The sequence below is a fragment of the Nonomuraea sp. NPDC050663 genome, from assembly GCF_044456985.1.
GTDB lineage: Bacteria > Actinomycetota > Actinomycetes > Streptosporangiales > Streptosporangiaceae > Nonomuraea.
The window spans coordinates 818,150-875,084 of sequence record NZ_JBITGL010000002.1 but is presented as its reverse complement, the minus strand read 5'-3'; the positions used below and the strand labels follow the sequence as shown (position 1 = coordinate 875,084).

At 71.1% G+C, this 56,935-nt stretch carries 54 protein-coding genes and 1 riboswitch (2 of these 55 cut by a window edge); of the genes, 19 read left to right on the top strand and 35 right to left on the bottom strand.

Features of this window, described 5'->3' with window-relative positions; translation table 11 throughout:
- The 11 genes from ACIBH1_RS08835 to ACIBH1_RS08785 all read right to left on the bottom strand — a co-directional run.
- Positions 1-426, bottom strand: partial view of a VWA domain-containing protein gene (locus ACIBH1_RS08835; RefSeq protein ID WP_397313021.1) — the beginning only. 666 nt of this gene lie to the left of the window's left edge; only the first 426 of its 1,092 coding nucleotides appear in the window; its start codon is at positions 424-426; its stop codon lies off the left edge, out of view.
- A complete protein-coding gene (locus ACIBH1_RS08830; RefSeq protein WP_397313020.1) occupies positions 423-1,283 on the bottom strand; it encodes an AAA family ATPase in 861 nt (286 codons plus the stop codon). The genes ACIBH1_RS08835 and ACIBH1_RS08830 overlap by 4 nt, the downstream gene beginning before the upstream one ends.
- A gap of 65 nt (positions 1,284-1,348) precedes the next feature.
- Positions 1,349-1,729: a hypothetical protein gene (locus ACIBH1_RS08825; RefSeq protein ID WP_397313018.1), complete on the bottom strand. Its 381-nt coding sequence runs from the start codon at positions 1,727-1,729 to the stop codon at positions 1,349-1,351.
- Entirely contained in the window at positions 1,730-2,170 is a 441-nt protein-coding gene (locus ACIBH1_RS08820) for a PH domain-containing protein (RefSeq protein ID WP_397313017.1), read from the bottom strand.
- Between the two features lie 47 nt (positions 2,171-2,217).
- Positions 2,218-2,682, bottom strand: coding sequence for a 6,7-dimethyl-8-ribityllumazine synthase (gene ribH, locus ACIBH1_RS08815; RefSeq protein WP_397313015.1), 465 nt, complete (start codon positions 2,680-2,682; stop codon positions 2,218-2,220).
- Positions 2,679-3,878: a bifunctional 3,4-dihydroxy-2-butanone-4-phosphate synthase/GTP cyclohydrolase II gene (locus ACIBH1_RS08810; protein ID WP_397313014.1), complete on the bottom strand. Its 1,200-nt coding sequence runs from the start codon at positions 3,876-3,878 to the stop codon at positions 2,679-2,681. Before ACIBH1_RS08810 ends, ribH begins: the two co-directional genes overlap by 4 nt.
- A complete protein-coding gene (gene pnuC, locus ACIBH1_RS08805; protein WP_397313013.1) occupies positions 3,875-4,522 on the bottom strand; it encodes a nicotinamide riboside transporter PnuC in 648 nt (215 codons plus the stop codon). The genes ACIBH1_RS08810 and pnuC overlap by 4 nt, the downstream gene beginning before the upstream one ends.
- Complete coding sequence (locus ACIBH1_RS08800) at positions 4,519-5,106, bottom strand: riboflavin synthase (protein ID WP_397313012.1); 588 nt, start codon at positions 5,104-5,106, stop codon at positions 4,519-4,521. The genes pnuC and ACIBH1_RS08800 overlap by 4 nt, the downstream gene beginning before the upstream one ends.
- On the bottom strand, positions 5,106-6,290 hold the full coding sequence (gene ribD, locus ACIBH1_RS08795) for a bifunctional diaminohydroxyphosphoribosylaminopyrimidine deaminase/5-amino-6-(5-phosphoribosylamino)uracil reductase RibD (protein ID WP_397313011.1): 1,185 nt from the start codon (positions 6,288-6,290) through the stop codon (positions 5,106-5,108). Before ribD ends, ACIBH1_RS08800 begins: the two co-directional genes overlap by 1 nt.
- Positions 6,291-6,383: 93 nt before the next feature.
- Positions 6,384-6,514, bottom strand: a riboswitch (FMN riboswitch).
- Positions 6,515-6,595: 81 nt separating this feature from the next.
- Positions 6,596-7,402, bottom strand: a complete 807-nt coding sequence (locus ACIBH1_RS08790; protein ID WP_397313010.1) for an oxygenase MpaB family protein — start codon at positions 7,400-7,402, stop codon at positions 6,596-6,598.
- 108 nt (positions 7,403-7,510) lie between these two features.
- The gene (locus ACIBH1_RS08785) at positions 7,511-7,732 is read right to left on the bottom strand and encodes a hypothetical protein (RefSeq protein ID WP_397313111.1); all 222 of its coding nucleotides are present in this window, start codon (positions 7,730-7,732) and stop codon (positions 7,511-7,513) included.
- Here ACIBH1_RS08785 and ACIBH1_RS08780 point away from each other — a divergent pair.
- The 5 genes from ACIBH1_RS08780 to ACIBH1_RS08760 are packed head-to-tail and all read left to right on the top strand — an operon-like array spanning position 7,632 to position 13,363.
- Positions 7,632-8,540 (top strand): ABC transporter permease, encoded by a 909-nt coding sequence (locus ACIBH1_RS08780; protein WP_397313107.1) that lies wholly within the window; start codon positions 7,632-7,634, stop codon positions 8,538-8,540. The two genes, ACIBH1_RS08785 and ACIBH1_RS08780, sit on opposite strands and share 101 nt — an antisense overlap.
- Complete coding sequence (locus tag ACIBH1_RS08775) at positions 8,540-10,324, top strand: ABC transporter substrate-binding protein (RefSeq protein WP_397313009.1); 1,785 nt, start codon at positions 8,540-8,542, stop codon at positions 10,322-10,324. The genes ACIBH1_RS08780 and ACIBH1_RS08775 overlap by 1 nt, the downstream gene beginning before the upstream one ends.
- A gap of 57 nt (positions 10,325-10,381) precedes the next feature.
- On the top strand, positions 10,382-11,362 hold the full coding sequence (locus ACIBH1_RS08770) for an ABC transporter permease (RefSeq protein WP_397313008.1): 981 nt from the start codon (positions 10,382-10,384) through the stop codon (positions 11,360-11,362).
- Complete coding sequence (locus tag ACIBH1_RS08765) at positions 11,359-12,366, top strand: ABC transporter ATP-binding protein (RefSeq protein WP_397313007.1); 1,008 nt, start codon at positions 11,359-11,361, stop codon at positions 12,364-12,366. The genes ACIBH1_RS08770 and ACIBH1_RS08765 overlap by 4 nt, the downstream gene beginning before the upstream one ends.
- The gene (locus ACIBH1_RS08760; protein WP_397313005.1) at positions 12,359-13,363 is read left to right on the top strand and encodes an ABC transporter ATP-binding protein; all 1,005 of its coding nucleotides are present in this window, start codon (positions 12,359-12,361) and stop codon (positions 13,361-13,363) included. The genes ACIBH1_RS08765 and ACIBH1_RS08760 overlap by 8 nt, the downstream gene beginning before the upstream one ends.
- Here the strand turns inward: ACIBH1_RS08760 and rpe are convergent.
- The 14 genes from rpe to mihF all read right to left on the bottom strand — a co-directional run bounded on the left by rpe (position 13,331) and on the right by mihF (position 28,370).
- The gene (rpe, locus tag ACIBH1_RS08755; RefSeq protein ID WP_397313004.1) at positions 13,331-14,002 is read right to left on the bottom strand and encodes a ribulose-phosphate 3-epimerase; all 672 of its coding nucleotides are present in this window, start codon (positions 14,000-14,002) and stop codon (positions 13,331-13,333) included. The two genes, ACIBH1_RS08760 and rpe, sit on opposite strands and share 33 nt — an antisense overlap.
- A gap of 13 nt (positions 14,003-14,015) precedes the next feature.
- Complete coding sequence (locus ACIBH1_RS08750) at positions 14,016-15,002, bottom strand: phosphatase PAP2 family protein (protein WP_397313003.1); 987 nt, start codon at positions 15,000-15,002, stop codon at positions 14,016-14,018.
- Positions 15,003-15,061: 59 nt separating this feature from the next.
- Positions 15,062-16,645: an RsmB/NOP family class I SAM-dependent RNA methyltransferase gene (locus ACIBH1_RS08745; RefSeq protein WP_397313002.1), complete on the bottom strand. Its 1,584-nt coding sequence runs from the start codon at positions 16,643-16,645 to the stop codon at positions 15,062-15,064.
- The gene (gene fmt / locus ACIBH1_RS08740) at positions 16,645-17,574 is read right to left on the bottom strand and encodes a methionyl-tRNA formyltransferase (protein ID WP_397313001.1); all 930 of its coding nucleotides are present in this window, start codon (positions 17,572-17,574) and stop codon (positions 16,645-16,647) included. Before fmt ends, ACIBH1_RS08745 begins: the two co-directional genes overlap by 1 nt.
- Entirely contained in the window at positions 17,571-18,119 is a 549-nt protein-coding gene (gene def, locus ACIBH1_RS08735) for a peptide deformylase (RefSeq protein WP_397312999.1), read from the bottom strand. The genes fmt and def overlap by 4 nt, the downstream gene beginning before the upstream one ends.
- 30 nt (positions 18,120-18,149) lie before the next feature.
- Positions 18,150-19,433, bottom strand: coding sequence for a hypothetical protein (locus ACIBH1_RS08730; protein ID WP_397312998.1), 1,284 nt, complete (start codon positions 19,431-19,433; stop codon positions 18,150-18,152).
- A gap of 31 nt (positions 19,434-19,464) precedes the next feature.
- Positions 19,465-20,952, bottom strand: coding sequence for a hypothetical protein (locus ACIBH1_RS08725; RefSeq protein WP_397312997.1), 1,488 nt, complete (start codon positions 20,950-20,952; stop codon positions 19,465-19,467).
- Positions 20,953-21,001: 49 nt separating this feature from the next.
- A complete protein-coding gene (locus ACIBH1_RS08720; protein WP_397312996.1) occupies positions 21,002-23,731 on the bottom strand; it encodes a primosomal protein N' in 2,730 nt (909 codons plus the stop codon).
- Between the two features lie 138 nt (positions 23,732-23,869).
- Positions 23,870-25,057 carry a methionine adenosyltransferase gene (gene metK / locus ACIBH1_RS08715; RefSeq protein WP_397312994.1) on the bottom strand — a complete coding sequence of 396 codons (1,188 nt, stop codon included), beginning with the start codon at positions 25,055-25,057 and terminating at the stop codon, positions 23,870-23,872.
- Positions 25,058-25,206: 149 nt separating this feature from the next.
- Complete coding sequence (locus tag ACIBH1_RS08710; protein WP_397312993.1) at positions 25,207-25,575, bottom strand: hypothetical protein; 369 nt, start codon at positions 25,573-25,575, stop codon at positions 25,207-25,209.
- An 87-nt stretch (positions 25,576-25,662) separates the two neighbouring features.
- A complete protein-coding gene (gene coaBC / locus ACIBH1_RS08705; RefSeq protein ID WP_397312992.1) occupies positions 25,663-26,859 on the bottom strand; it encodes a bifunctional phosphopantothenoylcysteine decarboxylase/phosphopantothenate--cysteine ligase CoaBC in 1,197 nt (398 codons plus the stop codon).
- A 249-nt stretch (positions 26,860-27,108) separates the two neighbouring features.
- Positions 27,109-27,378, bottom strand: a complete 270-nt coding sequence (gene rpoZ / locus ACIBH1_RS08700) for a DNA-directed RNA polymerase subunit omega (RefSeq protein WP_181608406.1) — start codon at positions 27,376-27,378, stop codon at positions 27,109-27,111.
- A gap of 5 nt (positions 27,379-27,383) precedes the next feature.
- Positions 27,384-28,016: a guanylate kinase gene (gene gmk, locus ACIBH1_RS08695; protein ID WP_397312991.1), complete on the bottom strand. Its 633-nt coding sequence runs from the start codon at positions 28,014-28,016 to the stop codon at positions 27,384-27,386.
- Between the two features lie 30 nt (positions 28,017-28,046).
- Positions 28,047-28,370: an integration host factor, actinobacterial type gene (gene mihF, locus ACIBH1_RS08690; protein ID WP_181608404.1), complete on the bottom strand. Its 324-nt coding sequence runs from the start codon at positions 28,368-28,370 to the stop codon at positions 28,047-28,049.
- A 299-nt stretch (positions 28,371-28,669) separates the two neighbouring features.
- Between mihF and ACIBH1_RS08685 the strand changes: the two genes are divergently transcribed.
- The 4 genes from ACIBH1_RS08685 (at position 28,670) to ACIBH1_RS08670 (ending at position 35,516) form a co-directional block, all read left to right on the top strand.
- The gene (locus ACIBH1_RS08685) at positions 28,670-29,701 is read left to right on the top strand and encodes a polyprenyl synthetase family protein (RefSeq protein ID WP_397312990.1); all 1,032 of its coding nucleotides are present in this window, start codon (positions 28,670-28,672) and stop codon (positions 29,699-29,701) included.
- Between the two features lie 2 nt (positions 29,702-29,703).
- Positions 29,704-30,870, top strand: coding sequence for a sensor histidine kinase (locus tag ACIBH1_RS08680; protein ID WP_397312989.1), 1,167 nt, complete (start codon positions 29,704-29,706; stop codon positions 30,868-30,870).
- On the top strand, positions 30,867-31,565 hold the full coding sequence (locus ACIBH1_RS08675; protein WP_397312988.1) for a response regulator: 699 nt from the start codon (positions 30,867-30,869) through the stop codon (positions 31,563-31,565). Before ACIBH1_RS08680 ends, ACIBH1_RS08675 begins: the two co-directional genes overlap by 4 nt.
- A 111-nt stretch (positions 31,566-31,676) precedes the next feature.
- Positions 31,677-35,516, top strand: coding sequence for a discoidin domain-containing protein (locus ACIBH1_RS08670; protein ID WP_397312986.1), 3,840 nt, complete (start codon positions 31,677-31,679; stop codon positions 35,514-35,516).
- Positions 35,517-35,563: 47 nt separating this feature from the next.
- Here ACIBH1_RS08670 and pyrF read toward each other — a convergent pair whose 3' ends face one another.
- Genes pyrF through pyrR form a run of 8 tightly spaced genes read right to left on the bottom strand, consistent with a single transcriptional unit; the run spans position 35,564 to position 45,253 of the window.
- Positions 35,564-36,265 carry an orotidine-5'-phosphate decarboxylase gene (gene pyrF, locus ACIBH1_RS08665; protein ID WP_397312984.1) on the bottom strand — a complete coding sequence of 234 codons (702 nt, stop codon included), beginning with the start codon at positions 36,263-36,265 and terminating at the stop codon, positions 35,564-35,566.
- Positions 36,266-36,273: 8 nt separating this feature from the next.
- Positions 36,274-37,242 carry a dihydroorotate dehydrogenase gene (locus tag ACIBH1_RS08660; RefSeq protein WP_397312983.1) on the bottom strand — a complete coding sequence of 323 codons (969 nt, stop codon included), beginning with the start codon at positions 37,240-37,242 and terminating at the stop codon, positions 36,274-36,276.
- A 23-nt stretch (positions 37,243-37,265) separates the two neighbouring features.
- Entirely contained in the window at positions 37,266-38,117 is an 852-nt protein-coding gene (locus tag ACIBH1_RS08655) for a dihydroorotate dehydrogenase electron transfer subunit (protein ID WP_397312982.1), read from the bottom strand.
- Between the two features lie 19 nt (positions 38,118-38,136).
- Positions 38,137-41,424, bottom strand: coding sequence for a carbamoyl-phosphate synthase large subunit (carB, locus tag ACIBH1_RS08650; RefSeq protein ID WP_397312981.1), 3,288 nt, complete (start codon positions 41,422-41,424; stop codon positions 38,137-38,139).
- Positions 41,411-42,517, bottom strand: a complete 1,107-nt coding sequence (carA, locus tag ACIBH1_RS08645; RefSeq protein ID WP_397312980.1) for a glutamine-hydrolyzing carbamoyl-phosphate synthase small subunit — start codon at positions 42,515-42,517, stop codon at positions 41,411-41,413. The genes carB and carA overlap by 14 nt, the downstream gene beginning before the upstream one ends.
- The gene (locus ACIBH1_RS08640; RefSeq protein WP_397312979.1) at positions 42,514-43,800 is read right to left on the bottom strand and encodes a dihydroorotase; all 1,287 of its coding nucleotides are present in this window, start codon (positions 43,798-43,800) and stop codon (positions 42,514-42,516) included. The genes carA and ACIBH1_RS08640 overlap by 4 nt, the downstream gene beginning before the upstream one ends.
- A complete protein-coding gene (locus ACIBH1_RS08635) occupies positions 43,800-44,714 on the bottom strand; it encodes an aspartate carbamoyltransferase catalytic subunit (RefSeq protein ID WP_397312978.1) in 915 nt (304 codons plus the stop codon). The genes ACIBH1_RS08640 and ACIBH1_RS08635 overlap by 1 nt, the downstream gene beginning before the upstream one ends.
- Positions 44,711-45,253, bottom strand: coding sequence for a bifunctional pyr operon transcriptional regulator/uracil phosphoribosyltransferase PyrR (gene pyrR / locus ACIBH1_RS08630; protein ID WP_397312977.1), 543 nt, complete (start codon positions 45,251-45,253; stop codon positions 44,711-44,713). The genes ACIBH1_RS08635 and pyrR overlap by 4 nt, the downstream gene beginning before the upstream one ends.
- 139 nt (positions 45,254-45,392) lie before the next feature.
- On the opposite strand from pyrR, the gene ACIBH1_RS08625 reads away from it, so the two are divergent.
- The 9 genes from ACIBH1_RS08625 to ACIBH1_RS08585 all read left to right on the top strand — a co-directional run bounded on the left by ACIBH1_RS08625 (position 45,393) and on the right by ACIBH1_RS08585 (position 54,264).
- The gene (locus ACIBH1_RS08625; protein ID WP_397312976.1) at positions 45,393-46,286 is read left to right on the top strand and encodes a F0F1 ATP synthase subunit gamma; all 894 of its coding nucleotides are present in this window, start codon (positions 45,393-45,395) and stop codon (positions 46,284-46,286) included.
- Positions 46,287-46,346: 60 nt separating this feature from the next.
- Positions 46,347-46,562 (top strand): DUF3040 domain-containing protein, encoded by a 216-nt coding sequence (locus ACIBH1_RS08620; protein WP_397312975.1) that lies wholly within the window; start codon positions 46,347-46,349, stop codon positions 46,560-46,562.
- A gap of 61 nt (positions 46,563-46,623) precedes the next feature.
- A complete protein-coding gene (locus tag ACIBH1_RS08615; RefSeq protein ID WP_397312974.1) occupies positions 46,624-48,006 on the top strand; it encodes an amino acid permease in 1,383 nt (460 codons plus the stop codon).
- Complete coding sequence (locus ACIBH1_RS08610) at positions 48,003-49,247, top strand: arginine deiminase (RefSeq protein ID WP_397312973.1); 1,245 nt, start codon at positions 48,003-48,005, stop codon at positions 49,245-49,247. The genes ACIBH1_RS08615 and ACIBH1_RS08610 overlap by 4 nt, the downstream gene beginning before the upstream one ends.
- Positions 49,248-49,271: 24 nt before the next feature.
- Entirely contained in the window at positions 49,272-50,279 is a 1,008-nt protein-coding gene (gene argF / locus ACIBH1_RS08605) for an ornithine carbamoyltransferase (protein WP_397312972.1), read from the top strand.
- A complete protein-coding gene (arcC, locus tag ACIBH1_RS08600; protein ID WP_397312971.1) occupies positions 50,279-51,214 on the top strand; it encodes a carbamate kinase in 936 nt (311 codons plus the stop codon). The genes argF and arcC overlap by 1 nt, the downstream gene beginning before the upstream one ends.
- A complete protein-coding gene (locus tag ACIBH1_RS08595) occupies positions 51,214-52,626 on the top strand; it encodes an amino acid permease (RefSeq protein ID WP_397312970.1) in 1,413 nt (470 codons plus the stop codon). Before arcC ends, ACIBH1_RS08595 begins: the two co-directional genes overlap by 1 nt.
- The gene (locus ACIBH1_RS08590) at positions 52,623-53,498 is read left to right on the top strand and encodes a universal stress protein (protein WP_397312969.1); all 876 of its coding nucleotides are present in this window, start codon (positions 52,623-52,625) and stop codon (positions 53,496-53,498) included. The genes ACIBH1_RS08595 and ACIBH1_RS08590 overlap by 4 nt, the downstream gene beginning before the upstream one ends.
- Before the next feature lie 271 nt (positions 53,499-53,769).
- Positions 53,770-54,264: a transcriptional regulator gene (locus ACIBH1_RS08585; RefSeq protein WP_181608383.1), complete on the top strand. Its 495-nt coding sequence runs from the start codon at positions 53,770-53,772 to the stop codon at positions 54,262-54,264.
- 57 nt (positions 54,265-54,321) lie between these two features.
- Here ACIBH1_RS08585 and ACIBH1_RS08580 read toward each other — a convergent pair whose 3' ends face one another.
- Entirely contained in the window at positions 54,322-54,756 is a 435-nt protein-coding gene (locus tag ACIBH1_RS08580) for a hypothetical protein (RefSeq protein WP_397312968.1), read from the bottom strand.
- A gap of 1,243 nt (positions 54,757-55,999) precedes the next feature.
- Here ACIBH1_RS08580 and ACIBH1_RS08575 point away from each other — a divergent pair.
- A complete protein-coding gene (locus ACIBH1_RS08575) occupies positions 56,000-56,380 on the top strand; it encodes a hypothetical protein (protein ID WP_397312967.1) in 381 nt (126 codons plus the stop codon).
- 241 nt (positions 56,381-56,621) lie between these two features.
- On the opposite strand, the gene ACIBH1_RS08570 is transcribed toward ACIBH1_RS08575, so the two are convergent.
- Positions 56,622-56,935, bottom strand: partial view of an SAV_6107 family HEPN domain-containing protein gene (locus ACIBH1_RS08570; protein WP_397312966.1) — the 3' portion only. The gene runs 133 nt beyond the window's last position; only the last 314 of its 447 coding nucleotides appear in the window; its start codon lies beyond the right edge, outside the window; its stop codon occupies positions 56,622-56,624.

Below are 56,935 nucleotides of genomic sequence, written 5' to 3'. Positions count from 1 at the left end.
GCGCCTGGCGCGGCGGCCCGACAGCAGGGCCAGCAGGCGGTGCACCTCGGCGCGCTCGGCCTCGCTCAGCGAGGTCACGTCGCGCTGCCGCAGCACCTCCAGCTCGCTGGCGCTGGCGCGCAACGCGCGGCCCCGGCCCTCGCCGTCGCCGTCGTCGACCGCGCTCAGCCCCTTGGTCACGGTCCTGACCTGGGCACGGCCGGCGCGCATGCCGCCGAAGTAGGCCTCGAAGCAGCGGTCGTAGCGGGGCAGGTCGTCCTTGGTGGCGCACAACGTCAGGCGCCCGGCCCAGTACACGCCCTGCCGGTCGGTGACGTCGAGGTGCTCCAGCGCCCTGAGCAAATGCTGGGTGCGTTCGTGGTCGGCCGCCACCCCGGCCGCCCGCAAGGTGCGGGCGAATCCGATCATGGTGGCGGCGATCGTCATGCGAGCAACCCGTTCGAGACGACGGCCTGCACGTCCTCGCGGTACTTCAGCGCCGCCCCCAGGGTCCTGGCGGCCAGGTCCGGGTCGAGGTCCCTGGCGCCCAGCGTCAGCAGCGCCTGGGTCCAGTCGATCGTCTCGGCGATGCCGGGCGGCTTGACCAGGTCGGCCGCGCGCAGCCGCTCGGCCGCCTTGGCGACCTGCAGCGCCAGCTGCTCGCCGCACCCGGGCACCTTGCGCAGCAGGATCGCCACCTCCCGGTCGAAGTCGGGATGCTCCAGCCAGTGGTAGAGGCAGCGGCGCTTGAGCGCGTCGTGCACCTCGCGGGTGCGGTTGGAGGTCACCACCACGACCGGCGGCGTCGAGGCCTTGACGGTGCCCAGCTCGGGGATGCTGATCGTGAAGTCGGACAGCACCTCCAGCAGGAACGCCTCGAACTCGTCGTCGGCCCGGTCGACCTCGTCGACGAGCAGCACGCTGGGCTGCGTCTCGATCGCCTTGAGCAGCGGCCGGGCGATCAGGAACCGCCGGTCGTAGACCTCGGCCTCCAGCCGGCCCACGTCGTTCACGCCCGCCGCCTCGGCGGCCCTGAGGTGCAGGAGCTGCCGGGCGAAGTCCCAGTCGTAGAGGGCTTGAGCGGCGTCGATGCCCTCGTAGCACTGCAGGCGGATGAGCGGCGCCTTCAGCAGCCCGGCCAGCGCCTTGGCCAGCTCGGTCTTCCCGACGCCCGCGTCGCCTTCGAGGAAGAGCGGGCGGCCCATGCGCAGGGCCAGGAAGGCCGCGGTGGCCAGGCCCTCGTCGGCCAGGTAGGCATGCCGGTCGAGCAGCTCGACGAGCTTGTCCGGCGACTCGATGTTCATTGCCCTGATTGTCCGCCGCAGCACGCTTTCAGGCTACTGCGCCACTCGGAAAGCGGAAGGGCCGATCACTCCAGGCGGGACTTCGCCCACGACAGGGCCTCTTCGTAGTCGACGGAGCCGAACACCACGAGCCCGCCGGGACCCGGGTTGACCACCAGGTCGGCCAGCTCCTGCGTCGCCACGGCGCTGGCGTAGCCGCAGCACCAGCGGGCGATCTCCTCCGCGTGCTCGGCCCAGAAGGCGTGGATGCCCTCCAGGGCGCCCTTCTGGGGTGCCTGGCGGTCGCGCTGGTCGACCACGATGGCGAAGCGGGTGTCCTCCGCGCGGGCCCGGTCGAGGACCTCGCTCAGGCCGGCGGCGAGGGAGTCGGCCTCCTCGACGGTCAGGCGGCCGCCCTGGACGGCGCGGATCAGGGGCCAGGAGGTCAGGTCGACCGAGGCGGGCATTCAGATGTCCTTGGAGTCGCTGTGGTCACGGATGAGGGCGTCGAGTTCGGCCAGGGCGCGGGCGGAGTTGGCCTTCTCCGAGCCCTGGATGCCCATGACGCCGACGGAGGTGCCGTCGGCGAAGTCGATCTTGGGCCAGGGTTCGCCGGGGACCATGCCCACGTCGATGATCTCCGGCCAGGTGCGGCGGTGGGTCCTGAGCGCGTTGACGATCGTCAGGCCCCTTTCGTCGGCGGTGACCCGCACCCGCGCCAGCAGGTGGAGGACGCCGGCGACGAGGCCCGCGAACAAGACCAGGAAGACCCGGTCGAGCCAGGTCCACGGCTCGGCCATGGCCAGCGCCATGACCACCGCGCCGATCATGATCAGCGCCGCGAAGCCGTACGCGACGAACCGCGTGCGGTGGGGGCGCCAGGTCACGGGCAGGGCCGGAGGTTTCACCCGGTCAACCTACCAGCGGCGATGGACGCCCCCACGGCGGCGGGGGGTCAGAGCCGGCGCAGCAGCAGCGCGGTCTCCAGGGCCGCGACGGTCGACTCGTAGCCCTTGTCCTCGACGCTGCCCGGCAGGCCGCTGCGGTCGAGGGCCTGGTCGAGGGTGTCGCAGGTGAGCACGCCGTTGCCGACCGGCGTCTCCTCGTCGAGCGACACCCGCGTCAGCCCCGAGGTGACCGAGTCGCAGACGTAGTCGAAGTGCGCCGTCTCGCCGCGGATGACCGCGCCGAGCGCGACGACCGCGTCGAAGCGCCGCGCCAGCGCCTGCGCCACGACCGGGATCTCCAGCGACCCCGGCACGCGCACGACCGTCGGGCTGGCCCCGCTGTCCTCACACGCCTGTACGGCACGCGCCACGAGCTGGTCGGTGATCTTCCCGTGCCAGCTGGCCGCGACGATGCCCACGCTCAGCCCGCCGGCCTCGACCGCCGCCACCGCCGGACGCCCTGCTCCACTCATGTCAGATGTCCCAATCGTTCCTGCTTGGCCTTCAGGTATCTCTCGTTGTGCGGATTGGCCGCCACCGGCATCGGCTCGCGGCCCAGCACCTTGATGCCGTAGCCGTCCATGCCGCGAAGCTTGGCCGGGTTGTTGGTGGCCAGCCTGATCGACTTGATGCCGAGGTCGGCCAGCATCTGCCCGGCGTTGGAGAACTCCCGCGCGTCGACCGGCAGGCCCAGCTCCAGGTTGGCGTCGACGGTGTCGCTGCCGTTGTCCTGCAGGCTGTAGGCCTTCAGCTTGGCCAGCAGGCCGATGCCGCGGCCCTCGTGGCCCCGGACGTAGACGACCACGCCGCGGCCCTCCTCGGCGATCATCGCCATGGCGTTGTCGAGCTGCACGCCGCAGTCGCAGCGCAGCGAGCCGAACACGTCGCCGGTCAGGCACTCGGAGTGGGCGCGGACCAGGATGTTCTCGCCGTCGGAGACGTCGCCGAGCACCAGGGCCACGTGCTCGCCGCCGTCGAGGGCGCTGGCGTAGCCGTAGGCCTCCCATTCGCCGTAGCGGTTGGGCAGCCGGGTCCTGGCGACCCTGGTGACCATGCTCTCGGTGCGGCGGCGGTAGTCGACCAGCTGCTCGATGGAGACCAGCGCCAGGTCGTGCTCGTCGGCGAAGACGCGCAGCTCGGGCAGCCTGGCCATGGTGCCGTCGTCGTTGACGATCTCGGCCAGAACCCCGGAGGGCGGCAGCCCGGCCATGCGGGACAGGTCGACCGCCGCCTCGGTGTGGCCCCGCCGTACCAGGACCCCGCCGGGCCGGTAGCGCAGCGGGAAGATGTGGCCGGGCCGGACGAGCTCGTCGGGCTCGGTGGCGGGGTCGGCCAGCGCGCGGATGGTCAGGGCGCGGTCGGCGGCCGAGATGCCGGTGGTAACGCCGTCGCGGGCGTCGACGCTGATGGTGTAGGCGGTGCGCAGCCGCTCGCGGTTCTGGTGCACCATCAGCGGCAGGCCGAGGCGGTCGAGCTCGTCGCCCTCCATCGGCACGCAGATGACGCCGCTGGTGTAGCGGATGGTGAAGGCCAGCAGCTCGGGCGTGGCCTTCGAGGCGGCGAAGATGAGGTCGCCCTCGTTCTCGCGGTTCTCGTCGTCGACCACGACGATCGGGCGGCCGCAGCGCATGTCCTCGATCGCCCGCTCGATGGAGTCGAGCATCGTCATGCCGTCACCCCCTGGGGTCGCGACTGCTTGAGCCAGTTGAAGAAGCCCACCAGGGCCAGGACGAAGAAGACGACGTAGACGGAGCCGTTGAAGTAGATGCCGCCGCGGAAGGCGACCGGCACGCCGACGAGGTCGACCAGGATCCAGATGAGCCAGAACTCCACCAGCGCCTTGCTCATCGCCCAGGTGGCGACCACGCCGCCGACGAAGATGTAGGCGTCGGCCGCGATGAGGAAGTAGCGCTCCGGCGGCTCGGAGTACTGACCCCATGACCAGCCGGTGACGTAGAACAGCACCCAGAACAGCACCGTGCCCCCGACGAGCGCGATCAGCATGCCGACGCGCTCGCGCCTGGTGCCCTGGCGGATGACCAGCTCGCCCTCGTCGCGGATGCCGCGCTGCCACTTGACGAAGCCGTAGACGGCCAGGCCGGCCATCATGATGTTCTTCAGCACGCTGCCGGTCGCCGGGATGGTGGCGTAGGCCATGGCCAGCAGCACCGCGGCGACGAACTGGATCGGCCAGTTCCAGATGGACTTGCGCATCGCCAGCACGACCGGGACCAGGGCGGCCAGGCTGCCCACGAAGTCGGTCCACAGGACGTGCAGGCCGAACAGGTCGAATCCCCACTCCGCCCAGTTCATCGCGCCACCAGCTTCTCAACGTACTTCGCGATCACGTCGACCTCGAGGTTGACCTGCTCGCCCGGTTGCTTGGCGCCCAGGTTCGTCAGCTGCAGCGTGGTCGGGATCAGGCTGATCCCGAAGCTGGTCGCGTCGACCTTGGTCACGGTGAGGCTCACCCCGTCGACGGCGATCGAGCCCTTCTCCACCACATAACGGTTCAAGTCGGCGGGCAGGGCGACGGTGACGTCGTCCCAGTGCTCGCCCGGCTCCCTGGCCAGGATCGTGCCCACCCCGTCGACATGGCCCTGCATGATGTGCCCGCCCAGCCGCTGGTCGGCCCGTACGGCACGCTCGAGGTTGACCTTCGAGCCGCTCGCGAGCCCGCCGAGCGAGCTGCGCTCCAGGGTCTCCCTCATCACGTCGACCGTGAAGACCTCGCCCTCGACGGTCACCACGGTCAGGCACACGCCGTTGACCGCGATGGAGTCGCCGTGCCCGGCGTCGCCGGTCACGATCTTGCCTCGCACGGCCAGCCGGGCGGCCTCGCCCAGCTGTTCCAGGGCGACGACCTCGCCCTGCTCTTCCACGATTCCGGTGAACATCACCGCTCCTTCATCTCTAGGGGGTGCGCGATGATCCGCAGATCCGGCCCGATCAGCCGGAAGTCCTGGTAGTGCCATCGGTGGACGTCGGCGATGGTGCCGACGCCCGCCCGGCCCACCGCCGCCCGGCCCTCGCCCAGGAAGGCCGGGGCGAGGTAGGCGACGACTCTGTCGATCAGCCCGTCTCTCAGGAAGGAACCCGCCAGGGTCGCCCCTCCTTCCAGGAACACGCTGACCACTCCCCTGCCGGCCAGCTCCTTGAGCAGGGCGCGCAGGTCGAGGCCGTGTTCGGTCCTGGGCAGGCGGACCAGGTCGGCGTCGAGGCGGGCGTCGGCGTCGTCGGCGACCGCCACCAGGGTGGGCGCCTGACCGTCGAGGACCCTGGCCGCGGGCGGGGTGCGGCCGTCGGCGTCGACCACGACGCGCAGGAGAGGCTTGCCCGGACCCGGGGCGCGCTGCCGCGCGGGGTGCGGTGCGGGGCGGGCGGTCAGCTGGGGGTCGTCGGCCAGGATCGTGCCGATCCCGGCCACGATGGCGTCGGCCTCGGCCCTGAGCCGGTGCACGTCGGCGCGCGCCTCGGGGGAGGTGATCCACTGGCTGGTGCCGTCGGCCGCGGCCGAGCGTCCGTCGAGGGTGGCGGCGAACTTCCAGGTGACGTACGGCCTGCCGAGCCGTACGGAGGTCAGCCATTCGACGTTGACCTCCTCGGCCCGCTCCGCCAGCAGGCCCTGCTCGACCGTCACCCCGTGGGCGCGCAGCCGGTCGGCGCCTCCCCTGGCGCGGGGGTTGGGGTCGGCGACGGCGTGGACGACCCTGGCGATCCCGGCGGCCAGCAGCGCCTCGGAGCACGGCCCCGTTCGTCCGGTGTGGTCGCAGGGTTCGAGGGTGACGTAGGCGGTGCCGCCGCGGGCCAGCTCGCCGGCCTGGCTCAGGGCGGCGATCTCGGCGTGCGGGCCGCCGGCGTAGGCGTGGAAGCCCTCGCCCGCGACGTCGCCTGAGGCGGTGGTGATGACGCACCCGACGACGGGGTTGGGGCTGGTGGTGCCGCGCCCGAGGGCGGCCAGCGCGACGGCGCGCGCCATGTGCGCCTCGTCGTTCGCGGCCCACGAGGGCGGCGGGGACAGCGGGGGCAGGGTCGGGGACGCGTCGGCTGTGGGACCGGTGGGACCGGTGGAATCGGCCACCCCTGGACCTCCTCGTTACGCAAGGAGCGGTCCCCGGGGTCACATAAGGGTGCCAAAGCACCACAGCGGCGCCCAGCCTGCACGGCTGGACACCTGCGCGCTTCCTCCCATCCGGACTTTAACCGTCGGTCCCGGAATTCCACCGGGTCAACCGGCCGATGGCATCGGCCGGGTCGCGGACTGTCACCGCCGGTTCGGACTTTCACCGACCCCGGAGCACGCTAGCTCTGTTCTTCCACACAGTGTGCCACGCCGCTCCCAGAGGTCGCGACGCACCCCCATCCTGATACCAAGCGGTCGCTTGGTCAAGCGGCCATGAGCTTCCTGGCGCGCTTGGCGTCCGGGGCGTAGCGCACCTGAGGGGGCACGAAACTGAGCCCGGCGTGCAGGCTGCGCAGGGTGGCGGTGGCCCACAGGTCGCCGACGGGCGTGGCGGGCAGGCCGTACAGGCGCCGGGCCCAGCGCGGCAGCGTGGCGAAGGCCAGCAGCGTCAGCGCGGGCAGCACCGGCTTGAGCGGCGCCAGGTAGACCGGCAGCGGCGCGTTCAGCGACAGCCGCAGCGGATGCGCCGCCTCCGGCACGAACCGCAGACCGGGCCGCGCGTCGTCGATGTAGGCCCGGAGCGAGGCCACGTCGCCGGGCACCGTCGAGGGGTCGATCCCGACGACCTCGGCGGCCGCCCGCCATTCCAGGACGAACCGGTCGGCGTCGGCGTCGGACAGCCGCACCCCGGCCCGACGGGCGACCGACAGGTAGGAGTCGACCTCGCCAACGTGCACCCAGCGCAGCGCCTCCGGCTCGTCGAGGCGGTGGCGCAGCCCGGTGTCGGGATCGTCGAAGCCGAGCGTGGCGTGGATCCTGCGCACCCGGCTCCCGGCCCGCTCGACCTCGGCGCGCGTGCCGTAGGTCCTGACCCGGACGAACTCGGTGGTGCGCAGGAAGCGCGACCACGCCTCGCGCGGGTCCATCAGGGCGGAGTTCTGAAGCACGCCCCGCATCGCCCAGGGGTGCAGCCCCTGCATCAGCAGCGCGCGGAAGCCACCCACCAGAAGGATCGGCTCCCCCATCACCCGCCAGGTGACCGACTCGGGACCGAACAGTCCGTGATCCATTCTGACACCTCCTGTAAGTAAAACGTTACCCCGTTTCGCGGTAAGTCACACTCCGGTGCAGGACACGTCACGGACTCCGGATGATGAGCCGGTATCGTCCGCGCCCGGTCACAATTCCGTGATGTGTTTCACAGGCCGCGAGAACGATGTCATCGTGCGCATCATGGCGACCGTCGCGCTGCCGGAAACGGCCGAGCCATTAGTGACCATCGGGCTTTCACCAGGGAGGATCGCCTGGCGACGATTCAAGAGAAATCGCACAGGGGTATTCTGCTTTTTCGTCTCGGCGACCTTCTTCATTATCGCCGCGACCGCGCCCCTGATTTCCATGGCGTACGGAAAGAATGCCCATGAAAGGTATGGGTACCGGCTTCTCGACGCCAGCGGATATCCGCCCCCTCCGACCGGGGGCATGAGCCCTGAGTTCTGGCTCGGCATCGAGCCAGGCCTCGGCCGCGACGTGTTCATGCAGCTGGTCTTCGGCATCCGCACCTCGCTCGCCATCGCCCTGATCGCCACGGTGGGCCTGATGCTGATCGGCATCACGGTCGGCATCGCGGCGGGCTACCTGGGCGGCAGGACCGACTACTGGGCCGGCCGGGTGATCGACGTGCTGCTGGCCTTCCCGAGCCAGCTCATGCTGATCGCCCTGGTGCCGGTGGTCGACAGCATGCTGGTCGGGCCCGAGGAGGCCACGCCCACGTGGCTGCGCTTCGCGACCCTGTGCATCGTGCTCACCGCGCTGGGCTGGGCCGGCAGCGCGCGCATCCTGCGCTCTCAGGTGCTCAGCCTGCGCGAGCGGGAGTTCGTGGAGGCGGCCAAGGTCAGCGGCGCCTCCCCGGCGCGCATCATCTTCCGCGAGATCCTGCCGAACCTGTGGTCGCCGATCATCGTGCTGGCCACCTGGCAGCTGCCGATCCTGGTGGGCGTCGAGGCGGGGCTCGGCTTCCTCGGGGTGGGGCTGGGTCCCGACGTGCCGGACTGGGGCCGGATGTTCCTGGAGGGCGTGCAGTACTACCACCTGGACTTCCCGTACCTCCTCTGGCCGGGCCTGGCCATGTTGATCTTCATCGTCTGCTTCAACCTCATGGGCGACGCCATCCGCGACGCCCTGGACCCGAAAACCAAGGGGCTGTGATGAGAAACAGAGCGTTAGCCGTCCTGGCCGCGGGGGCCCTGGTCCTGGCGGGGTGCGCCAAGGGAGGCGGCGCACCCCAGTCCCAGGCCACCCAGCCGCCGGCGATGCCGACCGCCACCTCCGAGTCGAAGGTGGCCGGCATCAAGGTGGGCGGCGCCGCCGACTCGCAGGGACCGGCCACCGAGGTCTCCGGCGCCAAACGCGGCGGCACGATCACCGGCCTGTTCAGCGTCGGCCCCGCCCACCTGGACCCCGGGCAGATCTACTACTCCGACCAGTCGCAGATCGCCGGCCTGATCAGCCGCGGCCTGATCGGCTTCAAGCAGCAGCGCGACGGCAACATCCTGATCGTCGGCGACCTGGCCACCGACACCGGCGCCAGCAGCGACGGCGGCAAGACCTGGACCTTCACCCTCAAGGACGGCGTCAAGTGGGAGGACGGCTCGCCGATCACCTCCGAGGACGTGAAGTGGAGCTTCGAGCGCCTCTACGACCCGGTGATCAACCAGGGACCCACCTACGTCCAGCAGTGGCTGGTGGGCTCCAAGGACTACCGCGCCAAGTACCCGGGGCCCTACAAGAGCGGCGAAGGGCTGAAGACCATCGAGACGCCTGACGCCAAGACCGTCGTCTTCCACCTCGACAAGCAGCACGGCGACTTCAACATGGCGCTGGGCATGCCCGGCTACGCGATCGTGCCCAAGAAGCACACCCAGGACGTGAAGGACGAGAAGAACTACGACAAGCGGCCGCACGCCAGCGGGCCGTACCGGATCGTCAAGCACACGCCCGACAAGTCGATGGAGATGGAGCGCAACCCGAACTGGGATCCGGCCACCGACCCGATCCGCAACGCCTACCCCGACCGGTGGACGTTCGAGTTCGGCGTGACCGTCCAGCAGGCCACCGACCGCTTCATCGCCGACAGCGGCGAGGACCAGTACGCCGTCAACATCTTCGGCCTGGGGCCCGAGCGGCTGCCCGAGGTGGTGGCCGACCCCGAACTGATGAAGCGCGCCATCACCGGCATCACGCCCTTCACGGAGTACTGGGCGATCAACACCAAGCGGATCACCGACCCCAAGGTGCGCGAGGCGCTGATCAGGGCCTGGCCGATGGGCGCGATCCACAAGCTCGCCGGCGGCGACATGGGCTTCGGCTACCTGGGCACGACGATCATGAGCCCGACGGGAGTGGGCTTCCGCAAGTTCGACGTCTGGGGCCAGCTCGACAAGCCCGACGGCGACGTCGAGGCGGCCAAGAAGCTCCTGGCCGAGGCGGGCGAGCAGAACCCGACCATCGTCTACGCCTACGCCAACCGGCCGCTGCAGCAGAAGATCGCGGTGCTCGTGCAGGAGGCGCTGACCAAGGCCGGCTTCAAGTACGTCGGCAAGGAGATCGACGCCAACAGCTGGGGCGACACGATCGGCCAGGTCGACAAGGCCATCGACGTGCACCGCTCGGGCTGGGGCGCCGACTGGCCCGACGGCCAGACCGTGCTGCCGCCGCTGTTCGATGGCCGCCTGGTCGCCGACGGGGCCAGCAACTACTCCAACTACGACAACCCCGAGGTCAACAAGGCCATCGACGAGGCCGACAAGCTCGCCACCGCCGAGGAGCGCGGCGCCGCCTGGTCGAAGATCGACGAGATGATCGTCAAGGACGCGGCGCTCATCCCCGGCTTCTACCTGACCTACATCGACATGCGCGGATCCAAGGTCTGGGCGGAGATGGACTACTACTGGGGCGGCACCAACCTGCTGACCGCCTACGTCAACGAGTAAACAGCCGAGCGTGCGGCCCCGACCTCCTCCCCGGGGCCGCATTCCCCCTGGAGCGACATGATCCGTTTCCTCCTGCGGCGGCTGGTCAGCGCCGTCGGCATCGTCATGGTGGTCGCCGCCACCGTCTTCCTGCTCTTCTACGCCCTGCCCCGCGACCCGGCCCGCGCCTTCTGCGGCAAGCTGTGCCTGCCGGAGAACCTGAAGCTGCTGCGCCACGAGATGGGCATGGACCTGCCGATCTGGCAGCAGTTCCTGGCCTGGGCCCAGGGCGTCGTGGTCGGACGCGACTTCCCCGGGGTCGGGCGCTGCGAGGCCCCCTGCTTCGGCTACTCCTTCGCCAAGGGCGAGTGGGTCACCGAGACCGTGCTGGACCGCCTGCCCGTCACCGTCTCGCTCAGCCTCGGCGGCGCGGTCGTCATCCTGACCGTCGGCATCGGCGCGGGCATGCTGGCCGCCGCCAAGCGCGGCACCTGGATCGACTCGCTGGCCACGTCACTGTCGAACATCGGCGGCGGCATGCAGATCTTCTTCGTCGGCCCGCTCATGGTCTTCGTGCTCAGCGACACCCTCGGCCTGCTGCCCAGGCCCCGCTACACCGAGTTCGGCGACAACCCGGCCAAGTGGTTCATCGGCCTGCTCATCCCGTGGATCGCTCTGTCGGTCATCTTCTACTCCAACTACACCCGCCTGACCCGGTCGATGCTGCTGGAGCAGTTCAACGAGGACTACGTCCGTACGGCACGCGCCAAGGGCATGTCCCGCCGCACCACGTTCTTCCGCTTCGCCTGGCGCGGCGCGATGATCCCGGTGGTCACCCAGTTCGGCATCGACCTGGGCGTGCTGCTCGGCGGGGCGATCGTCACCGAGCTCACCTTCGGCCTGCACGGCCTGGGCGAGCTGGTCACCCAGGCCTTCACCAACACCGACCTGCCCATGCTGCTGGGCATCACCGTGCTGAGCGCGGGCGCCATCGTGATGATCAACGTGGTGGTGGACGCCCTGTACGCCGTCATCGACCCCAGGGTGCGCCTGTCATGATCCCCGACCCTTCCTTCCTGACCGTCCGTGACCTCTACGTGCAGTTCAAGACCGAGGACGGCGTCGTCAAGGCGGTCGACGGCCTGTCGTTCGGCCTGGACCGCGGCCGGACCCTCGGCATCGTCGGCGAGTCGGGCTCCGGCAAGTCGGTGACCAGCATGGCCGTCATGGGCCTGCATGACCCCCGCTACTCGGAGGTCTCCGGCGAGGTGTGGCTCGACGGGGAGAACCTGCTGACCGCCACGCCCCGGCGCATGGAGGCGCTGCGCGGCAGGAAGGTCGCCATGATCTTCCAGGACTCCCTGAGCTCGCTGTCGCCGTTCCACACGGTCGGCGGCCAGATCGGCGAGGTACTGGCCAAGCACACGGGGGCCAGCAGGCGCGAGGCCCGCGAGCGGGCGATCGAGATGCTCGCCAGGGTCGGCATCCCCCAGCCCAAGCTGCGGGTCGACGCCTACCCGCACGAGTTCTCCGGCGGCATGCGCCAGCGCGCGATGATCGCGATGGCGCTGGTGTGCGACCCGGAACTGGTGATCGCCGACGAGCCCACCACCGCGCTCGACGTCACCGTGCAGGCCCAGATCCTCGACCTGCTCAAGGCGCTGCAGGAGGAGACCGGCAGCGCGATCATCATGATCACCCACGACCTCGGGGTCATCGCCGACATCGCCGACGACGTCATGGTGATGTACGCGGGACGCGCGATCGAGCGCGGCACCCGGCGCGAGGTGCTCAAGACCCCCGGCCACCCCTACACCTGGGGGCTGCTCGCCTCGATGCCGCACCTGGCCACCGACCCCGACAGCCCGCTGCGCCCGGTGCGCGGCACCCCGCCCAGCCTGCTCACCCTGCCCTCCGGCTGCCCGTTCCACCCGCGCTGCGACTTCGCCGACCGGGTGCCGGTGGACCTGTGCAGGACCGAGCGGCCCGACCTGCATCCGCGCTCCGGGCACTCCAGCGCGTGCTACCTGTCCCAGACCGTGAAGGACCGGATCCGTGGCTGAGCCCCTCCTGCAGCTCACCGAGCTGACCAAGCACTTCCCGCTCAAGCGGCGGCGCGTCGTGGTGCACGCGGTCGACGGCATCAGCCTGTCGATCGGCGAGCACGAGTCGCTCGGCCTGGTCGGCGAGTCGGGATGCGGCAAGTCCACCGCCGGCCGCCTGGTGGCCCGGCTCCAGGAACCGACCTCCGGCACCGTCTCCTACCGCGGCCAGGACATCAGCCACTGGAGCAGGCGGCGCATGCGTCCCATCCGCTCCGAGATCCAGATGATCTTCCAGGACCCGTACGCGTCACTGAACCCCCGTCACACCGTGGGCACGATCATCGGCGGGCCCATGGAGGTCAACGGGCTGCGGCCCACCGAGCGCGGGATCAAGGAACTGCTGGAGATCGTCGGGCTCAACCCCGAGCACTACAACCGTTTCCCCCACGAGTTCTCCGGCGGCCAGCGCCAGCGCATCGGCGTGGCCAGGGCGCTGGCGCTCAACCCTCGGCTGATCGTCGCCGACGAGCCCGTCTCCGCCCTGGACGTCTCCATCCAGGCCCAGGTGGTCAACCTGCTGCAGCGGCTGCGCAGGGAGCTGGGGATCGCCTTCCTGTTCATCGCCCACGACCTGGCCGTGGTGCGGCACTTCTCGCAGCGGGTCGCGGTCATGTATCTCGGCAAGATCGTCGAGATCGGCGACCGGGACTCGCTCTACGAGCGGCCCCGGCACCCCTACACCCACGCCCTGCTGTCGGCCGTGCCCGACCCTGACCCCGACACGCCGCGCCGCGAGCGCATCAGGCTGGCCGGAGACGTGCCGAGCCCGGTCAACCCGCCCAGCGGATGCCGCTTCCGCACCCGCTGCTGGAAGGCGCAGGACAGGTGCGCCCTGGAGGAGCCACCTCTCGTACGGCTCGGCGGCAACGCAGAAGGGCACCTGACCGCCTGTCACTTCCCGGAGGCGCCCACGACCCACGGCTCAGACGTCGTCCTGGACCCCGCCCTGAGCTAGCGCCCTCAGCTTGTCGATCGCCGCGGCGGGGTCGGCGGCGCCGTAGACCGCGCTGCCGGCGACGAAGGTGTCGGCGCCCGCCTCGGCGCACCGCTCGATGGTCTCCTCCGACACCCCGCCGTCGATCTGCAGCCAGATCTCGCCCCCGTGGCGGTCGATGAGCTCACGGGTGCGCCTGATCTTGGGCAGCACCAGGTCGAGGAAGCTCTGCCCGCCGAAGCCCGGCTCGACGGTCATCAGCAGCAGCATGTCGATCTCGCCGAGCAGGTCTTCGTACGGCTCGATCGGCGTGGCGGGGCTGAGCGCGAAGCCCGAGCGGGCGCCCTGCTTGCGGATCTCGCGCAGGGTGCGCACCGGCGCCCTGGCCGCCTCGGCGTGGATGGTCACGCTGCCCACGCCGGCCTCGGCGTAGGCGGGCGCCCACCGGTCGGGCTCGGCGATCATCAGGTGGCAGTCGAGGGGCGTGCCGGTCGACTTGAGCAGCGACTCCACCACGGGCAGCCCGAGCGTCAGGTTGGGCACGAAGTGGTAGTCCATGACGTCGACGTGCAGCCAGTCGGCGTTGGGCACGCGCGCCGCCTCGTCGGCCAGCCGGGCGAAGTCGGCGGACAGGATGCTGGGAAATATCTGCATGGCCATGATGGATCCGAGTCTAGGGCGCGGGCGCCCCGATCTTCTCGCGGGTCATGAGTCCCAGCGCGATGAAGGTCAGGGGGGCGCCCAGCTGCACCCACAGGGAGATCGCGGCATAGCGGAGATATCGCCAGGCGCTGTCGTCGGGGAGCAGTTCGCGCGTGCCGTACCAGAGCAGGGCGACCACCGCCGAGCCGAGCGCCCAGCGCAGCACGCGCTGCCAGGCCGGGCCCGCGGTGGTGAACCAGCCCAGCCGCCACATGAACGCGACGCCGGCGAGCATGCCGAGCGCCGAGCCCGACAGGGCGACCATGTAGTCGAGGTTCTCCGGGTCGATCCGCCCCGCCGCCGCCCACGCCTGCGGCAGCGTCCAGCCTTCGTGCGGCAGGTTGGCCAGCACCGCGGCGCCGATCATGACGCCCGACACGGCGGCGGCGAACAGCAGCTGCGCGCCCAGCGACCGGGCGAGCCACCAGCGCGTGACGCGCCCTTCGAGCCCCAGGACGGCCAGCAGCACGCCGAGGCCGAGCAGCACGCCCAGGACGACGTCGGAGATGAAGTGCACGCCCAGGTAGACCCGCGACAGTGCGATCAGCGCGGTGATCACGCCCGCGGCCCACCACGCCCACCGGGCCCCCGGCCGCCGCACCAGGCTCGCCAGGGCGCCCCACGTGGCCGTGGCGATCTGGGCGTGCCCCGAGGGCATGCCGAACTGCTCCTCGACGCCCAGCGGGCGGATCCTGGCGTCGATCCAGTACGGCCTGGGCGCGTGGAAAAGCAGCTTGCCCACCAGGTTCGTGGAGGCGCTCGCCAGCACCACCACGCCCATCAGCAGGCCGGCGCGCGGGCTGACGCACCAGTAGAAGAGCGGCAGCAGGAACAGGAAGAAGGTCTCCGTCCCGAACAGCGACACGAACTCCATCACCGGCTCCAGGGCCGCGGGCAGGCTCTGGAGCCAGACGATGGGGTCGAGTTCGGCGGCGCGCAGGTCGTCGAGGGGGCTCACGCCGTGATGGCATCACACGAGGGCTCGCCTCAGGCAAGCCTTCGTCCCCGAACTGTGACCTAACGCTTGCTTGTTTTCCGGAGGATGGCCAGGAACATCGCGTCCGTCCCGTGCCGGTGCGGCCAGAACTGCGCGTGCGGGCCCGGGCCCAGATCCCCGACCTCGGGCAGGTAGGCGCGGGCGTCGAGCTGCTCCAGCTCCGGATGGCGCTTGAGGACGTCGGAGACGACCACCCGCGTCTCGGCCAGGTGGGGCGAGCAGGTGACGTAGGCCAGCACGCCTCCGGGGCGCAGCGAGGCGACCGCGCTGTCGAGCAGGGCACGCTGGAGCTTCGTCAGGTCGGGCACGCTGCGCGCGTCGCGCCGCCAGCGCGCCTCCGGACGCCGCCGCAGCGCGCCCAGGCCGGTGCAGGGGGCGTCGAGCATGACGCGGTCGAAGACGCCCTGGCGCCACGAGGGCTCGGTGCCGTCGGCGGTGATCACCGCCGCCTCGCGGGTGGTCTCCCACACCAGGCGGGCACGATGGTGCTGCGAATCGGCGGCCACGAGATGGGCACCACCGGGGAAGGCCCGGATGCCACCGGACCCGCCGTCGGAGGCTCTCTTCTCCCGCTCCAGCCCCGCCTCGTCGCCGTAGGCGGCGATGGCGTCGAGCAGGCCCGCCTTGCCGCCGGGGCCCGCGCACATGTCGAGCCACAACCGGTCGGACCCCTCCAGCGGCACCCTGGCCAGCGCCAGAGCCACCAGCTGGCTCGCTTCGTCCTGCACCGCCGCCCGGTAGGCCGCCACCGCCGGGATCCTGCCCGGGTCGCCCTCCGGCAGGTAGGCCGCGTACGGCGAATACCGCCCCGGCTCGGCGCCCGACTCCTCCAGCTCGGCCACGTCGCTGCGGCCGGGCCGCGCGACCAGGGTCACCGTCGGCCGGGCGTTGTCGGCCTCCAGCAGCTCGGGCAGCCGGGCGTCGTCGCCCAGGGCGTCGCGGAAGGCGGCCACCACCCAGCGCGGATGGCTGTAGGTGACGGCCAGGTGGCCGAGCAGGTCGGCCTCCTTCGAGGGGGCCACGATCGGCAGCCACTCGTCGATCGTGCGGGCCGCGATCTTGCGCAGCACCGCGTTGACGAACTTCGCCGCGCCCTGGCCGATGCGCAGCCGGACGAGGTCGACCGTCGTGCCCACGGCCGCGTGCGGGGGCACCCGCATGCGCAGGAGCTGGTGGGCGCCCAGGCGCAGCGCGTCGAGCACCTCGGGGTCGGGGTCGCGGTCGACACAGGTGGCGATGATCTTGTCGTAGGAGCCGAGGCCGCGCAGCGTGCCGTACGCCAGCTCGGTGGCCAGGGCGGCGTCGCGCCCGCCGAGCCCGCGGTCGCGCAGGAGCCTGGGCATCAGCAGGTTGGCGTAGGCGTCGCGCTCGTCGACGGCTCGCAGCAGGTCGTAGGCGGCGTTGCGCGCCTCGTCACGCACCGGCTTGCCCGGCCGCCGCGCACCGCCCCGCTGACCAGAACCGCCGCCTCCCTGCTTGAAACCGCCGCTCCGCTGACCAGAGCCTCCGCCCCGCTGGCCGGAACCGCTGCTCGGCTGACCAGAGCCGCCGCTCCGCTGGCCCTGCCTCCGGCGCTCGCCGGATCCCCCCGGTGATCTTTCCATCAGCCCAGCCGATCCTCGGGCGCGAGCCGTACGCCGCGTGCCCACTCCACCGCGCTCATCACCCTCTTGCCCTGCGCCTGAACGTCACTGAGCTCGACCGGGTGGGTGGCGGTGCCGACCAGCACCGACTTCTTCGACGCCAGGATCTCCCCCGGCGCGAGCCGCTCCCCCTCGGGCGCGAGCCGTACAGGGCCGAGCTTGACCCGCTGACCGCGGAACTCCGCCCACGCGCCCGGGTTCGGCGTGCACGCCCGCACCAGCCGGTCGACCCGCATGGCCGGCGCGGTGAAGTCGGCGTGAGCGTCGTCGACGCCGATCTTGCCGGCGTAGGACACCCCGTCGAGCGGCTGCGCGCGGGCCTCGAGCGCGCCGTCCTCCACGCCGTCGAGGGTGGCGGCCAGCAGCCCCGCACCGGAGATCGACAGCCGCTCCAGCAGCTCGCCGCTGGTGTCGGTGGGCCGGATCTCCTCGGTGACCACGCCGTAGACGGGCCCGGCGTCGAGCTCCTTGACGATCTGGAAGGTGCACGCCCCGGTGATCTCGTCGCCGTGGAGCACGGCGTGCTGCACGGGCGCGGCGCCACGCCAGGCGGGCAGGATCGAGAAGTGCAGGTTGATCCAGCCGTGGCGCGGGATGTCGAGGGCCGACTGCGGCAGCAGCGCGCCGTAGGCGACGACCGGGCAGCAGTCGGGGCCGATCTCCCGCAGCCGCTCCTGGAAGGCGGGGTCGGAGGCCTTGGCCGGGCGCAGCACCTCGATGCCCGACTCCTCGGCCAGTTGCGCCACCGGCGACGGGTGCACCTTGCGCCCGCGTCCCGACTGCGCGTCGGGACGCGTGACGACGGCGACGACCTCGTGCCGCGGCGAGTCGATGAGGGCACGCAGCGACGGCAGGGCCGTCTCGGGAGTGCCCGCGAAGACGAGTCTCACAGGGCCCGCCCGCCGGTGGCGTGCGGCGACAGCTTGAAAGCCGGCGCCGGGGCGCCGGCCCACTCGGCCTCGCGGATCGCCTTCATGGCCAGCTTGCGCTGCTTGAGGTCCATGCGGTCGATGAACAGGATGCCGTCGAGGTGATCGGTCTCGTGCTGGAAGCAGCGGGCCATCAGGTCGGTGCCCTCGAGCACGACCGGCTCGCCGTGCATGTCGAAGCCCTTGGCGACGGCTCGTACGGCACGCGGGGTGGGATACGCCAGGCCGGGGAAGGACAGGCAGCCCTCCTCCCCCTCCTCGTCGAGCTCCTCGGACAGGTCGAGGTCAGGGTTGATCAGGTGGCCGAGCTGGTCGTCGACGTAGTAGGTGAACACGCGCAGCCCCACACCGATCTGCGGAGCGGCCAGGCCTGCGCCCGGAGCGTCCATCATCGTGTCGGTGAGGTCTTTGACCAGCTTGCGCAGCTCCTTGTCGAAGTCGACGACCGGAGCCGCAGGGGTGCGCAACACCGGGTCTCCGAACAGCCGGATCGCCTGGATCGCCAAGGGAACCTCTCTCTCGTCGGAATCGAACCCCTACAGCTTAAGCGGCCCCAGCGATCTGGCCTTCATCGCGGCCTTGCGCGCGGCCTTGGCCACCACCTGGTCATCGTGGTGGGAGGCGAGCAGGTCGAGCACCGCCAGCGTGTCGGGATGGTCGACGGAGGGCAGCTGGGCGACCAGGCCGGGCAGGTCCTCGTCGAGGCCGCCGAGCGTGCCGGGCGCGTCGGACAGGTAGAGCAGCGCGGCGAGGGTGTCGACCGCGAGCCAGGCGTGGTCGTCGGGGGTCAGCGACGGCGCGTCGAGGTCGCGGATGTGCAGCCAGGAGGCGGCGTAGCGCCACAGCAGCGGCTCGGTGAGCGCCGCCCGCAGGGGGCCCTCCGCCTCGGGGCCGAGCTCGTCGAGGACGGTGCCGGCCGCGCCGCGTTCGCCCGCGTTGCCGTACGCCGCGATGGCCGTCAGGTCGCGGGCCGCCTCGAGCGGCGAGCGGCGCTCCAGCCAGGAGGCGACGGCGCTCGGCGTGACGCCGCCGGCGACCATCGCCGCGACCAGCTCGGAGGCGTCGAGCTCGGCGAAGACCCTGACCTGGGCGGCGGTGGGCGCGTCGTGGCCCTCGCGGCGCAGGTCCTGGCGGACCGCCCAGGTGCCGAGCGGGGTGAGCCTGATGCGGCTGCCCGACGCGATCGGCTCGCCCGTCGTCTCGACCAGCCCGCAGTAGGCCAGCAACTCCAGGGCGGAGGTCAGCTCGCGCAGGATCGACTCGCCCTTGTACGGCCCGCAGGCCACCTCGTGCGACTGCAGGATGCCCTTGGCCAGGACCGGCACCGACACCCCTGTGCGCACGGAGTAGATGGTGGCCAGCGTCTCGGCCAGGTGCTCGTCGATGACGGCCGAGCCGGTCAGCCCCTCGTCGGCGCGGTCGAGGACGTCCATGACCACGCCGTCCCAGAACTCCAGCGTGGCCTCCACGCCCTTGCCGAACGTGAACGGCCCCGGCACGGCCTGCTGGCGGGTGATGCGCAGCAGGCCGGTGTTGACCGCCACGACCCACATCAGCCGCAGCCACTCGGGCCGCAGCCCCAGCTCTTCGACGGCCCGCGCGGCGTCGGCCTCCGGCAGCAGCGCCTGCGGGCCGACGGGCCGGGTGCCGGTCCATCGGGCCAGGGCGACCGCGTCCACCACCAGCGGCACCCCCGGCACCCGAGCGGCCAGCTCGGCGTCGGCGGCCAGCTCGACCGGGGGGAAGCTCAGCTTCTCGCAGGCTGCGCAGCCGCAGCCTTCTCCGGTGGGCCTGCGCAGGTCGATGACGTTGTTTGCCACCCAGGAAACTTACATCACTTCAGTAACAGGCTCACCCGATCGCCCGAGAGCGGGCCTTGAACGCGGCCTTTCTGGCAGCTTTTGCCACAGTGCCGTCGGGAAGGGAACGGCCCAGCAACTCCAGAACCTCGACCACGTCGGGGTGGTCGACCCGCCACATCTCCTCGATCATATGCGCGGGCGGTCCGGAGGCCGCCATGTTCTCGGCGAACATCTCGGGGTCGTCCTCGGCCGCGGGCATCGCCAGGGCGAGCATGTCGACGCTCACCCACAGGAGCTCCTGCTGGGTCAGCGCGGGCGCGGGCAGGCCGCGCGCGCTGAGCCAGTGGATGGCGTGCGGGCGCAGCTCCGGGTCGCCCAGGCAGGAGCGTACGGCGGGCTCGGCCTCCTTGCCGAGGCGGTCGACGATGGTGATCGCGATGCCGCGCGCCACGGCGGGCGCGCCCGAGGCGGTGCCGAGCAGCTCGTCGGCGGCCTCGGCGGGCGTGCGGCCCTCCAGCCAGCGCCGGATGTCCTCCTCGGCCAGCTCGGTGGGTATGCCCTGCAGCAGCCCCTCGATCAGCCCCATCGCGTCGGCGTCGGCCAGGTCGGGCGCCTCGGGAGAGTGCATGCCGCGTTCGAGGTAGAGTTCGCGCAGCCCCCAGACGGCCAGCGGGGTCAGCGCCACCGTCTCGTCGTCGAGCGCGACCAGCCCGGCGTGCACCAGGCCCGCCACGGCCCTGTCGACCTCGACGGGACCCACCTCGACGATCTCCTCCAGGTATTCGGCGATCAGCGCCACCGGCACCGGCACCTGCAGGCGGAAGAGCATGTCGAACAGGTCGTACAGCTCGGCGTCGGCCTGCTCGTTGCCGGTGATCTCGCCGCCGGTGTCGTGCTCCAGCAGGAACTCCACCGTGGCCGCCCAGCGGTCGAGCGGATCGGTGACGCCGTCGAGGTGCTCGTCGAGCCGTCCGGGCCTCTCACCTGCCAGCAGCGGCACCTCGCGGGCCGCCGCCACCAGCTCCGGCAGGGGCGCCAGCCGTACGGCGGGCAGCGGCGAGCAACCCGGGCAGTCGCAGTCGGACTGCTGCTGGGGCTGCTCCCCCGACGGGATGGAGATCGGCTGCTCCAGCGACTCGGGGCCGATGGAGCTGAACAGGCTCTTGGTCATGCCGAAGTTCGACTCGTCGGCCAGCGCCTCGGGCAGCCTGACCGCGATGTCGTCGAGCCGCACGCGCATCGCCACGGCGGTCTCCGGGCCGGTGTGGCCCTCGGCGCACAGGAAGTCGACCAGCGTGCGCGCCGCCGCGACGGTCTCCGGAGCGCTCTCCGGCGGGGCGATGACCTTGCGGGGGTAGATGGACAGCAGGAGTTCGTCGAAGGTCGCCGGGGTGAAATCGGCCAGTTGCTCGGCCTTGAGGTAGTCGCTGGCGTAGTCGCACAACAACCGGATCTCGTCGGCATCCACCTCGACGCCGCCGGCCCGCCCCCATGCTCGTAGGTCGTCGATGGCTCTGTTCACCCAATCGATGGACACAGGGGCACGCTAACGGGTTACCGCCATGCCCGCGAATCGGGGAAAACGACTAAATCAGGTCGAGTGGGTCGACACTCACCCTCACGACGTCAGGCGCCTTTCTGGCCGCACGCACCCCACTGGCCCCCTTGAGCGCCGCCGCCAACGCCGCACCCTCCTGTCTCGGCACCCTCACCATCATGCGTTCCTGGTCGTCACCGACCATGACGGGGCCCAGGACCTCGGCGTTCGGCGGCAGGCGTGTCTCCTCCAGCATCTGCCGCAACGCGGGCGCGCCGCCCGTGAGCGTCGCCATGCGGACGGCAGGCGGGAACCCCAGCTCGGCCCGCTCGGCCAGCTCCCGCTCCGCGTGCGTGATCGGATCCCAGCGGATCAGAGCCTGCGTCACCGGGAGCGCGGCGTCGGCCATGATGACCAGCTCCGCCGCCGGGCGCATCAGCGCGGCGGCGTTCATCCAGCGGCGCAGCGCCTCCTCCGAGGCGCGCAGATCCGCCCTGCCCAGCATCGACCAGCCGTCGAGCAGCACGACGGCCGCGTAACCACCCTCCGGGGACGGCTCGGCGCCCGGCGTGGCCACCACGAGCGCCGGCTTCGAGCCGATCGTGGCCAGGACGCCGTCGCGGCCCGACGTCTTCACCTGGACGGAGGGGAAGGCGCGGCCGAGCTCCTCGGCGGTGCGCCTGGCCCCGACGACGACGGCCCGCACCCGGCCCCCGCCGCACGCCGGACACCGCCACGCGGCGTCGACCCGGCCGCACCAGCGGCAGTAGGGGGCGGCATGACCCGCCCTGAGGGCCAGGGGGCCGTGGCAGATCTGCTCGCCGCGGGGGGTTGCGCCGAGAGCGTAGCCGTCACCCTCGGCGCCGTGCCCGCCTTCCTCGTCACGCCGCCGGCCGGCCGCCTCGCCGCCCGAGCCGTGATCGCCGGACTCCCGGCCGCTCCCCCTCGCGGCCCCTCGCTGCGGGTCAGGGTCAAGGCCGGGCAGGCCCAGCGCGAGGGCCGCCGGCGAGCCGGAGGGCGCATCGGACGGCGAGCCGGGCACCGCAGCGGTCGACTGAGGCCGCCCGGTCTGCTCGTGGCGGCCGGTCGGCTCCTGGCGTCCCCCGAGCTCCTGCCGTCCGCCGGGCTCCTGGCGGCTCTGGCGGGTCGGGGGCTGGTTGCAGCGGGCAGGGGCGCGGCAGTGCTGGCAGGCGATCACCGGGACGTACCCCCGCCGCGGCACCTGGATCAGCACCGGCCCCTGCTCCAGCCCCTCCTTCAGCACCTTCCACGCCAGGCTGGGCAGCCGGGCCGCCCTGGCCGCCTGGTCCTTGGCCAGCTCGGCGTCCTCACCCGCGGGCCGTACCCTCGGGGCGACCGCCCTGATCGTCTCGCGGCGGGCGACGATCTGCCGCGCCCAGCCGGTGGCGACGAGCTGCGTGGCCTCCGCCGTACGGGCGTGGCCGCCGATCAGCATCGCCGCGCCCGTGCGGTGCGCGCGCAGGGCCAGCACCTCGCGCGCGTGAGGGTACGGCGCCAGCCGCTCGGCATGCAGGTCGTCGCCGTCGTCCCAGATCGCCGCCAGGCCGAGCTCCACGACGGGCGCGAAGGCGGCGGCCCGCGTGCCGACGACGGCCCGCACCTCGCCCCTCAGCACCTTCAGCCAGCGCCGGTACCGCTCGGCCGGACCCAGCTGCGCGGTGAGCGCCACGTGCCTGCCGGGGCCCAGATGCTCGGTGAGGACCTCGTCGAGGTAGGCGACGTCCTTGCCGTCGGGCACCACGACCACCGCGCCCCTGCCGCCCGCCAGCGTCGCCCGCACGGCCTCCGCCACCGGCCGCGCCCAGCACCGGCCGGGCAGCGCGTTCCAGACGGCCCGGGGGGCCCTGCCGTGCTCCAGGGCATCGAGGAAGGAGGGGCCCATGGGGTATTCGTCCCACGCACTGGCCTCAGCGGCGCCCTCGGCACTCGGCCCCTCGGCCACACTCGCCTCGGCACCGCTCTCTGCCGTTTCGCCGGCGCCACCGGAAGCCGCGGCATCGCTGCCCGTCCCTTGACCTCGCCCCTCGTCACGACCCAGGTCACCAGCCTCGCCCGAGGCGTCTCCGGAGGGGGCGGTGGAGGCGGGGCCGGTGGAGGCGGGGCCGGTGGAGGCGGGGCCGGTGGAGGCGGGGCCGGTGGAGGCGGGGCCGGTGGAGGCGGAGGTGGGGGCGGATCCGGAGGTGGGGGCGGTGGAGGCGGGGAGGGCGGAGGAGGCCGGGGCCAAGGAGGCGGCGGCCAAGGAGGCGGCGTCGTCGTTGGCGGCAGGGGCAGCCGGATGCGAGGCGACCGGAGCCGAAACGCCCCGTCCCGCGTCCTGCTTCGGCGCCTGCTTCGCCGCCTCCGTCTCCACCCGGGCGTGGCGTGGCGGGACGGCCAGGCGGAGGACGTCGGCGAGGGTGCCCGCGTAGCGGTCGGCCACACCGCGCGCCAGTCCCGCGATCTCCGGCGTCAGCACCACCTCGGGCGAGATCACCCGCTCGAGCGGCGTCAGCCGTCCCTCGTGGTCGCTTCGCTCCACCCGCTCCAGCAGGTACCCGTCGGTGAGCTTGCCGGCGAACCGCACGCGCACCCGCACGCCCGGCCGGGCGACGTCGTCGAGGGTCTGCGGCACCAGGTAGTCGAAGGTCCTGTCGAGGTGGGGCAGCGGGTTGTCGACGGCGACCCGGGCGACCGGCAGCCTCTCGGCCGCGACCACCGCCCCCTTGGCACTGGTCTTGCCGCGTACGGCTTCAAGGGGTAGGAGGGCGTCGTCGGTCACGGGAAAGGTCTACCAGACCCCGCCATGATCGATTGCCAACCGCCACCGGCGCGCGCTTGCCGTACCCGATCGCGTGGGCACAACGGAAGGAGCCGCACCCCGGCTCCGGGGTGCGGCTCCTTCGGCGAGACGAGCGGGTTACAGGCCGGCGGCCTGGCGCAGGGTGTCGGCGCGGTCGGTCGACTCCCAGGAGAAGCCCTCGCGGCCGAAGTGGCCGTAGGCGGCGGTCTCGGAGTAGATCGGGCGCAGCAGGTCGAGGTCACGGATGATCGCGGCCGGGCGAAGGTCGAAGACCGTGAGCACGGCCGCCTGGATCTTCTCCACGGCGACCTTCTCGGTGCCGAAGGTCTCGACGAACAGGCCGACGGGGTGCGCCTTGCCGATGGCGTAGGCGACCTGGACCTCGCAGCGGTCGGCGAGGCCGGCGGCGACGACGTTCTTGGCGACCCAGCGCATGGCGTAGGCGGCCGAGCGGTCGACCTTCGACGGGTCCTTGCCGGAGAAGGCGCCGCCGCCGTGGCGGGCCATGCCGCCGTAGGTGTCGACGATGATCTTGCGGCCGGTGAGGCCGGCGTCGCCCATCGGGCCGCCGATCTCGAAGCGCCCGGTCGGGTTGACCAGCAGGCGGTAGCCCTCGGTGTCGATGCCGACGTCCTTGAGCACGAAGTCGACCACGTGCTCCTTGATGTCGGGGGTCAGCATCTCGCGCAGGTCGATCTCGGCGGCGTGCTGCGTGGAGACGACGACGGTGTCGAGGCGGACGGGCTTGTCGCCGTCGTACTCGATGGTGACCTGGGTCTTGCCGTCGGGGCGGAGGTAGGGCACGGTGCCGGACTTGCGCACGTCGGACAGGCGGCGGGCGAGCTTGTGCGACAGCAGGATCGGCAGCGGCATCAGCTCGGCGGTCTCGTTCGTCGCGTAGCCGAACATGAGGCCCTGGTCGCCGGCGCCCTGGCGGTCGAGCTCGTCGCCGGCGCCCTCCTCGCGGTGCTCGTGGGCGTCGTCGACGCCCTGGGCGATGTCGGGCGACTGCGCGCCGATGGACACCGACACGCCGCAGGAGGCGCCGTCGAAGCCCTTGTGGGAGGCGTCGTAGCCGATGCCCAGGATGGTCTCGCGGATGAGCGCGGGAATGTCGACGTAGGTCTCGGTCGTCACCTCGCCCGCGACGTGGACCTGCCCGGTGGTGATCAGCGTCTCGACGGCGACCCGGCTCTTGGGGTCGTCCTTGAGCATGGCGTCGAGAATCGCGTCACTGATCTGGTCGGCGATCTTGTCCGGGTGGCCCTCTGTGACCGACTCGGAAGTGAACAGGCGACGTGACAACTCAGTGGCTCCTCATGCAGCGGCTGCTGACGGTTTGTAACGCCTGCGGCGGGTTGACCGGCGCCCCTCCGTCGAATCAGGCTTCGCCGAAGTGTAGCCGTACCCCGGGACGCGTAGCGAAATCGTCCAGATACCGATCCCCCGTGGATTCACAGATCGGGCAGGGGATCGGGCGGAAGCGTCTCCGGGGCGAACACCTCCGCGTCTGCGGCGCAGACGACGGCAGCGTACTCCTCGTCTATCTCGAGCGTCATCGGTCCCACCTCGATCAGCGGGCCGGGGCCGTACAGGAGTGGTCCCAGCCGCGTCTCCCTGGGGTAGGTCGCGTAGACGGAGACGGGCCGGTCGGCGCGCAGCATCCGGGTGGCCAGGACGCGCACGAAGCGGGAGGTCACCACGACGAGGAAGCTGGTCATTCCCGGCGGCCCCGTCGACAGGGCCGGGAAGACGTAGCGGATCTCCTCGTCACGGCTGAGGAAGGTACGGCAACGATCTCTGATAGTGGAGCTCACCGGCATGCACTGTCCCCCTTTGGCCCAGTATCCGTAGCCGGGCCAGGGGGTGCAACAGCTGATCAGATAAGTGGAATGTCCGGATCCGGCCTGTCAGGACAGCCGCGCGGTGACCTGGTCCCAGACCGCGTCGGCCACGTCGTCCTTGGGGCCGCGCGGCACCTCCACCGGCTGCCCGCCAGCCACCAGGACGGTCGCGGCGTTGTCGGGAGTGCCGAACGCGAGGCCGCCGCCGACCTGGTTGACCACGAGGAGGTCGCAGCCCTTGCGCTCGAGCTTGGCCTGGCCGTTGGCGAGCACGTCGTCGGTCTCGGCGGCGAACCCCACGATCACGCGCGGGTACGGCACGCCGTCGCGGCGTCGCTCGCCCAGCTCCGCGAGGATGTCCGGATTCTTCACCAGCTCGATGGGGTCGGGTTCGCCCGCGGTCTTCTTGATCTTCGAGCCGCGCGGATCCGCCGGGCGGAAGTCCGCCACCGCGGCGGCCATCACCACCACGTCGGCCGAGGCCGACGCGGCCAGCACCGCCTCGCGCAGCTCCAGCGCCGACTCCACGCGCACCACCTTCGCACCCGCCGGATCGGGCAGCGCCACGTTGGCCGCGACGAGCACCACCTCGGCCCCGCGCGCGGCAGCCGTACGGGCCAGCGCGTACCCCTGCAGGCCCGAGGAGCGGTTGCCGATGAAGCGCACCGGGTCGATCGCCTCGCGCGTGCCTCCCGCGGAGATCACGACCGTACGGCCGGCGAGATCCTGGGGCGCGCCGCGCAGGATGCGCGAGCACACCTCGAAGATCGACGACGGGTCGGGAAGCCGGCCGGGGCCGGTGTCCTTGCCGGTCAGGCGGCCGACGGCCGGATCGATCACGATCGCGCCGCGAGAGCGCAGCGTCTCCACGTTGGCCCTGGTCGCGGGGTGCTCCCACATCTCGGTGTGCATCGCGGGCGCGAACACGACCGGGCAGCGGGCGGTGAGCAGGGTGTTGGTGAGCAGGTCGCCCGCCAGGCCGTGCGCGGCCTTGGCGAGGATGTCGGCGGTGGCGGGGGCGACCACGACGAGGTCGGCCTCCTGGCCGATGCGCACGTGCGGCACCTCGTGGACCGAGTCCCACACGTCGGTCGTGACCGGCTGGCCGGACAGGGCGGCCCAGGTGGGCTCGCCGACGAAACGCAGAGCGTCGCGGGTGGGCACCACCCGGACCCGGTGGCCGGACTCGGTGAAGTGGCGCAGCAGCTCGCACGCCTTGTAGGCGGCGATGCCGGCTCCTACTCCCAGCACGACGTTCTTCACTGCGAGGTCCTCCTCCGTGTCACCGCCCGCGCGGGCCTCCGCCTATGCGTGAGGCTTCCGAGCCCAGCCAACCATCGCCGGCGACCCGATGGTCACCCGGCCCCGGGGAATGGGGGTGACGAGGGCGCGGCCCAAGGGGTATGAGCGCCAGACGGGCGTGGGGCGAGCGCGCAGCGCGGGGAGCGGACGGAGACCCCGGGCACAGCGAAGCCCGGTGGCGTCGGCCACCGGGCGTCTGTGGAGCCAGGCTCAGACCGCGCCTTCGATGGGCTCGGCGGTGAGCAGCCCCTCGGAGATCTCGCGCAGCGCGATCGAGAGCGGCTTCTCCTGGGCGTGGGTCTCGACCAGCGGTCCCACGTACTCCAGCAGGCCCTCGCCCAGCTGGGAGTAGTAAGCGTTGATCTGGCGCGCCCGCTTCGCACCCATGATCACCAGGGAGTACTTGCTGTCGACGATGTCGAGCAGCGTGTCGATGGGCGGGTTGGTGATGCCCTCGGCCACCGGGACAATGCCTGCCACGTGCGTCAGACCTCTCGGTTGGAAGCGATAGTGACCGCGGATGGGTCAGTCATCAAGGCTATCAGCTGCACGCATACATCGTGGACGTCCGTGTTGACCAGCGTGGTGTCGAACTCGGGCTCGGCGGCCATCTCGACGCGTCCAGCCTCGAGGCGGCGGGCGATGACGTCGTCGGGCTCGGTGCCCCGGCCGCGCAGCCGCTTCTCGAGCTCTTCCCAGGTGGGCGGGGCGAGGAAGACGAGCAGCGCCTCCGGCATGCTCTGCCGTACCTGGCGCGCGCCCTGGAGGTCGATCTCCAGCAGCGTGGGCACGCCCGCGGCGAGCTTGTCGAGCACGGGGCGGCGCGGCGTGCCGTACCGGTTGCCCGCGAACTCCGCCCACTCGAGGAGTTCGCCGCTCGCGACGAGGCGGTCGAACTCGGGGTCGTCGGCGAAGAAGTACTCCACCCCGTGCTGCTCGCCGGGGCGGGGTTTCCTGGTGGTCACCGAGACCGACAGCCACACCTCGGGGTGTGCCCTGCGGATCTCGGCGACGACCGTGGACTTGCCGACGCCCGACGGACCGGACAGGACCGTCAGGCGTCTTGAGGGAGAGAAGTCACCAATGATGGAACCTTCGGTCACTTCTCCTACCCCCATGTACTGCTAGCGCTTGTGGTGCTAACGAGATTAGCCCTCGCCGGCACCGAACTCGCGCTCGAGGGCGGCCCTCTGGTTCGCGCCGAGGCCCCGCACGCGGCGGGACTCGGCGATCTGCAGCCGCTCCATGAGCTGCTTGGCGCGGACCTTGCCCACGCCGGGGAGCGACTCCAGCAGGGCCGAAACCTTCATCTTGCCGATGACGTCGTCGGTCTGCCCGTTCTTGAGCACCTCAGCGAGCGCGATGCGACCGTGCTTGAGATCGTTCTTGACCTCGGCACGCTCTTTGCGGGCCTTGGCAGCCTTCTCCAGGGCTGCGGCGCGCTGCTCAGGGGTCAGGGGAGGAAGAGCCACGCCGGGTCACCTCGAATTTCTGTCGATGTACTCGGTCGAAAAGGGAAAGTAGCTGGTCAACGCGTCCTTAGCAACGTCAAGAGCCGTTTCTCTCATCACAAAATCAACTTCATCACCCTGTGTGCCGACAAAACTACCGCCTGTCCATCAAATCGCCCTCACTTCCGTGTATTCAGCCGCTCGCGAACTACTCCCCGGGGAGCAGCCTTCTCCCCGGGGCGCAGCCTCCGTACCCTCCTGCGGGCCGAGGATCCCGCGCGCGCCGGGCGGCAGCATCGAAGGGACGGAGGGAGACCGACATGACGCCGGATCCGGGGTTGTCGAGCGTGCGGGAACTGGTGCGAGCGGGCGGTCCCGCCCTGGCCGCCCGAGTTTCGGACAGGCTAGAACTCGTGGAAATGCACCTGAGGGAGGCGGTCTCCGACGGCTTCCCGATGCTGCGCGAGGCGGCCGGGCATCTCCTGGAGGCGGGCGGCAAGCGGATGCGCCCGCTGCTGGTGCTCCTCGGCGCCGAGTTCGGCGATCCGGGCGCCCCGTCGGTGATCCCGGCGGCGGCGAGCGTGGAGCTGGTGCACGTGGCCTCGCTCTACCACGACGACGTGATGGACGAGGCGCCGCTGCGGCACGGGGTGCCGAGCGCGCACGTGAAGTGGGACACCAAGGTCGCGATTTTGGTGGGTGACTACCTTTTCGCCCGCGCGGCCGGGCTGGAGCTGCCCGAGCAGGCTCGCGTGGAGCAGGCGAGGTGCGTGGCGCACCTGGTGGCGGGGCAGGTCCGCGAGAGCGCGGGTCCCGCGCCCGGCGACGACCGGCTCGACCACTATCTGCAGGTTCTTCAGGAGAAGTCGGCCTCGCTGATCCGGTTCTCGGCGCGGCTCGGGGGCCTGTGCGCGGGCGCGCCGCCGCACGTCACGGCCGCGCTGGCGGAGTACGGCGAGCTGCTGGGGATGGCGTTCCAGTTGTCGGACGACCTGATCGACGTGCTGTCGGAGCCGGACGAGTCGGGCAAGGGCGCGGGGACGGACCTGCGGGCGGGGGTGCTGACGCTTCCCGCGCTGCACGCGCTGGCGTTGTCCGGAGCCGACCTCCGCACCGGGCGGGCCGAGGCCGGGCGGCTGGCGGAGTTGCTGGCGATGGGCCCGCTGACCGACCCCGCCCTGCACGCCGAGGCCCTGACCCTGCTGCGCCGCTCCCCCGCGATGCTGACCGCCCGGGCCGAGGTCGAGCGCTACGCCGCCGAGGCCGCGGCCGTGGCCCGCGCGCTGCCCGCCAATCCCGCCCGTGACGTGCTGCTGGCCCTGAGCCGGCAGGTCGTGCACCGTACGATTTGACCGTGCCTCCCACCCGCGACTGGCTCCTGGCCCTGGCGATGGTGCCGGTCCAGCTGGCCGGCGCGCTCACCGTCTCGGTGCCCGTCTACGTCTACGACACCGGCGGCAATCCTCCGGTCCGTCTCGGCAACACCGATCTCGACTGGCTGGCGCTCACCCTGCTCGTCCTGTCGGCGCTGGCCCTGGTCCTGCGCTCCACCCGTCCGCGAACGGCGTTGTGGCTGACGGTGGGCCTGTTCGCCGCGTACATGGCGGGCGGCTACCCCGTCGGCCCGGTGGTGCTGCCGGTGATGCTCTGCCTGCTCACGGTCGCGCTGACCGGCAGGCACCGGCGCGAGGTGCTGCTGGCGCTGGCGGTGGCGGTGCTGGCCGCCGCCCGCTGGGTGCCGAGGATCGTGGCGCTCTACGGCGACGCGGCGACGGCGACGGGCACCGTGGTGGCGTTCTTCGGCGTGGTGGCGGCCATCTTCGGCGGCCCGGTGCTGCTCGGCGAGATGGTCTCCTCCCGCAGGGAGGCGGCGGAGGCCAGGGTCGCCGAGGCGCGGCGCGAGGGCGAGCGGCGGGTGGTGGAGGAGCGCCTGCGCATCGCCAGGGAGCTGCACGACGTGGTGGCGCACAGCATGGCGGGGATCGCGGTCCAGGCGGCGGCGACGTTGCGCATGCTGGAACGCATGCCCGCCCACGACACCGGCGCCGTCTCGGGTTCGGTCGCCTCGATCCGCTCGGCGGCCAAGGAGGCGCTGACGTCGCTGCGCGCCACGGTCGGCGAGCTGCGGGAGGGCGGCGCGCGGGCCGAAGGGCTCGAACGGCTCGGCACCCTCCTCGACGCGGTGCGCAACGCCGGGTTGCCGGTGGTGGCCGAGGTGGAGGGGCGGGCGCGTGCCGTGCCCGACGGCACGGGGCACGCGGCCTACCGGTGCGTGCAGGAGTCGCTCACCAACGTCCTGCGTCACGCGGGGCCGGGCGCGAACGCGCGGGTCCTGCTGCGGTACGGCGCGGCGGAGCTGGCCGTCGAGGTCAGCGACGACGGCAGGGGCCCCGGCGGGACGCCCGCGACGGGGCACGGCCTGGCGGGCATGCGGGAACGGTGCCAGGCGCTGGGCGGCTCCCTGGAGACGGGCCCGGGCCCGGCGGGCGGCTTCCTGGTGACGGCGAGGCTGCCGCTGTGAGCGACGCGCCGGACCGTCCCATCCGGGTCCTGATCGCCGACGACCAGGCGCTGGTGCGCACCGGCTTCCGCGCCCTGCTCGGCACCGAGCCGGGTGTGGAGGTCGTCGGCGAGGCCGGTGACGGCGGCCAGGCCGTGCAGCGGGCCCGCGACCTGAAGCCGGACGTGGTCCTCATGGACATCCGCATGCCGCACGTCGACGGCCTGACCGCCACCCGCCTGATCGCCGCCGACCCTGCGCTGGACGGGGTCAGGGTGGTGATCCTGACGACGTACGTGGAGGACGCCAACGTCTTCGCCGCCCTGGCCGCCGGGGCGGGCGGCTTCCTGGCCAAGGACGCCGAGCCGGAGGAGCTGCTGCAGGCCATCAGGGTGGTCGCGCGGGGCGACGCCCTGCTGTCCCCCGGCGTGACCAGGACGGTGATCGAGCGGTTCGCGCAGCTGCACCGCCATCCGGCGGCGGGTGCGGCGCCGGGCGACCTGGCCGTGCTGACGGACCGGGAGCGCGAGGTCGTCGCCCTGGTGGCGGCGGGCCTGTCGAACGAGGAGATCGCCGGCCGACTGGGGATGCGCCCGCTGACGGCCAAGACGCACGTCAGCCGCGCGATGGTGAAGCTCGGCCTGCGCGACAGGGCCCAGCTGGTGGTGCTGGCCTACGAGTCGGGCCTCGTCACCCCGAATCGTCCACATATGTGAACTGATGACAGCCAACTGGATTTGGGTCTTGCCGAGACCCTCGGCGGCGACCTACGCTCCCGGAACAGTTAGGAATCCTTCCTAACTAAACCCCCCAGCCAGGAGCACTGGATGTTACGTGTTCTCTCCGCTGTCATACTCGCCCTCTCGGCCACGCCCCTCGTGGCGCACGCCGCCGTCCCGGCGGCAGCCGTGCCCGATCTGACCAGCGCCAACCGGCGCGCCCCCGTCGCCGGCCTGCCCGACTGGAGCAAGGCCGGCTACCGGGGCGGCGCCGCGCTGCCCGGTCCGGGACACCCCAGCGCGGCCTGCCACCTGACCCCCGCGACGCTGGCCTCGCAGTACGGCGTGCGCGCCGACGGCAGCGACGCGAGCGCGGGGCTGCAGCGGGCGATCGACTTCGTCCGCACCACCTGCACCCCCACCGGCGGCTACGACAAGCTGGCCTCGATCACGCTGCCGGCCGGGCGGATCGTGGTCTCCAAGCAGCTCGGCCTCGACGCCGACTACCTGATCCTGCGCGGCGCCGGCATGGGCCAGACGACCCTCGCCTTCCGCCCCGACACGAACACCCGCTACGACACCCTCACCCCGGACGGCAGCGACTGGGACGAGGACGGCATGGTCCACGGGGCAGGCAAGGGCGGCTGGACGTGGCCGGGCCGCGGCCTGCTGCGGGTGCAGACCCGCGAGGTGCACAGCAAGTACGCCTCCGACTACTCCTCGGCCCCCGCCAACCGCAAGGACATCTTCGAGGGCAGCGTCAACCAGCACTGGGCCGGCGGCGTGCCGCTGCGCGAGGGTTCGGCCGCAGGCAGCACCCAGATCAAGCTGGCCACCAGCGCCGACATGTCGCGCTTCAAGGCCGGCGGCCACCTGTGGGTCGGCGCGGCCAACAGCGTGAAGTTCTACCAGCAGCAGACGGTCACCGACCCGGCGCAGTACATGAACCTGCACATGCGCCAGCAGATCTTCCAGATCACCGCCGTCGACGCCTCGGGCAGGAACCTCACGATCGACAAGCCCCTGGAGTACGACCTGCCGCTCAACTCCACCTCCGACGGCTCCGCCGCGATCGGCGGCACGGTCTACCCCAGCCGCGTCACCCCGCTCAAGGTCGTGCAGGGCGTCGGCATCGAGGACCTGACCATCACGCAGGACCTCGACGGCATGCCCAAGCTCGGCGGCGGCGCCTACGACGTGACCCCCGCCGACGCGAGGTTCAACTACGGCAACATGGCGCCGGAGTACGCCCAGCACGGCATCGTGCTGAAGTGGGCGGCCAACGTGTGGATCCGCCGCGTCGGCACGCAGATGACCGGCTCGCACGCCGTCGTCACCGAGAGCGCCAAGAACATCCAGGTCCAGGAGTCGAGCTTCGACGGCTCGTGGAACAAGGGCAAGGGCGGCAACGGCTACTTCCGCGGCTCGCGCGTGTGGGACTCGCTGTACGCGCACAACACCAGCCGCAACCTGCGCCACTTCACCTTCCAGTGGTCGGCGTCGAACAACGTGGCGATCGGCAACGACTTCGACTCCGACCTCAACCTGCACGGCGGCTGGGAGCGGCGCAACCTGTTCGAGAACAACAAGGTCGCCGTGCCGTACGAGCACGCGTCGGGCAACTGCCGGGCCAACTGCGGCGGCGAGGGCGGCGCCGAGCCCGACGATTCGAGCTGGTGGCCGATCTGGTGGGCCGCGGGGCCGAAGGCGGCCAAGTGGTCGGGCTCCAGCGGCGCCCAGAACGTGTTCTACAACAACCAGCTGACCAAGCAGACCACGCAGGGCGGCGCCTACCAGGCCTACTATCCCGACCGGCAGCGCCTGTACCAGTTCGGCAGCTCGGCCTCCGGCGCCTCGCAGTTCCAGCATCTGGCGACCGGCGGGAGCACCATCCCCGACTGGGCCGGGCGGGAGACGGTCGACTTCACCGGCTCGGGCGTGCACGCGTCGATGACGGACTCGTCGGGCTCGCTGTTCCTGAAGAGCTCCGGCGGCGAACCGGGTGACACCACGCCGCCCGGCGTGCCCGGCAGCCTGCGCTCGACCGGCACCACGTCGTCCACGGTGGGCCTGGCCTGGAACGCCGCCACCGACGACGTCGGCGTCACCGGCTACGACGTCTACCGAGGCTCCACCCTGGTCGCGACGGTCACCGGCACCACCCACACCGACACGGGCCTGACCGCCTCGACGAGCTACACCTACACCGTCAGGGCCCGCGACGCCGCGGGCAACACCTCGAACGCGAGCAACGCCGTCACCGCCACCACCGCCCAGGGCGGCGGCGAGAGCCTGCTCTCGCAGGGCCGGCCCGCCACCGCCTCCTCCGTCGAGGCGCCGGGCTTCGAGGCGGCCAAGGCGTTCGACGGCAACACCGCCTCCACCCGGTGGGCGTCGCTGGAGGGCGTCGACCCGCAGTGGATCCAGGTCGACCTCGGCACGAGCGCGACCATCTCCCGCGTCAAGCTCACCTGGGAGGCGGCGTACGGCAGGAGCTACCGCGTGGAGACCTCGCCCGACGGTTCGACGTGGACGACCGTCCACAGCACCACCACGGGCGACGGCGGCGTCGACGACATCGCGGTCGGCGGGACCGGCCGCCACGTGCGGGTGTACGGCACGGCGCGCGGCACCCAGTGGGGCTACTCCCTGTTCGAGGTCCAGGTGTACGGCACGCCCGGATCGGGCGGGGGCGACACGACCCCGCCGGGCGTGCCCGGCAGCCTGCGCTCGACCGGCACCACGTCCTCCACGGTGGGCCTGGCCTGGAACGCCGCCACCGACGACGTCGGCGTCACCGGCTACGACCTCTACCGAGGCTCCACCCTGGTCGCGACGGTCACCGGCACCACCCACACCGACACGGGCCTGACCCCGTCGACGGCCTACACCTACACCGTCAGGGCCCGCGACGCCGCGGGCAACACCTCCGCCGCGAGCGCCCAGGTCACCGCCACCACCCAGGGCGGGGGCGGCACCGTCGTCGACGTCTCCACCGCCGCCCAGCTGAGCAGCGCCCTGGCCGCCGCCCAGCCGGGCCAGACCATCCGCCTGGCGGCCGGGGAGTATCGCGGCTCCTTCGTCACCCAGCGGGCCGGGACGGCCTCCGCCCCGATCACCCTGACCGGACCGGAGAACGCGGTCCTGATCAACGACGGCCCCTCGGGAAGCGCCCCGTCATGCCCGGCGCCGACCGCCGGCTGGGACTCCGGCTACGGGCTCTGGCTGTACGGCGCGCCGTACTGGAGGCTCACCGGCTTCACGGTCAAGGAGTCCAAGAAGGGCATCGTGCTGGACGACTCCCATCACGTGACCCTGGACGACGTCACCGTGCACCACACCGACGAGGAGGGCGTGCACTTCCGCAGGTCCTCGGCCGACGGGGTGATCCAGAACTCGACGATCACCCACGCCGGGCTGGTCCAGCCGGGCTACGGCGAGGGCGTCTACCTCGGCTCGGCCGCCTCCAACTGGGGCTGCCACGGCAACTCGGGCGGCGTCGACCGCTCCGACCGGGTCAAGGTCGTCGGCAACACGTTCGGCCCCGGCATCGCGGCCGAGCACATCGACGTCAAGGAGGGCACCTCCGGCGGCCTCATCAAGGACAACACCTTCAACGGCACCGGCATCTCCGGGCAGAACTCCGGCGACTCCTGGGTGGACGTCAAGGGCACCGGCTACGTGATCGAGGGCAACACCGGCACCTTCTCCTCCCCCGGCACCTTCGCCAACGGCTACGAGACGCACAACCCGTCGACGACGCCGTCGTTCCTCAACGGGTGCGGCAACGTCTGGCGCGGCAACGGCTCGAACCTCGGCGGCGTCGGGAAGTACGCGATCTACGTCAGCTCCACCTCGAAGTGCGCGGCGAACCCGAACGTCGTGCACGCCTCCAACACCGTGACCAACGCGGTGACGGGCCTGACCAACATCACGGTCACCCCGTAGGAACGATCGCTCCGGGGCCCGTCGCCGGGCCCCGGAGCGGTTCGTGGTCAGACCGGGTGCGAGGTACGGCGCAGCGAGGCCGCGATGCCCGCCGCGGCGGCGCCCGGGTCGGCGGAGCCGGTGATGGGCCGCCCGATCACCAGGAGGTCGGCCCCGTCGGCCAGCGCCTGCTCGGGCGTGGCGACCCTGGCCTGGTCCTGGGAGTCGGCCCCTGAGGGCCGCACGCCGGGGGTGATGAGCGTGATGCCGGGGCCGACCTCGGCGCGCACGGCCGCCACCTCGTTCGGCGAGCACACCAGGGCGCGGGCGCCGGCGCCGACCGACAGGGCGGCCAGGCGGCGCACGGCGTCCTCGGCGGGACCGGCCAGGCCCACGGCGGCCAGGTCGGCGTCGGTCAGGGAGGTCAGCACGGTGACGGCGGCGATCTGGGTGTGCGGGGCCGCCTCCACCGCCGCGCGGATCATGGCGGGACCGCCCGCGGCGTGCACGGTCAGGAACGCCGGCCGCAGCCGGGCGACGGCGCGCGTGGCGCCTTCGACGGTGTTGGGGATGTCGTGCAGCTTGAGGTCGAGGAAGACCTGGACCCCGGAGGCGCCGCGCACCGAGGCGATGACGTCGGGACCGTAGCGCAGGTAGAGCTCCAGCCCGACCTTGACCGTGCTGACGTGCGGGGTGACCAGGGCGGCCCAGCGGGCGGCGGTCTCCAGGTCGGGCGCGTCCAGGGCGACGGCGATGGGGGCGGGAGTCATGCCCGGATTCACAGTGAACTCTCCTCGTGCAGGTGCCGCGCCGGGCTGCCGGGCGGCCGGTGGGCCACGCCGACCGCGTCGGCGAGACGTTGGAATCCGCGGGCCTGCAGCAGGTCGGCGAGTTCTCGCTCGATGCGCAGGGCCGCGTACGGGTCGTGGAAGAGCGCGGTGCCGACGCCGACGGCGCAGGCTCCGGCCAGGATGAGCTGAAGCGCGTCGGAGCCGGTCAGTACCCCGCCCATGCCGATGATCGGCACGCGGGGCAGGGCCGCGTGGACCTGCCAGACGCAGCGCACGGCCAGCGGCAGGATGGCGGGCCCCGACAGGCCCCCGGTGCCGGCGGCGAGCGCGGGCCGCAGCGTCGCGGTGTCGATCGCCATCCCCAGCGGATTGTTGATCATGGAGAGGGCGTCGGCGCCCGCGTCGGCGCAGGCCGTGGCCACAGCCACGATGTCGGCCACGTCGGGCGAGAGCTTGGCGACGACCGGCACGTCGCCGAGCATGATCGAGCGCACCGAGCCGACCACCTCGGCGGAGGCGGCGCCCTCGCGGGCGAAGACCCTGCCGCGGTCCTCGATGTTGGGGCAGGCCAGGTTGACCTCGACGGCCGTGACGCCCGGCGCGTCGGCCAGCCGCCTGGCCAGCGCGGAGTACTCGTTGACGGTCCCGCCGCCGATCGACACGACCGTCCTGATGCCGCGCTGGGCCAGCCAGGGCAGCTCCCGCTCCAGGAAGGAGTCGATGCCTGGGCCCTGGAGCCCGACGGCGTTGAGCAGGCCCGAGGGCGTCTCGGCCATGCGCGGCGTCGGCCGGCCGGCGCGGGGCGCCATGGTGATCGACGGAGTGGTCAGCGCGCCGAGGCGGTGCAGGTCGAAGAACTGCGCCAGCTCCCTGCCCGTGCCCGCGCAGCCCGCGGCCGTCACGACGGGACCGTCGAGCTCCACGTGCGCCAGGAAGGTGCGCATGTCAACGGACATGGCGGACGCCTCCCTGCCGGTGCTCAGCTGACATGGCGGGCGCCTCCTCCTGGCGCTCCCTGGGCGTCGAACGGGATGGTGCCGACGTCCTCGAACCGCACCCGCTCGCCGCGGAAGACCGGCCCGTCGACGCAGGCCCGCACCATCCGCGTCACCCCGTCGTCGCCGATCACCGGCAGCACGCAGGTCATGCAGATGCCGATCCCGCAGGCCATCGCCTCCTCGGCGACCACCTGGACCGGGATGTCGAACTTGATCGCCACCGAGGTCACCGCCCGCATCACCTCCATCGGACCGCACGCGTAGACGACGTCGGCGCGGGTGTCGGTGATCACCGAAGCCAGCACGTCCGTCACCTCCCCACGGAGTCCGAGTGAGCCGTCACGGGTGGACAGGGTCGTGGTCTCGGCCATGCGCCGCGCCCGCATGGCGCCGAAGACCCGGTCGGCGGAGCCCCCGCCGAGCACGAAGTCGACGCGGCAGCTGCGCGCCAGCAGGGTGTCGGCCAGCGGGAACAGGACCGCCGAGCCGTACTCGAAGCCGACCAGCAGCACGCTGACCGGATCGCGCGGCACCGGGAAGGGCCTGCCCAGCGGTCCGACCAGGTCGAGGGTGTCGCGGGCCCGCCGCTCGGCCAGCCACTCGGTGCCGGGGCCGCGCACGGTGAAGACGAGCTCCACCGTGCCGCCGTAGTCGGGCCGCACGTCGTGGACGGAGAACGAGCGCCGGGTCAGCATCGACGAGCGCGAGCCGCCGACGGCCACCGAGACGAAGTGGCCGGGGCGGAACCGCTCGGCGATGCCGGGCGCCACCACGGTCAGCGCATGGTAGGCGTCGACACGGCGCGTCGTCAGCACCGTGCCGGTCACCTGCACCGGCGTCGTGGCCGTAAGCTCACCCCCGCAAGGATCGTGCGTGCTCCTGAAGGGACCGTACGCCCACATCTCCCCGCACGATCGCCTGGATACCCGCCGCGGCGGCGGCCAGACCCTGCACCGTGGTGATGCACGGGATGCCGCGCAGCACCGCAGCGGTGCGGATGTCGTAGCCGTCCAGCCGCGGCCCGGACTGCCCGGGGCTGCCGAACGGGGTGTTCACGATCAGGTCCACCTCTCCGTCGAGGATGCGCTGGACGATCGTCGGCTCGCCGTCGGGTCCCGCGCCGTCGCTCTGCTTTCGCACGATCTTGGCATGGACTCCGTTACGGCGCAGCACCTCCGCGGTGCCCTCGGTAGCCAGGATCTCGAAGCCGAGGTCGGCCAGGGCGCGCACCGGGAAGATCATCGAGCGCTTGTCGCGGTTGGCGACCGAGACGAACGCGCGGCCCTTGGTGGGCAGCTCGCCGTAGGCGCCCGCCTGCGACTTGGCGTAGGCGATGCCGAAGAACTCGTCGATGCCCATGACCTCGCCGGTCGAGCGCATCTCGGGGCCCAGCACGGTGTCGACGCCGCGGAAGCGGTTGAACGGGAGCACCGCCTCCTTGACCGCGATCGAGGCGTCCAGCGGCAGCGTGCCGCCGTCGCCCTCGGCCGGGAGCATGCCCTCCTCGCGCAGGGAGGCGATGGTGGCGCCCATCATGACCCTCGCGCACGCCTTGGCCAGCGGCACCGCGGTCGCCTTGGAGACGAACGGCACCGTACGGCTGGCGCGCGGGTTGGCCTCCAGCACGTAGAGCACGCCGGCGGACATGGCGTACTGCACGTTCAGCAGGCCGCGCACCCCGACGCCGCGCGCGATGCCGAGCGTGGCCTCGCGGATGCGCTTGATGTCGGCGCCGCCCAGCGTGATCGGCGGCAGCGCGCACGCCGAGTCGCCGGAGTGGATGCCGGCCTCCTCGATGTGCTCCATCACGCCGCCGAGGTAGAGCTCCTCGCCGTCGAACAGGGCGTCGACGTCGATCTCGATGGCCTCGTCGAGGAACTTGTCGACCAGGACCGGATGCCCGCCCTCCTGGGCGGCCATGTAGGTGGTGAGGGTCTCGTCGTCGTAGACGATCGCCATGCCCGCGCCGCCCAGCACGTAGGAGGGGCGGACCAGGACCGGGTAACCGATCTCCTCGGCGATGGCCAGGGCCTCGGCGACGGTCAGCGCGGTGCCGTGCTTGGGCGCGGGCAGCCCGGCCTCGGCCAGCACCCGCCCGAACGCGCCGCGCTCCTCGGCCAGGTGGATCGACTCGGGCGAGGTGCCGACGACCGGCACTCCCGCGTCCTTGAGTGCCTGCGCCAGGCCCAGCGGGGTCTGTCCGCCGAGCTGGACGATCACGCCCGCCACCGGGCCGGTCTGCTGCTCGGCGTGGACGACCTCGAGCACGTCCTCCAGGGTGAGCGGCTCGAAGTAGAGCCGGTCGGAGGTGTCGTAGTCGGTCGAGACCGTCTCGGGGTTGCAGTTGACCATGACGGTCTCGAACCCGGCGCGCGACAGCTCGAACGAGGCGTGCACGCAGGCGTAGTCGAACTCGATGCCTTGGCCGATGCGGTTGGGGCCGCTGCCCAGGATGATGACCTTCGGGCGGTCGCCGTACGGGACCTCCGTCTCCTCGTCGTACGTGGAGTAGAGGTAGGGCGTCTTGGCGGCGAACTCGGCGGCGCAGGTGTCGACGGTGTTGTAGACCGGGCGCAGGCCCAGGGCGTGGCGCAGGTCGCGCACGCGCGACTCGTCCATGCCGCGGATCTCGCCGATCTGCGCGTCGGAGAAGCCGTGGTGCTTGACGGTGGCCAGCACCTCCAGCGACAGCTGCGGGGCGGCGGCCAGGGCGCGGGCCTGCTCGTCGATGAGGAACAGCTGGTCGATGAACCACGGGTCGACGTTGGTCGCCTCGAACAGCTCCTCGGGCGTCGCCCCCGCCCTGATGGCCTGCTGCATCGTGCGCAGGCGACCGTCGTGCGGGGTGCGGCAGTCGTCGAGCAGCTCGCTCTTGGGCGCCAGGTGGCCGGTCCAGGAGAAGGAGGAACCCTTCTTCTCCAGCGAGCGCAGCGCCTTCTGCAGCGCCTCGGGGAAGGAGCGGCCGATCGCCATCGCCTCGCCCACCGACTTCATGTGGGTGGTGAGGGTCTGGTCGGCGCCGCGGAACTTCTCGAAGGCGAAGCGCGGGACCTTGACCACGATGTAGTCGAGTGTCGGCTCGAAGGAGGCCGGGGTCTCCTTCGTGATGTCGTTGGGGATCTCGTCGAGCGTGTAGCCGATGGCGAGCTTGGCGGCGATCTTGGCGATGGGGAAGCCGGTCGCCTTGGAGGCCAGGGCGCTGGAGCGGGAGACGCGCGGGTTCATCTCGATGACGATCATGCGGCCGGTGCTCGGGTCGATCGCGAACTGGATGTTGCAGCCGCCGGTGTCGACGCCGACCTCGCGGATGACCGCGATCGCCACGTCGCGCATGTTCTGGTACTCACGATCGGTCAACGTCAGCGCCGGGGCCACGGTCACCGAGTCGCCCGTGTGCACGCCCATCGGGTCGATGTTCTCGATCGAGCAGACGATGACGACGTTGTCGGCCTTGTCGCGCATGACCTCCAGCTCGTACTCCTTCCACCCGAGGATCGACTCCTCCAGGAGCACCTCGGTGGTCGGAGAGGCGTCGAGCCCGGCGCCGGCGATGCGGCGCAGGTCGTCCTCGTCGTAGGCGAAGCCGGAGCCCAGCCCGCCCATGGTGAAGGAGGGCCGCACGACCAGCGGGTAGCCGAGCACGTCGACCGCGGCCAGGCACTCCTCCATCGTGTGGCAGATCACGCTGCGCGCGGAGTCGGCGTTGAGGCCCTTCTCCTCGGCGACCTTGGCGACGATCTCCTTGAACTTCTCGCGGTTCTCGCCGGCCTGGATGGCGTCGAAGTCGGCGCCGATCAGCTCGACGTCGTAGCGCTCCAGCACACCCGCCTCGTGCAGAGCGACCGCGGTGTTCAGCGCGGTCTGCCCGCCCAGGGTGGGCAGGAGCGCGTCGGGGCGCTCCTTGGCGATGATCTTCTCGACGAACTCCGGGGTGATCGGCTCGACGTAGGTGGCGTCGGCGAACTCCGGGTCCGTCATGATCGTGGCCGGGTTGGAGTTGACCAGGATGACCCGGAACCCCTCGGCGCGCAGCACCCGGCAGGCCTGGGTGCCGGAGTAGTCGAACTCGCAGGCCTGGCCGATGACGATCGGCCCCGAGCCGATGACCAGGATCGACCTGATGTCGTCACGCTTGGGCACGGCTCATGACCTCACAGAACTCGTCGAAGAGGTAGGCGGCGTCGTGGGGACCGGCGGCCGCCTCGGGGTGGTACTGCACGCTGAAGGCCGTGCCGTCGAGCAGCCTCAGCCCTTCGACGCAGTCGTCGTTCAGGTTGACGTGCGAGACCTCGGCCGGGCCGTACGGGGTCTCGAAGGGCCCGGCGAGCGGCGCCTCGACGGCGAAGCCGTGGTTGTGCGCGGAGATCTCCACCTTGCCGGTGCGCCGGTCCTGGACCGGCTGGTTGACGCCGCGGTGGCCGTACCGCAGCTTGTAGGTGCCCAGCCCGAGCGCGCGGCCGAAGATCTGGTTGCCGAAGCAGATGCCGAAGAACGGGATCTTGGCGGCGAGCACCTGCCGGAGCACGGAGACGTCGGCCGTGGCGGGGTCGCCGGGGCCGTTGGAGTAGAAGACGCCGTCGGGTGCGACGGCGGTGATCTGCTCGAAGGTCGCGGTCGCGGGCAGCACGTGCACCTCGCAGCCGCGCTCGGCCATGCGCTGCGGGGTCATGCCCTTGATGCCCAGGTCGATCGCGGCGACGGTGAAACGCTTCTCGCCGATCGCCTCGACCACGTACGGCTCGGCGGCCGAGACCTCGGTGGCCAACTCCGCGCCGGTCATCTGCGGCGCCCGGCGCACCTTCTCGACCAGGGCCTCGACGGGCTCGGAGGCGTCGGAGAAGATCCCGGCCCGCATCGCGCCGCGTTCGCGCAGGTGGCGGGTCAGGGCACGGGTGCCCTGGATGGCGATGCCGACGACACCCTGCTCCTTGAGGTAGGTGTCGAGCGAGCGGTTGGCCCGCCAGTTGGAGACGACGCGGGAGGGCTCGCGCACGACGTAGCCGGCGACCCAGACCTTCGACGACTCGGGGTCCTCGTCGTTGACGCCGGTGTTGCCGATGTGCGGCGCGGTCATCGCGACGATCTGGCGGTGGTAGGAGGGGTCGGTGAGGGTCTCCTGGTAGCCGGTCATGCCGGTGTTGAAGACCATCTCGCCGAAGGTCTCACCCTCGGCGCCGTAGGGGGTGCCCCGGAAGACGCGTCCGTCTTCCAGGACCAGGACGGCGTTACTCAAGCGAGCTTCCCTTCGAGGACGGTGGCCTTCCCGCGCAGGAAGGTCGCGACGACCTTGCCGGGCAGCGAGATGCCTTCATAAGGGGTGTTACGGCTCTTGGAGGCGAACATGTCGGGCTTGATCTCGGTCCGCGCGGTGGGGTCGTAGAGCACGATGTTCGCCGGGGAGCCCACCTCCAGCGGGCGGCCGTGGCCGGTCAGGCGGCCGATGCGGGCCGGGGCGGCCGACATGCGCTCGGCGACGCCCGCCCAGTCGAGCAGGCCGGTGTCGACCATCGACTCCTGGGCCACGCTCAGCGCGGTCTCCAGGCCGATCATGCCCATGGCCGCCGCGGCCCACTCGGTCTCCTTGTCCTCGACCGGGTGCGGGGCGTGGTCGGTGGCCACGATGTCGATCGTGCCGTCGGCCAGGGCGGCGCGCAGCGCCTCGACGTCGGCGTGGGTGCGCAGCGGCGGGTTGACCTTGTAGATCGGGTTGTAGGAGCCGACCGGCGACTCCTCCACCAGCTCGTCGGTGAGCAGCAGGTGGTGCGGGGTGACCTCGGCGGTGACGTTCCACCCCTTGGACTTGGCCCAGCGGATGATCTCGACGGAGCCGGCGGTGGAGACGTGGCAGACGTGCAGGCGCGAGCCGACGTGCGCGGCCAGCAGGCAGTCGCGGGCGATGATCGCCTCCTCGGCGACCGCCGGCCAGCCGGCCAGGCCCAGTCGCCCGGAGACGACGCCCTCGTTCATCTGGGCGTCCTTGGTGAGCTTGGGCTCCTGGGCGTGCTGGGCCACGACGCCGTCGAAGGCCTTGACGTACTCCAGGGCGCGGCGCATCAGCACGGCGTCGTCGACGCACTTGCCGTCGTCGGAGAAGACCCGGACGCGGGCGGCCGAGTCGGCCATCGCGCCCAGCTCGGCCAGCTGCCTGCCCTCCAGGCCCACGGTGACCGCGCCGACCGGCTGCACGTCGCAGTAGCCGTGCTCCTGGCCCAGCCGCCAGATCTGCTCGACGACGCCGGCGGTGTCGGCGACGGGCATGGTGTTGGCCATGGCGTGCACGGCGGTGTAGCCGCCCCTGGCGGCCGACTGGGTGCCGGTGAGAACCGTCTCGGCGTCCTCGCGGCCCGGCTCGCGCAGGTGGGTGTGCAGGTCGACCAGGCCGGGCAGCGCGATGGCGCCCTGGCCGTCGACCACGTGGTCGCCGTCGAGCGAGGTGCCGATCTCGGCGATCACGCCGTCTTCGATCCGGATGTCTGCGGCCTCGCCGCCCAGGATGCGAACGTTCTTGATGATCATCAGATCTCTCCCCCGAGCAGCAGGTACAGGACGGCCATGCGAGTGGTGACGCCGTTGGCGACCTGCTCGACGATGGTGGAGCGCGCCGAGTCGGCCACCTCGGCGGCGATCTCCATGCCCCGGTTCATCGGCCCCGGGTGCATGACGATCGCGTCGTCGGGCAGCTTGGCGAACCGGTCGCGGTCGAGGCCGTAGCGGCGGGAGTATTCGCGCTCGCTGGGGAAGTAGGCGGCGTTCATGCGCTCCTTCTGCACCCGGAGCATCATGATCACGTCGGACTTGGGCAGCACCGCGTCGAGGTCGTAGGAGACCTCGCACGGCCAGGTGCCGACCGAGACCGGCAGCAGGGTGGGCGGCGCGACCAGGGTCACGTCGGCGCCCAGGGTAGCCAGCAGCAGCACGTTCGAGCGGGCCACGCGGCTGTGCAGCACGTCGCCGACGATCGTGATCTTGCGGCCTTCGAGGTTCTTCAGATGACGCCGCATGGTGAAGGCGTCGAGCAGGGCCTGCGTGGGGTGCTCGTGGGTGCCGTCACCGGCGTTGACGACGCTGCCGCGGACCCAGTTGGCCAGGCGGTACGGCGCGCCGGATGCGCCGTGGCGCATGACGACCGCGTCGGCGCCCATGGCCTCCAGGGTCAGCGCGGTGTCCTTCAGCGACTCACCCTTGGAGACCGACGAGCCCTTGGCCGAGAAGTTGATGACGTCGGCCGACAGGCGCTTGGCCGCCGCCTCGAAGGAGATGCGGGTGCGGGTGGAGTCCTCGAAGAACAGGTTGACCACCGTGCGGCCGCGCAGGGTCGGCAGCTTCTTGATGGAACGTTCCGAGACCCTCGCCAGCTCCTCGGCTGTGTCGAGGATGAGCAGCGCGTCGTCCTTGGACAGGTCGGCTGCGGAAATGAGGTGCTTGTTCACTTGATCAGCTCCACGGCGTCGCGTCCGTCGGTCTCCGCGAGGAAGACCTTGACCTTCTCGCTCTTGGCGGTCGGCAGGTTCTTGCCGACGTAGTCGGCGCGGATGGGCAGCTCTCTGTGCCCTCGGTCGACCAGGACGGCCAGCTGTACGGCACGCGGCCGGCCCAGGTCGTTGAGCGCGTCGAGAGCGGCGCGGATGGTGCGACCGGAGAAGAGGACGTCGTCGACCAGCACGATCAGCTTGTCGTCGATGCCGTCGGCGGGGAGCTCGGTGTGGCCCAGCGCGCGGGCGGGCTTGGTACGCAGGTCGTCGCGGTACATCGTGATGTCGAGCGAGCCGACCGGCACCTTGACGTCCTCGACCTGCTCCAGCCGCTCGCCGATGCGCTGGGCGAGGGTGGCGCCGCGGGTGGGGATGCCCAGGAGGATCACGTCGGAGGCACCCTTGGTGCGCTCGAGGATCTCGTGGGCTATGCGGGTCAGGGCCCGGTGGATGTCAGGGCCTTCAAGCACGGCCCTGGAAGAGGAGTTTTCGGACATGCGAAAAACTCACCGCCTTTCCCGCCTCACGGGACGGGTCTTAAAAGGGTGTCGGTCGAGACACACAGTACCAGGCACCACCTGCTGCGACAGGTGGGGGGTACCGTGGGCAATCACACTCTGCCATCGGGGGGATGCAGTGGGTGCACAGCTGCGCCAGATCCGCCAGCGGATCAAGTCCATCAAGTCGACCGCGAAGATCACCCGCGCCCAGGAGCTCATCGCCTCGTCGCGCGTGGGCAAGGCCCGCGACCGCGCTCAGGCCGCCGGGCCGTACGCGCGGGAGATCGCCAAGGCGGCCTCGATCCTGGTCAGCCACAACCTGGCGGTCAACCACGCGTTGCTGAACCGGCGGCCCGACACCTCGCGGGTGGCCGTGGTGCTCATGACCAGCGACCGCGGCTTCTGTGGCGGCTACAACAACAACGTCATCCGCCAGGCCCTGGCCCTCACCGAGCTGCTGCTCGACGAGGGCAAGCAGCCGGAGTACTACGTGATCGGCACCAAGGGAGTCGACTGGTTCCGCTTCCGCGACCGCGACATGGCCGGACGGTGGGCGGGCATGACGGGCCAGCCCGACTACGCCACAGCGGCCGAGGTGGGCCAGCGCCTGATCGACGCCTTCGACATGCCCACGCGTGACGGAGGCGTCGGCGAGGTGCACGTCGTCTACACCGAGTTCGTCTCGATGCTGAACCAGCGCACGACCGTGCACCGGATCCTGCCGATGGAGATCGAGGAGCCGCCGGAGGGCGAAGAGGGGGCGGCGCTGCCGCCGTACGAGTTCGAGCCCTCGGCCAGGGAGGTGCTGGACGAGATGCTGCGCAAGTACGTGCGCTCGCGGATCTGGTTCATGATGCTCACCTCGGCCGCCGCGGAGTGGGCGGCGCGGCGCACGGCGATGATGTCGGCCACGGAGAACGCCCACGACCTCATCTCCGCCCTCACCAGGCAGGCGAACGAGGCCAGGCAGGCGGAGATCACCACCGAGCTCACGGAGATCGTGGGCGGCGTGGAGGCACTGAAGCAGTAGTTGGCATAAAACGGTAAAACCGGATAAAACATCCCTCAAGTCTCATTGGGGGAGGTTTCCATGGCTTTGACGTCTCGGGAAGAGCGCAAGCTTCGCAAGATCGCCGCGCAGCTCATCGCCGAAGACCCGATTCTCAGCCGTGACCTCGCCGATCACGGGCGCGGCTCGGTGAACGCCGAGCGCATCCCCGGCCGATGGGACGCCTGGCCGATCGCGCTCCTGGCCGTCTGCCTGGCCGTGTTCGCCGTCACGCTCACCCTGACCACCACGTTTTGACACTTTTCGTGCCGGGCACGTCACTCTTCGTAATATCGGGGGGTTATGTGCGGGGGCACTCATGGGGGAACCGAGGCCGCCTGGCGGCCTGACAACGACGCCCGAGCAGGCGGTCGCCGCCGGTGACGGCAAGCGCACGCTCGGACTGGGCGCGGCGATCGCCCTGCTCGTCGGCAACGTGGTGGGCACCGGCATCTTCGTGCTCCCCACCTCGCTGGCCGCCTTCGGCACGGTCAGCCTCATCGCGATGGTGCTGTGCACGATCGGCGCCGTCGCGCTGGCGCTGGTCTTCGGCAAGCTCGGGGCACGCGTGCCCGCCGGCGGCGGGCCGTACGCCTACGCGCGCGAGGCCTTCGGCGAGTTCATCGGCTTCTGGACGGCCTGGTCCTTCTGGCTGACCGCGTGGATCGGCAACGCCGCCATCGCCGTCGGCTGGGTGGCCTACGTCAACTACTTCGTCCCGTGGGACAGCCGGCCAGGCAAGATCGTGATCGCACTGATCGGCCTGTGGATCCCCGCTCTGATCAACATGGCGGGCGCCAAGAACATGGCGCTCTTCCAGATGGTCACCACGGTCCTGAAGTTCGTCCCGCTGCTCTTCGTCGGCCTGGTCGGCATCTTCTTCATCCAGGGCGGCAACTTCGGCCCGTTCCTGGCCGAGGGCTCGGGCCTGGCCTCCACGCTGGTGGCCATCAGCGGGGCCGGCGCGATCGCCTTGTTCATCTACTCCGGCGTCGAGAGCGTCTCGATCGCCGCCGAGAAGATCAAGGACCCGGCCCGCAACATCGGCCGCGCCAGCCTCTTCGGAGTCCTGGCCTGCGCGGTGCTCTACCTGCTCAGCACCGTGGCCGTGATGGGCATCATCCCGCACGGCCAGCTGGTCAACTCGGGAGCGCCCTTCGCCGACGCCATCAACACGATGTTCGGCGGCACCTGGGGCGGAGGCATCATGGCCGCCTGCGCCATCATCTCCGGCATCGGCGCGCTGAACGGCTGGACCATGCTGGTCGCCGAGATGCCGCTGGCGGCGGCCAGGGACGGGATGTTCCCCACCCTGTTCGCCAAGGAGTCGCGGCGCGGGGCGCCGATCAACGGCATCCTCATCGGCACGATCCTGACCTCGCTCATGGCGGTCTTCGCCTACTTCCAGGAGAACGCCTTCGACTCGGTCGTGCTCCTGGCCTCCTTCACCACGGCGATCCCGTACTTCTTCTCGGCCTGCGCGCAGCTGTGGTGGCTCTACACGGGTGAGCGGCAGGTCCACAAGGGCAGTCTCGCCAAGGACATCACCATCGCGATCATCGCGATCTTCTTCTCCTTCTGGATCGTTTACGGCTCCGGCGCCGACGCCGTGCTGCTGGCGATGCTCATCATGCTCATCGGGGTACCTGTCTACATCTGGCAGAAGGCCAGGCGTGGCGAATATGGAGTGGCCAAATCATGACATTTCACGTCGATTCCGAGGTAGGCAAGCTCTACCAGGTCATGCTGCACAAGCCTGAGCTGGCCCTGAAGCGCCTCACCCCGACCAACAAGGACGAGTTCCTCTTCGACGACGTGCTGTGGGTTCAGCGCGCCCTGGAGGAGCACGAGGAGTGGCAGCAGGTGCTGCGCGACCGCGGCATCACCGTCTACATGCTGGCCGAGCTGCTCCAGCAGTCGACCGACATCCCCGAGGCGCGCAAGCACATCCTCGACGGGATCATCGACGACCGCTGGTTCGGGCCGATGGCCACCGACGCCATCCGCAACACACTCGACTCGATGGACTCCGCCACGCTCCAGCCGTACCTGACCGGCGGCATCACCAAGCGCGAGCTCATGGACATGGGATGCAACCCCAAGTCGGTCGCCTTCCGCGTGCTGGAGATGGACGACTTCATCCTGCCGCCGCTGCCCAACCACCTGTTCACCCGCGACACCTCGTGCTGGGTGTACAACGGGGTCTCCATCAACGCCATGAAGAAGAAGGCGCGGATGCGGGAGACCGTCAACATGGAGGCGATCTACCGCTACCACCCGCTCTTCGCCGACGGCTACAACCGGCCCCAGACGGGCGGCTTCCACGTGTGGATGCCCGGCCAGGCCGCCGCGCCCGCCACGATCGAGGGCGGCGACGTCCTGGTCATCGGCCGCGGCGCCGTCCTGATCGGCATGAGCGAGCGCACCCAGCCGCAGGCGGTGGAGATGCTCGCGCACAACCTGTTCTCCAACGGCGCCGCCAAGAAGATCGTGGCGCTCAACATGCCCAAGGCCAGGGCGTTCATGCACCTCGACACGGTCATGACCAACGTCGACGTGGGCGTCTTCACCAAGTACGCCGGCCTCGGGATGTTGTCGTCCTACACGATCGAGCCGGGCGACAACGACAAGGAGCTGAAGGTCACCGACCACGCTCCCGAAGACATGCACAAGGCCATCGCCAGGGCGCTCGACCTCGACGACATCAAGGTCCTCACCGCGACGCAGGACGTCTACGCGGCCGAGCGCGAGCAGTGGGACGACGGCTGCAACGTGCTGGCCATCGAGCCGGGCGTGGTGGTCGCCTACGAGCGCAACACCACGACGAACAACTTCCTGCGCTCCCAGGGCATCGAGGTCATCACCATCCGGGGCAGCGAGCTGGGGCGCGGCCGGGGCGGACCCCGCTGCATGAGCTGCCCGCTCGAGCGCGACGGCATCTAGACACGACTTTTCGGGGGAAACGTCATGGCTTTCAACCTCAAGGGGCGCAGCTTCCTCAAGGAGCTGGACTTCACGCCCCAGGAGTTCGCCTTCCTGCTGAAGCTCTCGGCCGACCTGAAGGCGGCCAAGTACGCGGGGGTCGAGCGTCAGCGGCTCAAGGGCAAGAACATCGCGCTCATCTTCGAGAAGACCTCCACGCGCACCCGCTGCTCGTTCGAGGTCGCCGCGCACGACCAGGGGGCGCACGTCACCTACCTGGACCCGTCCGGCTCGCAGATGGGCCACAAGGAGTCGGTCAAGGACACCGCCCGCGTGCTGGGCCGCATGTTCGACGGCATCGAGTACCGCGGCAGCGCCCAGGCCAACGTCGAGGAGCTGGCCGCCTACTCCGGAGTCCCGGTGTGGAACGGCCTGACCGACGAGTGGCACCCGACGCAGATGCTCGCCGACATCCTCACTATGCAGGAGCACAGCGACAAGCCGCTGTCGGAGATCTCCTTCGCCTACCTCGGCGACGCCCGCAACAACATGGGCAACTCGCTGCTGGTCACCGGCGCGATGTTCGGCATGGACGTCAGGCTCGTCGCGCCCAGGTCGCTGTGGCCCGACTCCAAGATGGTGGTCAAGCCCGCCAAGGACCTGGCCAAGCAGACCGGCGCGACCGTGACGATCACCGACGACGTCGCCAAGGGAGTCAAGGGCGTCGACTTCCTCTACACCGACGTGTGGGTGTCCATGGGAGAGCCCAAGGAGGTGTGGGACGAACGGATCAAGCTGCTCAAGCCGTACCAGATCAACGACAAGGTGGTGAAGGCCACCGGCAACCGGAACGTGAAGTTCATGCACTGCCTGCCGGCCTTCCACAACCGCGAGACCAAGGTCGGCGAGGACCTCTACGAGAAGACCGGGCTCGACGCGCTCGAGGTCACCGAGAGCGTCTTCGAGTCGCCGCGCTCGATCGTCTTCGACGAGGCCGAGAACCGCATGCACACGATCAAGGCCATCATGGTCGCCACCCTGGGAGACCAGTGATGAGAGTCCTGGTCGCGCTCGGGGGCAACGCGCTGCTGCAGCGCGGCGACACTCCCGACGCCGACATCCAGATCGCCAACGTGCAGACGGCGGTCAAGACGCTGGCGCAGATCGCCGAGAAGCACGAGCTGATCATCACGCACGGAAACGGCCCCCAGGTCGGGGTCCTGGCGCTGCAGAGCGCCGGCGACCCCAACCTGACCAGGCCCTACCCGTTCGACACGCTCGGAGCCGAGACGCAGGGCATGATCGGTTACTGGATGCTCCAGGCCCTGCAGAACGCCCTGCCCGGCCGCCAGGTGCTGTCGATCATCACCCAGACCCTGGTCTCGGCGGTCGACCCGGCCTTCGACAACCCGACCAAGTTCGTCGGACCGGTCTACGACCAGACCGAGGCCGAGAAACTGGCCAAGGAGAACGGCTGGATCGTCAAGCCCGACGGCCAGTACTGGCGGCGCGTCGTGCCCTCGCCCAAGCCGCAGCGGGTCGTCGAGACCCGGCTGATCCGCAAGCTGGTGCGCGACGGCGTGACCGTGGTCTGCGCGGGAGGCGGCGGCGTGCCGGTCATCCGCGACGAGAACGGCCGCCTGTCTGGCGTCGAGGCCGTCATCGACAAGGACCTGACCGGGTCGATGCTGGCCGAGGTGCTCGAGTGCGACGCCTTCCTGATCCTGACCGACGTGCCGCGCGTCATGCGCGACTTCGGCACCCCGTCGCAGACCGAGATCGGCCACACCACGCCGCACGAGCTGCGCTCGATCGACTTCCCGGCCGGCTCCATGGGCCCGAAGGTGGAGGCGGTCTGCCGGTTCGTGGAGACGACGGGTGACATGGCCGCCATCGGCAAGCTCGACCAGGCCATGGACATTCTCGAAGGCGCGGCGGGAACCATCATCACACCCAATGCCACCTGGCCCCTGGAGAGCACGCTCTGATGGCAACCTTGGCGCAGCGGTTGTTCCGCATCAAACCAACCGACCAGATCGTGGCCGAAGGCGGCCAGGGTGAGGGCGGCGAACTGCGCCGCACCATGTCGCTGTGGTCGCTCACGCTCTTCAGCGTGGGCGCCACGCTCGGCACCGGCATCTTCGTCATCCTCGGCCAGGCGGTGCCCAAGGCCGGGCCTGCGGTGGTGCTGGCGTTCGTGCTCGCGGCGATCACCGCCCTGTTCTCGGCCCTGTCCTACGCCGAACTGGCCGGGACCATCCCGGTCTCCGGATCGTCGTACTCCTACGCCTACGCGACCATGGGCGAGATCGTCGCCTGGATCTGCGGCTGGTGTCTCATGCTGGAGTACGCCGTGTCGGTGGCCGCCGTGGCGGTCGGCTGGGGAGAGTACCTCAACAGCTTCCTGGAGAGCCTGTTCGGGTGGAGCCTTCCGGCGTCCATCACCCACTCGCCCGGCGACAGCGGCGGCGTGGTCAACCTGACCGCGATCCTCATCGTGGTGCTGGCCACCTGGCTGCTGCTGCGCGGCGCGTCGGAGTCGGCCGCGGCCAACGCGATCTTCGTCCTGGTCAAGATCGCGGTGCTGGCGTTCTTCTGCATCGTCGCCTTCACCGCGTTCCAGTCGGGAAACTTCGCGCCCTTCGCCCCGATGGGCATCGCGGGCGTCACCGCCGCGGCCTCGCAGGTGTTCTTCTCCTACATCGGCTTCGACGCCGCGTCCACGGCCGGCGAGGAGGCCAAGAACCCCAAGCGAGACCTGCCGCTGGCCATCATCTTCTCCCTCGCCATCGTCACCGTGATCTACGTCCTGGTCGCGATCGCCGCGATCGGCGCCATGCCGTGGACCGAGTTCGACCCCGACAGCACCGAGGCCAGCCTCGCGCTGATCGTCAACCAGGCCACCGGAGCCACCTGGCCCGGCATGATCGTCTCCTTCGGAGCGGTCATCGCCATCGCCAGCGTCGTGCTGACCGTGCTGTACGGCCAGACCCGCATCCTGTTCGCGATGTCACGCGACGGGCTGCTGCCCAGGGTGTTCCAGAAGGTCAACCCGCGCCGCCAGGTGCCGGTGGCCAACACCATCATCGTGTGCACCTTCGTGGCGATCCTGGCCGGGCTCATCCCCCTCGGGCAGCTCGCCGAGGCCACCAGCATCGGCACCCTGTTCGCCTTCGCGATCGTCAACATCGGCGTGCTGGTGCTCCGGTACAACCGCCCCGACCTGCCGCGCTCCTTCCGCACCCCGCTGTTCCCGATCACCCCGATCCTCGGCGTGATCTTCTGCGTGCTGGTGATGGCGGGCCTGGCGGGCGTCACCTGGCTGGCGTTCCTGATCTGGATGGCGATCGGGCTGCTGGCCTACTTCCTGTACGGCTACCGCCATTCGAGGCTGGCATGAAGATCGACAAAGTGCTGAACGGGTTCATCCCGGAATCGCGTGGCAGGGACGGGCTGGCGCTTGCCGTACTCCTGGCCAGGCAGGCTCGCGCGGCGCTCAGCGTCGCGGTCGTGCAGCCGCCGAGGTGGCAGCCTCCCGGTCCCGCGCGGGCCGACGAGAGCGCCTGGCTCGCCTACCTGCGCGAGCAGGCCGGGGCCACGCTGGACCAGGCGCGCGAACTGGCGGGTCCCGAGGCCGAGTACATCGTCGGCTTCCACAAGGGCAGCGGGCGCGGGCTCGTCGAGATGGCGCGCAAGCAGGACGCCGACGTGGTCGTCATCGGCTCGGCCCCCGGCGGCGCCAGGGGGCGCATCGGCCTGGGGAGCACCGCCGACCAGCTGCTGCACTCCTCCTCGGTGCCGGTCCTGCTGGCGCCGCGAGGATACGGCGACGCGCCTCCGCCGGAGTTCGAGCGCCTGACCCTGGCCTACCGGCGCGGGCCGAGCGCGGACGAGGCGGTCAAGGAGGCCGCGCGGGCCGCGGTGCTGCTCGACGTGCCGCTCCGGCTGGTCACGCTCGTCGTCTCCTCGGGCCGTAAGGCCAAGATCGAGCGGGAGATGCTGGAGAACCTGCGCGAACGCGCGACCGCCGACCTGAAGGCCGCCGCGCGCGGCCAGCGCCGGCGCATCCAGGTCGAGGTCGAGATGCTGGAGGGAGCCTCGGTCAAGCACGGGCTCGACTCGTGCGAGTGGCTGCCGGGCGAGCTGATCATCTGCGCGTCCAGTAACACCGGGCCCCTGCGCCGCGTCTTCCTCGGGGACACCTCGCTGAAAATCGTCAAGGCGGCTCAGCGTCCTGTGATGATCCTCACTAGACAGCCTGGCAAACAATGACGACGTAGTGGTGCAGGTGTTGTCCTTGGGACATATGAGGCACATCCCGCCGGACCGGATTCGGCATCTTTTTTCCAATCAGCTTGACCTTAGGCTTCCACACCTTTACCGTCACTGTGCGTAACCACACCTCGTGGCGATTCTGGGTGAACCAGACCCATGGCTACCGATGGTGCCCTCGTGGCACCAGACCCCCCGGTGGCACGGGCATTAGCCGCGAGGTAGCACAATCTACTGAGAGCACTACATAGAGAAGCCGGGGGGCCACACGATGCCGTCTGAGTACGCAAAGTCGCTGGGTGCTCGACTCCGCGCCATCCGCACCCAGCAGGGCCTGTCCCTGCACGGAGTCGAAGAGAAGTCGCGTGGCCGCTGGAAGGCCGTGGTCGTGGGTTCCTACGAGCGCGGCGACCGTGCGGTCACCGTGCAGAAGCTGGCCGAGCTTGCCGACTTCTACGGGGTTCCTGTTTCCGAGCTGCTGCCCGGCGGTGCCGCGCCGTCGCCGCTCGGGCCGACGCCGAAGCTTGTGATCGACCTTGAGCGCCTTGCTCAGCTGCCGAAGGAGAAGGCCGGGGCTCTGGCCCGGTACGCGGCCACGATCCAGTCGCAGCGTGGTGACTACAACGGGAAGGTCCTGTCGATCCGGCAGGAGGACCTTCGCTCCCTGGCCGTCATTTACGACAAGTCGCCCAGCGAGCTGACCGAGGAGCTCATCAGCTGGGGCGTACTCGACGCCGAGGCCCGCCGGGCGGTCGAGTCGTTCTGACGACAGCGAAACGCCCTTGCCCCGATTTTTCGGGGTAAGGGCGTTTTTGCGTCCCGCTCAGCCCTTCCTTCGCACCCACCACCCGTACCCCGCCACCCCGACCAGCGCGATCGCCGCCAGCATGGCCAGATACCAGCCGTAATCCAGGCTCACCGCATTCCGCACCAGCTCGTCCCCGAACCCGGCCGGGAGCGCGTCGTCGAACAGCGAACCCACCCGGCTCGCGAAGACGATCAGGACGATGATCGCCAGCACTCCCGTCGCCGCCGTGCCCAGCAGGAAGCCCAGGTGCTGCCTCGTCAACCACAGGGCCGCCAGCGCCAGTCCCACGACACCCAGGAGCAGCACGAGCTTGCCCTCGGTGGAGCGCACGCCGGAGACGGACATGGACATCAGGAAGTCGACGGACAGCCACGGCAGCAGCGCCGTGAACGCCAGGACGGCGGACACCACGATGCCCACCTTGGGCACCTGCTCAGCCACAGCACTCACGGACCGCCCGACCCGCCCCGCCCCCGCAGCCGCTGACGCCCCGACCGGCGGCGCCCCGGCCGCCATGCCCGGCGGCGTCCCGGGAGCCATGCCCGGCGGCGTCCCGGGAGCCATGCCCGGCGGCGTGCCGGGAGGCGCCCCATACGCCGCACCGGACGGCGAGCCAGTTGGCGCACCGGCTGGCGCACCGCTTGGCGGACCGGACGGCGCACCGCTTGGCGGACCAGCTGGCGGGCCGCTTGGCGGACCGGACGGCGCACCGCTTGGCGGACCAGCTGGCGGGCCGCTTGGCGGGCCCGACGGCGCACCATACGGCGGGCCGGACGACGCACCGGGTGGCGGGCCCGAAGGCAAGCTGTACGGCGCACCTGGCGGCGCACCTGCTGGCGCCCTGTACGGCGCGCCAGGCGGCGGACCCTGCGGTGCACCAGAGGCCGGACCTTGAAGCGGGCCGGCGTGCGCACTGTATTGCGGGCCAGGAGGCGGACCTTGAGGTGACGAGCCGGGCGGTGGACCGAACGGCGGGCCGAGCGCAGGCCCGGACGCCGTGCCATACGAGGTACCCACCGCATCGGGCGCATCGGGCGTCCCCTGCGGCGGCCCGGACGGCGGAGCCCCGGCCCCGGCCCCATGGCCGTAGCCCTGCTGCCCCGTCCCCTGCTCCCCGTTCCCCGCCTGCCCCTGCGCCCCAGCTGCCATCGGCGCGGCACCCGGATGGCCGGGTGGCGGAGGCGGCTGGAAGTCGGGGCGCGTGGCAGGATCCGGCGGCGCAGCAGAAGCCCCCACCCCACCAGGCACCGCCCCACCAGGCGTTGCCCCGCCGGGCGCCGCCCCACCAGGCGTTGCCCCGCCGGGCGCCGCCCCACTAGGCGTTGCCCCGCCGGGCGCCGCCCCACTAGGCGCCGCCCCACCAGACGCCGCCCCACCAGACGCCGCCCCGCCGACCGGCACCTCGCCATCTCCCCCGCCCGGCGGCGGGCCCCCCGGCACGCGCGGCGCCCCGCCTGCGGCCCCTGGAGCCCCCGCTGGGGCCTCCGCGTCCTCTCCCCCACCTCCAGGAGCCTCCGGCTCCCCTCGTCCCGTCGGCGAGCCCTCAGGGCCCCGCCGGCCCGAGCCGTCGGGGTCCGTCCCGCCGTACGGTGCCGCGCCCTGGTCGGGCGGGGTGCCGCCCGACTCGGCGCCCCCGTAGGGCGAGCCGGGTGACGGCGGGCCGGACGGAGACCTCTGATCGCTGCTCATACTCGTGAGCGTATTTTCCGACCTGTCAGGAAATATCGCTCTACCTGCAAAAACACCCCCTCGGAACCGAGAAGGATCTCCCTCGCTAAGGTCAACCGCGACCGTCATCCCTATCCCGGGCTCCAAGTCGATCATGGCCCGCGCCCTCTTCCTGGCCGCCGCGGCCGAGGGGCGCACCACCCTGCGCGACCCTCTGTGGTCCGACGACACCGAGGGCTTCGCCGAAGCGCTGAAGGCCCTCGGCTATCAGGTCCACCAGGACGAAAACACCTGGATCGTCGACGGCAGCGGCCACGGCCCCACCGAGCTGCGCGAGCCACTTCTTCGCCGCTGCGGCGCTGGCCTGCGCACGCCGGGACTCACGCTCGACGACCCGGGTGCGTGAAGAAGACCTTCCCGACCTTCCACGAGGTGCTCGAGAGCCGGCTGGTCACAGGGTGGGGATTCGCCAGGCGGGAGCACCGCGTGCGCGCCGCGGCTCCTTCCGAGCTCCAACCCGGTCACAAGGGCGCGCTCTCACGCTGGGCAGATGCGCACGATCTCGCACTGGGCCATGCTGATCCTCGTCATCACCGCCGCGCTGATGCTCTCCGTCATGCTGGGCGGTTGATCTCGGGCTTCACTCTTCAACCGGCCAAGGGCACCTCGAGGGGTAGAAGGGGCTGGGCGGGGACGCCCAGGATCTCCTCCACTCTGGTCACGAAGGTCTCGGCCTCGGCCAGGAGCTCGTCGGCGTCGGCGGCCGAGACGTTGCGGACGATGCCCGCCTCGACCTCGGCTCGCTTGGTGGCGCTGGCCCTGAACAGCGCCGCCCACTCGGCCAGCTGGGGCTCGGCCTCGGGCAGCTGGTCCCAGGCGCTGCGCAGGCGTCGGCGACGGCCCTGGATGGGCAGGGGACGGGCGGCCAGGATGGCCGCGGCCGCACGTAGGGCCGCCATGT

Bases quoted from the DNA above. Each gene is read 5' to 3' on its own strand.
- ACIBH1_RS08830 (WP_397313020.1), bottom strand. From the start codon at position 1,283: ATGAACATCGAGTCGCCGGACAAGCTCGTCGAGCTGCTCGACCGGCAT.
- ACIBH1_RS08825 (WP_397313018.1), bottom strand. From the start codon at position 1,729: ATGCCCGCCTCGGTCGACCTGACCTCCTGGCCCCTGATCCGCGCCGTC.
- ribH (WP_397313015.1), bottom strand. From the start codon at position 2,682: ATGAGTGGAGCAGGGCGTCCGGCGGTGGCGGCGGTCGAGGCCGGCGGG.
- ACIBH1_RS08810 (WP_397313014.1), bottom strand. From the start codon at position 3,878: ATGACGATGCTCGACTCCATCGAGCGGGCGATCGAGGACATGCGCTGC.
- pnuC (WP_397313013.1), bottom strand. From the start codon at position 4,522: ATGAACTGGGCGGAGTGGGGATTCGACCTGTTCGGCCTGCACGTCCTG.
- ACIBH1_RS08800 (WP_397313012.1), bottom strand. From the start codon at position 5,106: ATGTTCACCGGAATCGTGGAAGAGCAGGGCGAGGTCGTCGCCCTGGAA.
- ACIBH1_RS08790 (WP_397313010.1), bottom strand. From the start codon at position 7,402: ATGGATCACGGACTGTTCGGTCCCGAGTCGGTCACCTGGCGGGTGATG.
- ACIBH1_RS08785 (WP_397313111.1), bottom strand. From the start codon at position 7,732: ATGGAAATCAGGGGCGCGGTCGCGGCGATAATGAAGAAGGTCGCCGAG.
- ACIBH1_RS08775 (WP_397313009.1), top strand. From the start codon at position 8,540: ATGAGAAACAGAGCGTTAGCCGTCCTGGCCGCGGGGGCCCTGGTCCTG.
- ACIBH1_RS08770 (WP_397313008.1), top strand. From the start codon at position 10,382: ATGATCCGTTTCCTCCTGCGGCGGCTGGTCAGCGCCGTCGGCATCGTC.
- ACIBH1_RS08765 (WP_397313007.1), top strand. From the start codon at position 11,359: ATGATCCCCGACCCTTCCTTCCTGACCGTCCGTGACCTCTACGTGCAG.
- rpe (WP_397313004.1), bottom strand. From the start codon at position 14,002: ATGGCCATGCAGATATTTCCCAGCATCCTGTCCGCCGACTTCGCCCGG.
- ACIBH1_RS08745 (WP_397313002.1), bottom strand. From the start codon at position 16,645: ATGGAAAGATCACCGGGGGGATCCGGCGAGCGCCGGAGGCAGGGCCAG.
- ACIBH1_RS08710 (WP_397312993.1), bottom strand. From the start codon at position 25,575: ATGCCGGTGAGCTCCACTATCAGAGATCGTTGCCGTACCTTCCTCAGC.
- gmk (WP_397312991.1), bottom strand. From the start codon at position 28,016: ATGGGGGTAGGAGAAGTGACCGAAGGTTCCATCATTGGTGACTTCTCT.
- ACIBH1_RS08685 (WP_397312990.1), top strand. From the start codon at position 28,670: ATGACGCCGGATCCGGGGTTGTCGAGCGTGCGGGAACTGGTGCGAGCG.
- ACIBH1_RS08670 (WP_397312986.1), top strand. From the start codon at position 31,677: ATGTTACGTGTTCTCTCCGCTGTCATACTCGCCCTCTCGGCCACGCCC.
- pyrF (WP_397312984.1), bottom strand. From the start codon at position 36,265: ATGACTCCCGCCCCCATCGCCGTCGCCCTGGACGCGCCCGACCTGGAG.
- ACIBH1_RS08660 (WP_397312983.1), bottom strand. From the start codon at position 37,242: ATGTCCGTTGACATGCGCACCTTCCTGGCGCACGTGGAGCTCGACGGT.
- ACIBH1_RS08640 (WP_397312979.1), bottom strand. From the start codon at position 43,800: ATGATCATCAAGAACGTTCGCATCCTGGGCGGCGAGGCCGCAGACATC.
- pyrR (WP_397312977.1), bottom strand. From the start codon at position 45,253: ATGTCCGAAAACTCCTCTTCCAGGGCCGTGCTTGAAGGCCCTGACATC.
- ACIBH1_RS08620 (WP_397312975.1), top strand. From the start codon at position 46,347: ATGGCTTTGACGTCTCGGGAAGAGCGCAAGCTTCGCAAGATCGCCGCG.
- ACIBH1_RS08615 (WP_397312974.1), top strand. From the start codon at position 46,624: ATGGGGGAACCGAGGCCGCCTGGCGGCCTGACAACGACGCCCGAGCAG.
- ACIBH1_RS08610 (WP_397312973.1), top strand. From the start codon at position 48,003: ATGACATTTCACGTCGATTCCGAGGTAGGCAAGCTCTACCAGGTCATG.
- argF (WP_397312972.1), top strand. From the start codon at position 49,272: ATGGCTTTCAACCTCAAGGGGCGCAGCTTCCTCAAGGAGCTGGACTTC.
- arcC (WP_397312971.1), top strand. From the start codon at position 50,279: ATGAGAGTCCTGGTCGCGCTCGGGGGCAACGCGCTGCTGCAGCGCGGC.
- ACIBH1_RS08595 (WP_397312970.1), top strand. From the start codon at position 51,214: ATGGCAACCTTGGCGCAGCGGTTGTTCCGCATCAAACCAACCGACCAG.
- ACIBH1_RS08590 (WP_397312969.1), top strand. From the start codon at position 52,623: ATGAAGATCGACAAAGTGCTGAACGGGTTCATCCCGGAATCGCGTGGC.
- ACIBH1_RS08585 (WP_181608383.1), top strand. From the start codon at position 53,770: ATGCCGTCTGAGTACGCAAAGTCGCTGGGTGCTCGACTCCGCGCCATC.